Annotated in this window: 62 protein-coding genes, 1 tRNA gene and 1 rRNA gene; 39 read left to right on the forward strand and 25 right to left on the reverse strand. The window is 65.9% G+C overall.

What is annotated here, in order from left to right; genetic code table 11:
* The first annotated feature begins 72 nt into the window (after positions 1-72).
* From DY023_RS06490 to DY023_RS06510, 5 genes are all read left to right on the forward strand, one after another.
* Positions 73-1,905 (forward strand): dipeptide ABC transporter ATP-binding protein, encoded by a 1,833-nt coding sequence (locus DY023_RS06490; RefSeq protein ID WP_116241534.1) that lies wholly within the window; start codon positions 73-75, stop codon positions 1,903-1,905.
* Positions 1,902-2,867 (forward strand): ABC transporter permease, encoded by a 966-nt coding sequence (locus tag DY023_RS06495; RefSeq protein WP_220347249.1) that lies wholly within the window; start codon positions 1,902-1,904, stop codon positions 2,865-2,867. Before DY023_RS06490 ends, DY023_RS06495 begins: the two co-directional genes overlap by 4 nt.
* On the forward strand, positions 2,864-3,829 hold the full coding sequence (locus tag DY023_RS06500; RefSeq protein WP_116241535.1) for an ABC transporter permease: 966 nt from the start codon (positions 2,864-2,866) through the stop codon (positions 3,827-3,829). The genes DY023_RS06495 and DY023_RS06500 overlap by 4 nt, the downstream gene beginning before the upstream one ends.
* A gap of 24 nt (positions 3,830-3,853) precedes the next feature.
* On the forward strand, positions 3,854-5,296 hold the full coding sequence (locus DY023_RS06505; protein WP_245958619.1) for an aminopeptidase P family protein: 1,443 nt from the start codon (positions 3,854-3,856) through the stop codon (positions 5,294-5,296).
* Between the two features lie 15 nt (positions 5,297-5,311).
* Positions 5,312-5,402, forward strand: a tRNA-Ser gene (locus tag DY023_RS06510).
* Between the two features lie 62 nt (positions 5,403-5,464).
* On the opposite strand, the gene DY023_RS06515 is transcribed toward DY023_RS06510, so the two are convergent.
* Positions 5,465-6,622 carry a tyrosine-type recombinase/integrase gene (locus DY023_RS06515; RefSeq protein ID WP_116241536.1) on the reverse strand — a complete coding sequence of 386 codons (1,158 nt, stop codon included), beginning with the start codon at positions 6,620-6,622 and terminating at the stop codon, positions 5,465-5,467.
* Complete coding sequence (locus DY023_RS06520; RefSeq protein ID WP_116241537.1) at positions 6,615-7,178, reverse strand: helix-turn-helix domain-containing protein; 564 nt, start codon at positions 7,176-7,178, stop codon at positions 6,615-6,617. Before DY023_RS06520 ends, DY023_RS06515 begins: the two co-directional genes overlap by 8 nt.
* A gap of 109 nt (positions 7,179-7,287) precedes the next feature.
* Between DY023_RS06520 and DY023_RS06525 the strand changes: the two genes are divergently transcribed.
* From DY023_RS06525 to DY023_RS06555, 7 genes are all read left to right on the forward strand, one after another.
* Positions 7,288-7,488, forward strand: a complete 201-nt coding sequence (locus DY023_RS06525) for a helix-turn-helix transcriptional regulator (RefSeq protein ID WP_116241538.1) — start codon at positions 7,288-7,290, stop codon at positions 7,486-7,488.
* On the forward strand, positions 7,485-8,039 hold the full coding sequence (locus DY023_RS06530) for a hypothetical protein (protein ID WP_116241539.1): 555 nt from the start codon (positions 7,485-7,487) through the stop codon (positions 8,037-8,039). Before DY023_RS06525 ends, DY023_RS06530 begins: the two co-directional genes overlap by 4 nt.
* Positions 8,036-8,458 carry a hypothetical protein gene (locus tag DY023_RS06535; protein WP_116241540.1) on the forward strand — a complete coding sequence of 141 codons (423 nt, stop codon included), beginning with the start codon at positions 8,036-8,038 and terminating at the stop codon, positions 8,456-8,458. Before DY023_RS06530 ends, DY023_RS06535 begins: the two co-directional genes overlap by 4 nt.
* Positions 8,458-9,774, forward strand: coding sequence for an AAA family ATPase (locus DY023_RS06540; protein ID WP_116241541.1), 1,317 nt, complete (start codon positions 8,458-8,460; stop codon positions 9,772-9,774). Before DY023_RS06535 ends, DY023_RS06540 begins: the two co-directional genes overlap by 1 nt.
* A 435-nt stretch (positions 9,775-10,209) precedes the next feature.
* Complete coding sequence (locus tag DY023_RS06545) at positions 10,210-10,404, forward strand: hypothetical protein (protein ID WP_116241542.1); 195 nt, start codon at positions 10,210-10,212, stop codon at positions 10,402-10,404.
* Positions 10,401-10,724 (forward strand): hypothetical protein, encoded by a 324-nt coding sequence (locus DY023_RS06550; protein WP_116241543.1) that lies wholly within the window; start codon positions 10,401-10,403, stop codon positions 10,722-10,724. The genes DY023_RS06545 and DY023_RS06550 overlap by 4 nt, the downstream gene beginning before the upstream one ends.
* A 2-nt stretch (positions 10,725-10,726) precedes the next feature.
* Positions 10,727-11,830, forward strand: a complete 1,104-nt coding sequence (locus tag DY023_RS06555) for a hypothetical protein (RefSeq protein ID WP_116241544.1) — start codon at positions 10,727-10,729, stop codon at positions 11,828-11,830.
* Between the two features lie 536 nt (positions 11,831-12,366).
* Here DY023_RS06555 and DY023_RS06560 read toward each other — a convergent pair.
* Together DY023_RS06560 and DY023_RS06565 are read right to left on the reverse strand one after the other, a co-directional pair.
* Positions 12,367-13,479 (reverse strand): site-specific integrase, encoded by a 1,113-nt coding sequence (locus tag DY023_RS06560; protein ID WP_116241545.1) that lies wholly within the window; start codon positions 13,477-13,479, stop codon positions 12,367-12,369.
* On the reverse strand, positions 13,466-14,041 hold the full coding sequence (locus DY023_RS06565; protein ID WP_116241546.1) for a helix-turn-helix domain-containing protein: 576 nt from the start codon (positions 14,039-14,041) through the stop codon (positions 13,466-13,468). Before DY023_RS06565 ends, DY023_RS06560 begins: the two co-directional genes overlap by 14 nt.
* A gap of 249 nt (positions 14,042-14,290) precedes the next feature.
* Between DY023_RS06565 and DY023_RS06570 the strand changes: the two genes are divergently transcribed.
* The 9 genes from DY023_RS06570 to DY023_RS06610 all read left to right on the forward strand — a co-directional run bounded on the left by DY023_RS06570 (position 14,291) and on the right by DY023_RS06610 (position 21,630).
* Positions 14,291-14,488 (forward strand): helix-turn-helix domain-containing protein, encoded by a 198-nt coding sequence (locus tag DY023_RS06570; protein ID WP_116241547.1) that lies wholly within the window; start codon positions 14,291-14,293, stop codon positions 14,486-14,488.
* 67 nt (positions 14,489-14,555) lie between these two features.
* Positions 14,556-14,846, forward strand: a complete 291-nt coding sequence (locus tag DY023_RS06575) for a hypothetical protein (protein WP_116241548.1) — start codon at positions 14,556-14,558, stop codon at positions 14,844-14,846.
* A complete protein-coding gene (locus DY023_RS06580) occupies positions 14,843-15,292 on the forward strand; it encodes a hypothetical protein (RefSeq protein ID WP_116241549.1) in 450 nt (149 codons plus the stop codon). Before DY023_RS06575 ends, DY023_RS06580 begins: the two co-directional genes overlap by 4 nt.
* Positions 15,273-15,689 carry a hypothetical protein gene (locus tag DY023_RS17805; protein ID WP_147303279.1) on the forward strand — a complete coding sequence of 139 codons (417 nt, stop codon included), beginning with the start codon at positions 15,273-15,275 and terminating at the stop codon, positions 15,687-15,689. The genes DY023_RS06580 and DY023_RS17805 overlap by 20 nt, the downstream gene beginning before the upstream one ends.
* Complete coding sequence (locus DY023_RS06590; protein ID WP_116241551.1) at positions 15,686-16,870, forward strand: DUF3631 domain-containing protein; 1,185 nt, start codon at positions 15,686-15,688, stop codon at positions 16,868-16,870. Before DY023_RS17805 ends, DY023_RS06590 begins: the two co-directional genes overlap by 4 nt.
* The gene (locus tag DY023_RS06595) at positions 16,867-17,190 is read left to right on the forward strand and encodes a hypothetical protein (RefSeq protein WP_116241552.1); all 324 of its coding nucleotides are present in this window, start codon (positions 16,867-16,869) and stop codon (positions 17,188-17,190) included. Before DY023_RS06590 ends, DY023_RS06595 begins: the two co-directional genes overlap by 4 nt.
* Positions 17,191-17,626: 436 nt before the next feature.
* The gene (locus DY023_RS06600) at positions 17,627-17,965 is read left to right on the forward strand and encodes a hypothetical protein (protein WP_147303280.1); all 339 of its coding nucleotides are present in this window, start codon (positions 17,627-17,629) and stop codon (positions 17,963-17,965) included.
* Positions 17,966-18,047: 82 nt separating this feature from the next.
* Positions 18,048-20,894 (forward strand): tape measure protein, encoded by a 2,847-nt coding sequence (locus DY023_RS06605; protein WP_181905745.1) that lies wholly within the window; start codon positions 18,048-18,050, stop codon positions 20,892-20,894.
* Positions 20,895-21,009: 115 nt separating this feature from the next.
* Positions 21,010-21,630, forward strand: a complete 621-nt coding sequence (locus DY023_RS06610) for a hypothetical protein (RefSeq protein ID WP_116241555.1) — start codon at positions 21,010-21,012, stop codon at positions 21,628-21,630.
* A 449-nt stretch (positions 21,631-22,079) separates the two neighbouring features.
* Here DY023_RS06610 and DY023_RS06615 read toward each other — a convergent pair whose 3' ends face one another.
* Genes DY023_RS06615 through DY023_RS06635 form a run of 5 tightly spaced genes read right to left on the reverse strand, consistent with a single transcriptional unit; the run spans position 22,080 to position 24,688 of the window.
* Entirely contained in the window at positions 22,080-22,601 is a 522-nt protein-coding gene (locus DY023_RS06615) for a hypothetical protein (RefSeq protein WP_116241556.1), read from the reverse strand.
* A 6-nt stretch (positions 22,602-22,607) separates the two neighbouring features.
* The gene (locus tag DY023_RS06620) at positions 22,608-23,072 is read right to left on the reverse strand and encodes a hypothetical protein (RefSeq protein ID WP_116241557.1); all 465 of its coding nucleotides are present in this window, start codon (positions 23,070-23,072) and stop codon (positions 22,608-22,610) included.
* Between the two features lie 28 nt (positions 23,073-23,100).
* Entirely contained in the window at positions 23,101-23,796 is a 696-nt protein-coding gene (locus tag DY023_RS06625; RefSeq protein ID WP_116241558.1) for an SOS response-associated peptidase, read from the reverse strand.
* Between the two features lie 9 nt (positions 23,797-23,805).
* Positions 23,806-24,396 carry a hypothetical protein gene (locus DY023_RS06630; RefSeq protein ID WP_147303281.1) on the reverse strand — a complete coding sequence of 197 codons (591 nt, stop codon included), beginning with the start codon at positions 24,394-24,396 and terminating at the stop codon, positions 23,806-23,808.
* Positions 24,397-24,406: 10 nt separating this feature from the next.
* Positions 24,407-24,688: a hypothetical protein gene (locus DY023_RS06635; protein ID WP_245958620.1), complete on the reverse strand. Its 282-nt coding sequence runs from the start codon at positions 24,686-24,688 to the stop codon at positions 24,407-24,409.
* Positions 24,689-24,801: 113 nt separating this feature from the next.
* Here DY023_RS06635 and DY023_RS06640 point away from each other — a divergent pair, with 113 nt between their 5' ends.
* From DY023_RS06640 to DY023_RS06655, 4 genes are all read left to right on the forward strand, one after another.
* Positions 24,802-25,065, forward strand: coding sequence for a hypothetical protein (locus DY023_RS06640; protein WP_116241561.1), 264 nt, complete (start codon positions 24,802-24,804; stop codon positions 25,063-25,065).
* Positions 25,066-25,077: 12 nt separating this feature from the next.
* Positions 25,078-25,794: an NYN domain-containing protein gene (locus DY023_RS06645; RefSeq protein ID WP_116241562.1), complete on the forward strand. Its 717-nt coding sequence runs from the start codon at positions 25,078-25,080 to the stop codon at positions 25,792-25,794.
* A 288-nt stretch (positions 25,795-26,082) separates the two neighbouring features.
* Positions 26,083-26,388, forward strand: coding sequence for a helix-turn-helix domain-containing protein (locus DY023_RS17945; RefSeq protein WP_181905746.1), 306 nt, complete (start codon positions 26,083-26,085; stop codon positions 26,386-26,388).
* A 19-nt stretch (positions 26,389-26,407) separates the two neighbouring features.
* Positions 26,408-26,707 carry an excisionase family DNA-binding protein gene (locus DY023_RS06655; RefSeq protein ID WP_116241564.1) on the forward strand — a complete coding sequence of 100 codons (300 nt, stop codon included), beginning with the start codon at positions 26,408-26,410 and terminating at the stop codon, positions 26,705-26,707.
* Here DY023_RS06655 and DY023_RS06660 read toward each other — a convergent pair.
* The 4 genes from DY023_RS06660 to DY023_RS06675 form a co-directional block, all read right to left on the reverse strand.
* Positions 26,704-26,991, reverse strand: a complete 288-nt coding sequence (locus DY023_RS06660) for a helix-turn-helix domain-containing protein (protein WP_116241565.1) — start codon at positions 26,989-26,991, stop codon at positions 26,704-26,706. The genes DY023_RS06655 and DY023_RS06660 overlap by 4 nt on opposite strands.
* A gap of 306 nt (positions 26,992-27,297) precedes the next feature.
* Positions 27,298-28,677, reverse strand: a complete 1,380-nt coding sequence (locus DY023_RS06665; protein WP_147303282.1) for an alpha/beta hydrolase family protein — start codon at positions 28,675-28,677, stop codon at positions 27,298-27,300.
* Positions 28,678-28,784: 107 nt separating this feature from the next.
* Complete coding sequence (locus DY023_RS06670) at positions 28,785-29,039, reverse strand: hypothetical protein (RefSeq protein ID WP_181905747.1); 255 nt, start codon at positions 29,037-29,039, stop codon at positions 28,785-28,787.
* Positions 29,032-29,355 (reverse strand): ArsR/SmtB family transcription factor, encoded by a 324-nt coding sequence (locus DY023_RS06675; protein ID WP_220347250.1) that lies wholly within the window; start codon positions 29,353-29,355, stop codon positions 29,032-29,034. The genes DY023_RS06670 and DY023_RS06675 overlap by 8 nt, the downstream gene beginning before the upstream one ends.
* Before the next feature lie 108 nt (positions 29,356-29,463).
* On the opposite strand from DY023_RS06675, the gene DY023_RS06680 reads away from it, so the two are divergent.
* Together DY023_RS06680 and DY023_RS06685 are read left to right on the forward strand one after the other, a co-directional pair.
* On the forward strand, positions 29,464-29,829 hold the full coding sequence (locus tag DY023_RS06680) for a cupin domain-containing protein (RefSeq protein ID WP_116241568.1): 366 nt from the start codon (positions 29,464-29,466) through the stop codon (positions 29,827-29,829).
* Positions 29,830-29,850: 21 nt separating this feature from the next.
* Complete coding sequence (locus DY023_RS06685) at positions 29,851-30,318, forward strand: P-loop nucleotide/nucleoside kinase family protein (RefSeq protein WP_220347251.1); 468 nt, start codon at positions 29,851-29,853, stop codon at positions 30,316-30,318.
* 143 nt (positions 30,319-30,461) lie between these two features.
* On the opposite strand, the gene DY023_RS06690 is transcribed toward DY023_RS06685, so the two are convergent.
* The gene (locus DY023_RS06690; RefSeq protein WP_116241569.1) at positions 30,462-32,015 is read right to left on the reverse strand and encodes a molybdopterin-dependent oxidoreductase; all 1,554 of its coding nucleotides are present in this window, start codon (positions 32,013-32,015) and stop codon (positions 30,462-30,464) included.
* Between the two features lie 137 nt (positions 32,016-32,152).
* Between DY023_RS06690 and DY023_RS06695 the strand changes: the two genes are divergently transcribed.
* Positions 32,153-32,821, forward strand: coding sequence for a fasciclin domain-containing protein (locus DY023_RS06695; RefSeq protein WP_116241570.1), 669 nt, complete (start codon positions 32,153-32,155; stop codon positions 32,819-32,821).
* Positions 32,822-32,901: 80 nt separating this feature from the next.
* Here the strand turns inward: DY023_RS06695 and DY023_RS06700 are convergent, their stop codons facing one another.
* From DY023_RS06700 to DY023_RS17950, 5 genes are read right to left on the reverse strand one after another with little or no spacing between them, the layout of a single operon-like run.
* Complete coding sequence (locus DY023_RS06700; RefSeq protein ID WP_116241571.1) at positions 32,902-33,222, reverse strand: hypothetical protein; 321 nt, start codon at positions 33,220-33,222, stop codon at positions 32,902-32,904.
* 2 nt (positions 33,223-33,224) lie between these two features.
* Complete coding sequence (locus tag DY023_RS06705; RefSeq protein WP_116241572.1) at positions 33,225-33,443, reverse strand: hypothetical protein; 219 nt, start codon at positions 33,441-33,443, stop codon at positions 33,225-33,227.
* A 48-nt stretch (positions 33,444-33,491) separates the two neighbouring features.
* The gene (locus DY023_RS06710) at positions 33,492-33,911 is read right to left on the reverse strand and encodes a PRC-barrel domain-containing protein (protein ID WP_116241573.1); all 420 of its coding nucleotides are present in this window, start codon (positions 33,909-33,911) and stop codon (positions 33,492-33,494) included.
* 28 nt (positions 33,912-33,939) lie between these two features.
* Positions 33,940-34,554: a flavodoxin family protein gene (locus DY023_RS06715; RefSeq protein ID WP_116241574.1), complete on the reverse strand. Its 615-nt coding sequence runs from the start codon at positions 34,552-34,554 to the stop codon at positions 33,940-33,942.
* A gap of 11 nt (positions 34,555-34,565) precedes the next feature.
* Positions 34,566-34,733 carry a hypothetical protein gene (locus tag DY023_RS17950; protein WP_181905748.1) on the reverse strand — a complete coding sequence of 56 codons (168 nt, stop codon included), beginning with the start codon at positions 34,731-34,733 and terminating at the stop codon, positions 34,566-34,568.
* Positions 34,734-34,980: 247 nt separating this feature from the next.
* Here DY023_RS17950 and DY023_RS06720 point away from each other — a divergent pair, with 247 nt between their 5' ends.
* Positions 34,981-35,250, forward strand: coding sequence for a DUF7218 family protein (locus DY023_RS06720; protein WP_116241575.1), 270 nt, complete (start codon positions 34,981-34,983; stop codon positions 35,248-35,250).
* Positions 35,251-35,266: 16 nt separating this feature from the next.
* Complete coding sequence (locus DY023_RS06725) at positions 35,267-35,788, forward strand: Dps family protein (protein ID WP_116241576.1); 522 nt, start codon at positions 35,267-35,269, stop codon at positions 35,786-35,788.
* 2 nt (positions 35,789-35,790) lie between these two features.
* Here DY023_RS06725 and DY023_RS06730 read toward each other — a convergent pair whose 3' ends face one another.
* From DY023_RS06730 to DY023_RS06745, 4 genes are all read right to left on the reverse strand, one after another.
* Positions 35,791-36,759 carry a DNA topoisomerase IB gene (locus tag DY023_RS06730; RefSeq protein WP_116241577.1) on the reverse strand — a complete coding sequence of 323 codons (969 nt, stop codon included), beginning with the start codon at positions 36,757-36,759 and terminating at the stop codon, positions 35,791-35,793.
* 40 nt (positions 36,760-36,799) lie between these two features.
* Entirely contained in the window at positions 36,800-37,132 is a 333-nt protein-coding gene (locus DY023_RS06735; RefSeq protein ID WP_116241578.1) for a hypothetical protein, read from the reverse strand.
* The gene (locus tag DY023_RS06740; protein WP_116241579.1) at positions 37,129-37,626 is read right to left on the reverse strand and encodes an SRPBCC family protein; all 498 of its coding nucleotides are present in this window, start codon (positions 37,624-37,626) and stop codon (positions 37,129-37,131) included. The genes DY023_RS06735 and DY023_RS06740 overlap by 4 nt, the downstream gene beginning before the upstream one ends.
* Before the next feature lie 73 nt (positions 37,627-37,699).
* A complete protein-coding gene (locus tag DY023_RS06745; protein WP_116241580.1) occupies positions 37,700-38,587 on the reverse strand; it encodes an SDR family oxidoreductase in 888 nt (295 codons plus the stop codon).
* Between the two features lie 178 nt (positions 38,588-38,765).
* On the opposite strand from DY023_RS06745, the gene DY023_RS17955 reads away from it, so the two are divergent.
* Together DY023_RS17955 and DY023_RS06750 are read left to right on the forward strand one after the other, a co-directional pair.
* The gene (locus tag DY023_RS17955; RefSeq protein ID WP_181905749.1) at positions 38,766-38,939 is read left to right on the forward strand and encodes a hypothetical protein; all 174 of its coding nucleotides are present in this window, start codon (positions 38,766-38,768) and stop codon (positions 38,937-38,939) included.
* Positions 38,936-39,205, forward strand: coding sequence for a hypothetical protein (locus DY023_RS06750; protein ID WP_116241581.1), 270 nt, complete (start codon positions 38,936-38,938; stop codon positions 39,203-39,205). Before DY023_RS17955 ends, DY023_RS06750 begins: the two co-directional genes overlap by 4 nt.
* A gap of 25 nt (positions 39,206-39,230) precedes the next feature.
* Here DY023_RS06750 and DY023_RS06755 read toward each other — a convergent pair whose 3' ends face one another.
* Positions 39,231-39,581: a DUF7882 family protein gene (locus tag DY023_RS06755; protein ID WP_116241582.1), complete on the reverse strand. Its 351-nt coding sequence runs from the start codon at positions 39,579-39,581 to the stop codon at positions 39,231-39,233.
* Positions 39,582-39,642: 61 nt separating this feature from the next.
* Between DY023_RS06755 and DY023_RS06760 the strand changes: the two genes are divergently transcribed.
* Entirely contained in the window at positions 39,643-39,954 is a 312-nt protein-coding gene (locus DY023_RS06760; RefSeq protein WP_116241583.1) for a DUF7882 family protein, read from the forward strand.
* A gap of 81 nt (positions 39,955-40,035) precedes the next feature.
* A complete protein-coding gene (locus DY023_RS06765) occupies positions 40,036-40,965 on the forward strand; it encodes a CorA family divalent cation transporter (RefSeq protein WP_116241584.1) in 930 nt (309 codons plus the stop codon).
* A gap of 9 nt (positions 40,966-40,974) precedes the next feature.
* Here the strand turns inward: DY023_RS06765 and DY023_RS06770 are convergent, their stop codons facing one another.
* Positions 40,975-41,652 carry a DUF6766 family protein gene (locus DY023_RS06770; protein WP_116241585.1) on the reverse strand — a complete coding sequence of 226 codons (678 nt, stop codon included), beginning with the start codon at positions 41,650-41,652 and terminating at the stop codon, positions 40,975-40,977.
* A 249-nt stretch (positions 41,653-41,901) separates the two neighbouring features.
* On the opposite strand from DY023_RS06770, the gene DY023_RS06775 reads away from it, so the two are divergent.
* The 5 genes from DY023_RS06775 to DY023_RS06795 form a co-directional block, all read left to right on the forward strand.
* Positions 41,902-42,330: a CBS domain-containing protein gene (locus DY023_RS06775; protein WP_245958621.1), complete on the forward strand. Its 429-nt coding sequence runs from the start codon at positions 41,902-41,904 to the stop codon at positions 42,328-42,330.
* 14 nt (positions 42,331-42,344) lie between these two features.
* Positions 42,345-42,848, forward strand: a complete 504-nt coding sequence (locus DY023_RS06780) for an FHA domain-containing protein (RefSeq protein WP_245958622.1) — start codon at positions 42,345-42,347, stop codon at positions 42,846-42,848.
* 19 nt (positions 42,849-42,867) lie between these two features.
* Positions 42,868-43,089, forward strand: a complete 222-nt coding sequence (locus DY023_RS06785; protein WP_116241586.1) for a CsbD family protein — start codon at positions 42,868-42,870, stop codon at positions 43,087-43,089.
* A gap of 23 nt (positions 43,090-43,112) precedes the next feature.
* Positions 43,113-44,198 carry a carboxylate-amine ligase gene (locus DY023_RS06790; protein ID WP_116241587.1) on the forward strand — a complete coding sequence of 362 codons (1,086 nt, stop codon included), beginning with the start codon at positions 43,113-43,115 and terminating at the stop codon, positions 44,196-44,198.
* A gap of 393 nt (positions 44,199-44,591) precedes the next feature.
* A 16S ribosomal RNA gene (locus tag DY023_RS06795) occupies positions 44,592-44,676 on the forward strand; the annotation flags it as partial.

Raw genomic sequence — 44,676 nt, forward strand, 5'->3', positions numbered from 1 at the left:
TGACCAAGTAGTCGCAGGACTCGCGGGCCGGCGGCGGCTCATCCGCCGCCGGCCCCTCTCGAAGGAGCAACGATGTCACTTCTCGACGTGCAGAACCTCGTCGTCGACATCCCCACCGAGGACGGCACCGTGCACGCCGTGCGCGACGTGTCGTTCGCCGTGGAGCAGGGCGAGTTCTTCGGCGTGGTCGGGGAGTCCGGGTCGGGCAAGTCCGTGCTCGTGCAGTCGATCATGGGCCTGATCCCGGGGGCGGAGACCTCGGGAACCGCGATGTTCCGCGGTCGCGACCTGCTCACCCTGGAGCCGGGCGGCATGCGCGCGGTGCGTGGCAAGGAGATCAGTATGATCTTCCAGGACCCGCTGTCCAGCCTGCATCCGCAGTACACCGTCGGCTGGCAGATCGTGGAGCAGATCCGCGCGCACGACAAGAGGATCAGCGCGCAGGGTGCGAAGGCCCGCGCGATCGAGCTGCTCGAGAAGGTGCGGATCCCCGATGCGGGTGCGCGCTTCGACGCCTACCCGCACCAGTTCTCCGGCGGCATGCGTCAGCGCGTGATGATCGCGATGGGTCTGTCGCTCGGCCCGGCGCTCATCATCGCCGACGAGCCGACCACCGCACTGGACTCCACGGTGCAGGCGCAGATCCTCGACCTGCTCGGCGAGATGCGCGAGGACACCGGGTCGACGGTGCTGATGATCAGCCACGACCTCGGCGTGCTCTCGCGCGTGGCCGACCGGGTGATGGTGATGTACGGCGGCCGCCGGCTCGAGCTGGGAGCCAGCGCCAGCGTGCTGGGCTCGCCCGCGCATCCGTACACAGCGGGGCTCCTGCGCTCGTCGTCGTTCAACCGCGAGCCGGGCGTGCCGCTCACGCCGATCCCGGGCCGCCCGCCGAGCCTGCTCGCGCCGCCGCTCGGATGCGTGGTCGCCGACCGGTGCCCGGATGTCATGGACGTCTGCGGCAGCAGGCCGCCGCTGCGCCGGTACGACGACGGCACCGAGGTGGAGTGCTGGCTCGAGGACGCGCCGTCCGAGCCGCCGGCGCCCGCGCCGCTCGCCCCGGTCCCGGTGGATGCGGATGCCCCGCGGACCATCGCCGCGGCATCCGATGTCACGCTCACCTTCACGCAGCGACGCAAGCAGAGCCGCACGGTGCTCGATCACATCTCGGTCGAGGTGCGCCGCGGCGAGACGCTCGGCCTGGTCGGCGAGAGCGGATGCGGCAAAACGACGCTGGCACGCACGCTCGCGGGCCTGATCTCGCCGACCTCCGGCTCGGTGACCTTCGACGGTCAGGAGCTGTCCGGCCTCGGCCACAAGGAATGGCGCGACCTGCGCCGCAAGGTGCAGGTCGTGTTTCAGGACCCGTTCGGCTCGCTGAATCCGCGGCGCAGGGTCGGTTCGATCATCGGCGACCCGTTCCGCATCCACCGGCTCGCCTCGGGCGAGAAGCGCCGCGAGAAGGTGCAGGAGCTGATGGAGCTGGTCGGCCTCAACCCCGAGCACTACAACCGCTTCCCGTCGCAGTTCTCCGGCGGGCAGCGGCAGCGCATCGGCATCGCCCGCGCGCTGGCACTGAACCCCGAGCTCGTCATCCTCGACGAGCCGGTCTCGGCGCTGGACGTGTCGATCCAGGCGCAGGTGCTGAACCTGCTCGAAGACCTGCAGCGCGAGCTCGGGCTAACCTACGTGTTCATCTCGCACGACCTCGCCGTCGTCCGGCACATCTGCGACCGCATCGCCGTGATGGACGGCGGGCGCATCGTCGAACTCGGCGACGCGGAGACCCTGTACCGCGATCCGCAGCATCCGTTCACCCGCAAGCTGCTCGCCGCCGCCGCGCCCGAGGTGCGGCAGCAGGCGCCGACCCGCACCCTCGTCGAAGTCGGAGGAGAAGCCGCATGAAGGTCATGACCCCGCGCACCGCGCTGATCGCAGCGCGCAACTCCGCAGATGTGCAGCTGAAGGGCTCGTGGCGGCTGACGTTCGAGCGGCTGCGCCGCGATCCGGCGAGCATCGCCTCGGTCGTCGTCATCCTGCTGATCGTGCTGTTCGCGATCTGCGCACCGCTCATCGCCGCAGCCACCGGCCACGGGCCCACCGAGCAGTTCCGCGAGACCGGGCTCAGCCCGGAGGGCATGCCGATGCCGCCGAGCGCCGAGTTCCTGCTCGGAACCGATCAGCTCGGCCGCGACATCCTGGTGCGGCTGGCGTACGGCGCCCAGGTGTCGCTGCTGGTCGGCGTGGTGGCATCCATCGCGGCCTCCCTCATCGGTGTCACCGTCGGCGTCGTCTCCGGGTTCGTCGGGGGAGTGACCGACACCGTGCTCAGCCGGATCACGGATCTGGTGATGAGCGTGCCGTTCCTGCTCTGCGCGATCGCGCTGGTGTCGGTCCTCGGCCCGAGCCTCGGCCTCTCGATCGCGGTGATCGTGTTCTTCAGCTGGACCGGCCTCGCCCGCGTGATCCGCGGTCAGGTCGTGGCGCTGCGGCATCGCGAGTTCGTCGAGGCGGCCAGGTCGCTGGGTTCGTCGAAGTGGTCGATCATGTTCCGCGACATCGTGCCGAACCTGGTCGTGCCGATCATCGTCTACACGACGCTGATGATCCCCTCGGCGATCGTGTTCGAGGCGACGCTGTCGTTCCTGGGACTGGGTATCGTGCCGCCGACGCCCAGCTGGGGCAACATGCTGGCGGATGCCGCGAACGGCTCGATCTACCTGGTCGCGTGGTGGATGGTCGTGGTGCCCGGCACCGCGCTGCTGGCGCTCACCCTGTCGTTCAACCTGCTGGGCGACGGGCTGCGCGACGCGCTCGATCCGTCCAGCCGATCAGGTCGGCCGGCGGCGAAGGGGGCCCGCAAGTGACCCGCTTCATCCTGTCCCGCATCGCCTTCGGCGTGCTGGTGCTGTTCCTGCTCAGCGTCTTCGTGTTCTTCCTGTTCTACGTCACGCCCTCCGACCCGGCCCGCATCATCGCGGGCGACAAGGCGACTGAGGAGCTGATGGCGCAGATCCGCGTGAAGCTCGGGCTGGACCAGCCGATCTACGTGCAGTACCTGCAGTTCGTCGGCAATCTGCTGCACGGCGACCTGGGGTACTCGTACCGGTCGAACATGCCGGTGTCGGAGCTGCTCGCCTCGCGCATCCCGGTGACGATGTCGCTGGTGCTCGGAGCGGTCGTGCTGTGGCTGGCGATCGGCATCCCGATCGGCATCACCTCGGCGCGGCATCCGGGCACGTTCCGCGATCGCGCAGGCCAGGCGTTCGCGATCATCGGGATCAGCTTCCCGACGTTCGTGCTCGGCATGGTGGCGCTGTACCTGCTGTACTTCCTGCCCTCGAAGGCGGGCATGATGCTCTTCCCGCCCAGCGGGTACGTGCCGTTCCTGCAGGATCCGTTCGGCTGGGCGTGGCATCTGCTGCTGCCGTGGCTGACGCTCGCGCTGGTGGTCGCCGCTGTGTATGCGCGACTGACCCGCGGGCAGATGCTCGAGGTGTTCGGACAGGACTACATCCGCACCGCCAGGGCGAAGGGCCTCACCGAGCAGCGGGTCACCTACACGCACGCATTCCGCAGCGCCATGCCGCCGCTGGTCACTCAGCTGGGCATCGACATCGGGCTCATGCTGGGCGGCGTGATCGTCATCGAGCAGGTGTTCGGCCTGCTGGGCGTCGGCAACCTGGCGGTCTCGAGCGTCGCGATGCAGGATCGTCCTGTGGTGATCGCGATCGTGCTGCTGGGCGGACTGTTCGTCGTCGTCTCGAACCTCATCGTCGACGTCCTGTACGCGGCTATGGACTCACGGGTCCGCACCGCCGGCCGCTGACCACACTCCTCAGAAGGGAAATCCATGACTCTCGACCACGCGCACGCCCCGGCGGCGTCCTCCATGCCGGCTCCCGACGAGCGCGACCCGCGGATGCCTCGGCTCACGCTCTCGCCCGGATTCATCCGGTCGATGCAGAGCGGATGGGGCGAGGCGGACCGGATGCCGCGGCTCACCGCAGGCACGGCTCAGGCAGCAGCCGCGCACCGCGCGCGCCTGTCGGCCGCGCTGCCCGGCAAGCGGATCGCGGTGGCCGCGGGACGCGCGCCGATGCGCGCGAACGACTCGGCGTACGAGTTCCGTGCCGACAGCGACTTCCTGTGGCTGGTCGGCGCGGCGATCGAGGATGCCGTGATCGTGCTCGATCCGGTCTCGGGAGGGCATCTGGCGACGCTGTACCTGCCGGCGCCGTACCGGCCCGGCGACGACGGGTTCTTCGGCTCGGCGCTGCACGGCGAGCTGTGGGTCGGACCGATGCCCGGCCTCGCCGAATACGCCGAGGCACTGGACGTGCGCACCCGCCCCATCGAGGACCTGGAGGCGGATGCCGCGACGCTGCGCGCCGGCGCCGCCGTACAGGACCTGCCGCGCTCGGAGGAGCTGGCGCGCACGCTGTCCGAGCTGCGGATGTTCAAGGACGAGTGGGAGACCGCCGAGCTGCGCGCCGCGATCGACGGCACGATCGACGGCTTCGCGGCGACCGTCGCCGAGATCCCGTCGGCCGTGCGCTGGGGCGGGGAACGCTGGCTGCAGGGCACCTTCGACCGGCACGCACGTACGGTGGGCAACGGGGTCGGCTACACGACCATCGTCGGCTCGGGCGCGCACGCGCCGATCCTGCACTGGGTGCGTGCCGACGGGGCGGTCGATCCCGAGGCGCTGCTGCTGCTCGACATGGGCGTGGAGCGGAACTCGGGCTACACCGCCGACGTGACGCGCACGTTCCCGGCATCCGGCTCCTTCACCGCGGTGCAGCGGCAGGTGCACGATCTCGTCGAGAAGTCACACCGGGCGGGCCTCGCCGCGGTCGGGCCTGGCCGGCCGTGGAGCGACTTCCACGTCGCGTCGATGGAGGTGCTCGCCCAGGGGCTGCACGACTGGGGCGTGCTGGACGTCTCGGTGGACGAGGCGATGTCGCCCGACGGGCAGCAGCACCGCCGCTTCATCGTCTGCGGCGTGGGGCACCATCTCGGCATCGACGTGCACGACTGTGCCTCGTCGTCGTACGCCGCGTACCAGGGTGCCCAGATGCAGGAGGGCATGGTGCTGACCGTCGAGCCCGGCCTGTACTTCCACTCCTTCGACGAGACCCTGCCGCCCGAGCTGCGGGGGATCGGCGTGCGCCTCGAGGACGACCTGCTGGTCACGTCGACCGGTGCCGAGGTGCTGTCGGACGCGCTGCCCATCGACGCCGACGGCATCGAGGCGTGGATGAAGGGCCTCGATTCGCGCGAGCGTCGCGCGTGACGTAAGCTTGTCCGCGGTGACGTGTCCGAGCGGCCGAAGGTGCAACTCTCGAAAAGTTGTGTAGGGTAACCCCCTACCGTGGGTTCAAATCCCACCGTCACCGCCAAAGATGAAGCCCCGCTTCCCCTAGAAAACACTGGGGAAGCGGGGCTTCTCTCATGTCCGGGATTAGTCCCGTGGCAACACCTTGGCAACAACCGCAGCACGGCGAGCGTCATCCAGCGCGACTGCGACGCCGTCTAGGTCGTCATCGAACAGATCCGCGTAGGTGTCCAGTGTCATGCTTGCCGACGCGTGCCCCAGCATCCGCTGCACCGCTTTCACGTTGGCGCCCGAGCTGATCGCCAGGGATGCCGCCGTGTGCCGCAGGTCGTGCGGCGTCACCCGCGGCATCCGCGCCGGCTCCTGCTCGCCGCGCACCTTCGCCGCGGCCTCAGCCTTCGCCTCGACCTCGAGCACGCGATTCACCGCGGCCGAGAACCACCCGTCACGGCTGTTCGGCAATCGCATGTGCATTCGGCCGTCGCCGAACAGCAACTCATCCCGGCCCTTGCCTTCGCAGAGCTTCGCGATCGGCAGCGCCAGGAACTCCGGATAGGGCACCGAGCGCGTCTCGTGCGTCTTCGGCGTGCCGACGTGGATCACGGCGCCGACCATGACGGCGTTCTCCTCGACGCTCACGCGTCGTCTGAGTGTGTCGACATGCCTCACTCGCAGCGCGGTCGCCTCGCCCCACCGCAGACCCGTGTATGCCAGGAACAGCACGAGCGTCGGATGCGCTGCAGCGTCGGAGAGTGTCTGCACCTGCTGGTGCGTGAGGTACGGTTTCGACTTCGGCACCTTGCGGGGTAGCGCCACGCCCCTGGCGACGTTCCGCGATACCCGCCGATCCTTCACCGCGACATCCAGCACCGCGGCGAGCACGCCGTACGCGCGCAGCACCGTCGTCGCCGACTTCGTGCGCGCGAGCTCCGAAACCCACTCCTGAACCTCGGAGTGCCGCACCCCGCCGACCTGACGTGCGCCCCAGCGGGGCTGTACGTGCGTCTCCCACGCGCTCCTGATCGCCCGATAGCTGGAGGGCTTCATGACGTGCTCGCGCGCGCTGAGCCATCCTGTGGCGATTGACGCCACATCTTCGCGAGCGTCGGCAGGGTTGACGTATTCGCCCTTCGCCTTGCCGAGCTCGACCTCAGCGAGCCGCAGTTCAGCGTCACGCCGGCGGGTGAAGCCACGCTCAGAGGTCTGCCGGTGATCCGGGCGCCGATAGACGATCCGGTAGAGCCGCTTCCCGGCCTTCGTCTCGTAAGCGATGACGCTACCCATCTCCGGCCTCGACGCCCAGGCCGTGGAGCACGGCTACCTGATCTTGAAGCTCGGCCTCGGCGGAGGCGACGGCAGTGCGCTTCTCGGTCTCGGGCGCTGGGGGATAGTCCTGCGGAAACTCCAATCGCGCGCGCGCTTCCTCGAGCTGCCGAAGCAACCTCCCATAGGTGCGGATCGCGGCAAGCTGAGCTAGAGACTCGCGCTTTGCGGCCGGGTGCTGAGGTGCCAACGTCCATCCTTGGAACAGGTGCAGAAGATGCAGAGCCGTCCAGTGCATCTCCCCGCCTTCCCGTGCGAGGTCGGGTGTCGTGAGCACCGCCTGATCCGGGGTCGTGATCGGCAGTAGCAGCGCGACGAGTGGCACCTGGAGCGCTACTGCGAGCGCCATCAGCTGCGTAACCCCGATGTCTTTGCGCCTCCCGGTTTCGATGTTGGCGATGATGTCCCGGGTCAGACCGGCACCGCTACGGGCTGCCAGATCCTCGGCCGACATCTTGTTGAGCCGGCGGTAGTGAGCGATCCGGCCGCCGAGCGCTTTCATATCCAGTCCCGCCATGCCCTCACTTTACAGGGGTAGTTGTGATTTTTCATCACATCCACTAGCTTGTGACGTAGCGACACAATTTCATACAGATCATGTCAAATTGACAGAGAAGGGCAGTGGCATGGAGAAGTACCTCACCGCGGGACAGGTCTGCGAGATCGTCCCCGGTATGACGTTGACCAACCTCGCGCAGCTGCGGTTCAAGGGGACGGGGCCGAAGTTCCTGAAGCCGACGCCGCGCACGGTCGTCTATCGGGAGCGCGACGTGATCGCGTGGCTCGAGGCATCCGAGCGCACGAGCACGGCCGAGGTGCACGCATGACCGTCGAGCGCTGGCGGATGCTCTCGGGGCGGGTCGCGCAGCTGGACACGAGCCAGCCGACGGCGGCCGTCACCGACGCCCGCGAGATGCTGCGCGCCGGCGGTGCCGTGCTCATCAACGAGGAAGCCCCCGGCGCTGGCGGCAACCAGCCCGAGGGCCAGAACCAGAACACCAACACTCACGAAGGAGAACCGATCATGACCAGTATCGCAGAGCCGACCCAGTGCGCCTACGGGTGGTGCGAGGAAGACCACGATGACTGTACCGGCAACCCCGACATTCACTCGAGATCCTTCACGAGGGGCGGCATCCGCTTCGACTTCGTGCTCGACGAGAGACCCGACGCGCCCGCCCGTACGTACATCAACTGGATGGACATGTTCGAGGAGGAGTTCACGCCCGAACAGCTGGGACGGATCAACGAGATCGCCGCAGCGCTCATCGTCGGGAAGGCCGCGTTCGAGCAGTTCGTGCAGCAGGTGGCAGCGCCGCGCACCGTCCGCCGCGCGCCCGATGCGACCGACAGGATTCGTGCGCAGGAGGACGTGTGACCGAGCAGAGGGCGGCACTCACGGGTGTTGCCCTCCCCGCCTACCGGATCACCCCACAAGCGTCCAAGACTCTGCACGACTGGGCTGACAAGCTCGCGGCCGGTGACCTGCGCCTGTGGCAGCTCCCGCCGGCCGTATGCGCACTGTACTGGCTCGGCTACAACCAGGGCGTCGCATCACGGGACGAGGAAGTGCACCAGCTGCGCATCGACGCTGACCGGATGTGGCTGCTCGCCATGCCCGCCACTGACCGGCGCGAGTACCTGCTCGAGCGGCTTGACAACGCCGCACGCCTCGCGGATCGGCCCGACGTCGACGACGTCCTAGATGAGGCGTGGCGGATGTACTGCGCCAGCCTCGACACCATCCGTGAGCCCGTGCGGCTCGCATCAACTGAACATGGAAGGGAGGCCGCCTGATGAGCGATCAGCGTGACCTGCTACTCACCCCCGCATCACAGATCCCTACCCGCAGGCAAGCATGGCTGTGGACCGGGCGCATCCCCCTCGGGACGACCACGATCTTCGCCGGCCGGGGCGGGGAAGGGAAGTCAACGTTCGCCCTATACCTCGCCGCGCTCATCAACAAAGGCGAACTCGACGGCGACTTGCACGGCGCCGGCTACCCCGTCCTGATCATCAGCCATGAGGACGACTGGTCAACCGTGATGAATCCGCGGCTGATCGGCGCGACCGCGAACCTCGACTACGTGTACCAGGTGCGGGTGCGGATGACCGTCGACGAGACCACCTCCGAGACCGTCCCGGCGTTCCCGATGGATCTGCAGTTGATCCGGGATGCGGTCGAACAGACCGGCGCGAAGATGCTCATCGTCGACCCGATCACGTCGACGATCGGCGGAGACCTGCACAAGGTAGCCGACGTGCGGCGGGCGCTCGACCCGCTCGCCCAGTTGGCGCAGGAACTCGAGATCGCCGTCATCGGGATCATGCACTTCAACAAGGGCGCCGGCAACGCGTCCGACAAGCTCTCGGGATCTCACGGGTTCCGGGACGCCGTCCGCTCGGTGCTGCTGTTCGCGACCGACGAAGACACCGGTCAGCGCATCGTCACCGTGGACAAGTCGAACTACTCGCAGGAGCGCGGCGCATCCTTCGCATTCAACCTGACCAGCACCCCTGTGTACATCGATGACGGCGGATGCACCGAAGTCGGAACCGTCCAGTATCTCGGCGACACCGACGTGACCGTGAGCGACATCATCAACCGCACCAGCGGCGATGCCGAAAGCGTCGATGACCGCAACGCAGCGCAGGGATTCCTGCTCGACTACCTCCGCGAACGGGACGCGTACGAGGCGCCGGCCGGGGACGTGATCAAGGCCGGCCGCGTTGCAGGGTTCAGCGAGCAGGAGATCAAGGATGCCCGCCGGCGCTGCCGTGATCCCCGTGTGGCCTCACAGAAGTCCGGAGGGCGCGGGGTCGGTTGGGTGTGGGCGATCGTTTCTGAAGGTGGCACCAAAGGTGGCGAAGGTGGCACGGTTCCGAGTCCTGCCACCTTTGCCACCTTCACGCCACCTTTGACCGCAGACGACGATGATAAGGAGGCAGCGCCAGTGTCCTACCTCGACCACCGGCCCGCGATCATCGAGCGCGCTGACATGCGCTGCCCCGTCTGTGACGGCCCGGTCGGGATGCTCAACCCCGGCTACTGCGACACGATCGACACCGCACACGCGAACCACCGCGCCGACGCCCTGGCCGTGACCCAGTGATCACCCGAGACGCATTCGGTCACATAGCCGACACGATCACCTGCCCCGACTGCAACGCCGACCGCAAGCTCGTCGAGATCGAACCCCACGTGTTCGTGCTTGCCGTCATGCACGACGACACCTGCCCATGGCTCAACCCCGGGGGGTACGGGTGCGGAGACCTGGCCTGAACGATGGGACGCCTGACCGCCCGGGGGTCTTCATTTTTTCGGCCCAGGGGGGCGCGCGCGAGGGGAAGCTCATGAGCGCTGACACCTGTGGGCGATGCGGACGCCGGATCGATCTCACGCAGCGCCCCGGCTCTGCATGGTGCTCGGAGCGGTGCCAGCGCCTCGGGGAGGGCCGAAAGCGGGAACCACAGACCGATTCCGAGCGTTGGGCGGCGATGCTCGCACGCGATCGGGAACACCAGCGAAACCACGGAAGGAACACCCGATGAACGACCACACGTTTGAGGAGATCATCAGCGCCGGCGCGCCAGACGTTGCCGCGGAGTTCGAGGCGGTGAAGCGCGGCAGCTGCTCAGGCTGCGGGGCGCTCTGGATGCCCGAGATCCTCGGTGGCGAGTGGGGTGTCGTCATCGAACACGACGACGGATGTCCCGGCGAATGTCCGGAGGTGGTCGTATGATCGAGGCAGGCCAGGAGTTCCGGCCGGAAGATTCTGAAGTCGCTTGGAGTTCCAGCGCAACAGCCGAAGACCGTCGAGCACTGCTCCGAGAACCGGCACCCCATGCGGATGGGGGCAACCCGCTGAGCGGAGCCGCCGAGCTGGATCGAGTCATCAACGACATCGAACATCGGGCCGCGTCCGAGCAACGGAAGCTGACCAGGGATGAGCGAAGACTCGTCACCAAGCTCCGAGCGAAGCACGCCGAGTTGCTCTCCACCGCACTCAACGAAGCCGAGCGGTTCTTCGGGATCGCTCCGGATCACCCTGAGGAGTGGTGAACATGAACATGACCGAGAAGGACTTCACCAGCAAGGCCGCGCAGCACACCGCACAGGCGCGCGCCATCAGCAACGAGTTCGAGGGCAAGTCGATGCCCGCCGAGGCTGCGAAGCAGATGCAGGCGCACCTGCAGAAGGCCGGCGACCTCCGCCGACAGGCCGACCTCGCGAAGCACGAAGCATGGCTCGCTGAGCCGCAGTACAAGCACGACATGCTCGGCGGCAACGACTTCGACGCGACCCCCGCCACCGTGCACCCGCTCGCGATGCCGAACGATCTGCCCGGCCGTCTCGCAACGTCGACCCGCGAGGGTAAGACGTTCCAGTGGCGCTCTGACCTCGAGTCGAAGGCCGCGCTGACCACCAGCGACACGGGCACGTCCACCACGTTCGTCGGAACCAGCGTGCCCGCCGGCCTGCTGCTGCACAGCTTCGCCGGGGTCGCCGCCGCACCCCTCGACGGCATCGACGCGACGTTCCCGACGTGGACCACGCCGACCGCCGCCACCGGAGTCGCCGAGGGCGCAGCCGTCACCGAGTACGCCGACGTCGTCCCGGGCACGTCGACCGCAAAGCGCTACGGCCGGTGGACCGAGCTCAACGCGGAGTCCGAGCTCAGCCTCGGCACCGGAGACCTGCTGAGCCTGCACCGACTCGGGATCGCACGCGACCTGAACGTGGCCTTCCTGGCGGCGCTGAAGGCCGCACACGGCACGATCACCGCATTCGCGACCGACGCCGAGCACATGCTCCGCCTCGCCATCGCCACCGTCGCATCGCAGCTGGGCATCGAGCCCACCGCAGTCACCGTCGCCATCAACGCGGCCGACTACGCCAACCTCGGCTTCGCCCCCACGAGCGGCGCGGACGTGGCAACCAGCATCGTCCGGTTCGCCGGCGCCAAACTGTTCGTCACCCCCGCTGTCACCGCAGGCGAGGCCGTCGCGTTCGCTGGCATGGCGGCAAAGTACCACCAGGCCAAGTCGCTCGAGATCCTCACGGACCGCGACGTCAAGACCGCAGTGTGGAGCGTCGGCTCCCACGTCATCGGCGGATACGGCGTCGGACTGCCCGAAGGTGTCAGCTACGTCGACCTCGCCGCGTAGCACCCGCGCGTCAACGTCACCCGCCGAGGACACCAGCGCCACGCGCGGGAACGATGGCCGGATAGCCAGTGCCCTTTCGTCCTGACAGAGACCCGACCAGCGCGCAACACACAGTGCCCCTCAGGACAGACCCTGAGGGGCACTGTCGCGCCCAGGGGGGCACCCATTCGGAGACTGGCCGATCGGCGTGGGGGGCCTGACCGCCCGGGGGTCATCTATCTCCCTGGGCATTTTTTTCCACACGGGATGGACAATTCCGATGTCCACACTGCCGAGGGTCTCCACAGTGTGGAGAGCCCTCGGCATCCGGGCATAGAGCATCGATTCGTGGCAACACCGTGGCAACAGTCGCCGTGATTCGTGCCCGGTTCCGCCGACTCCAGTAAGCGAAACTCCGCATAATCACGCGGAGTTTCGGTGGGGTCACGTCGTCATGCGGCAGGGATTAGGGTTCAAATCCCACCGTCACCGCCACTGTAGAAGCCCCGCGATCCCTTGGAAACATTGGGAACGCGGGGCTTTCTCTATGTCTGGGGTTAGCTCGTGGACACGCTGGTGGACACATTCGCGGCGGAACGTGCCTGATCCAACGCGTCCGAAACGGCATTGAGGTCGTCGTCGAACAGGTCTGCGTAAACGTCCAGAGTCATGGCCGCAGAGGCGTGCCCCAGCATCCGCTGAACGGCCTTCACGTTCGCCCCCGCGCTGATCGCGAATGACGCGGCACTGTGTCGCAGATCGTGGGGTGTGACCCTCGGGAACGACGGATCTTGCGCCTGTGCCCGTTTCACTGCAGCGGCGAACCATCCATCACGGGAGTTGGGGAGTCGCATGTGATCGAACCCGTCACCGAACAACAGCGCGGCAGGGGATGGCCGCGACTCCGCAAGCTCTCTGATCCCTGCGGCGAGGAACTTCGGGTAGGGGACCGACCGTGCGATGTGAGTCTTTGGTGTGCCGACGATGACCGTCGTGCCGACCATCACGGCGTTCTCGTGCACGTTCAGACGCCGCTGCTCGAGGTTCACGTCACGAACCCGCAGCCCGGTAGCCTCACCCCACCGCAGCCCGGTGTACGCCAGCGTCTCAACCAGCAGCGCATGACGCCCAGCCGCAGACGCGAGAGCCGCCGCCTGTGTGTGCGTGAGGTAGATCTTCCGCTTGGCCGTCTTCCGGGGGAGGTTGACGCCCCGCGCCGGGTTCGAGGGAATGCGACGGTCTTTGACTGCCACATCGAGGATGCCGGCAAGCACCCCGTACACGCGGAGCACCGAGCTGGGGGAGTGCGTTGAACTGAGCGCGGTAACCCATGCCTGAACGTCACTGTGGCGGATGGTCCCGACCTGACGTGTACCCCACTTAGGGGCCACGTGAAGCCGCCACGCGCTCTCTACGGGCCTCAGAGACGACGGCTTGAGGTGTGACTGTCCCGCAAGCCAAACGGCCCCCAGAACGGCAATGGTGGCTTTGCTGTCGGCGGGGTCGACGAACGTCCCCTGGCTCTTGGACGACTCGAGGTTGTGCAAGTACTCCCGAGCATCCCGCTTCGTGGCAAACCCGCGCTTGGACGTCTGCTTGCGATCCGGTGTGCGGTACCGAACCCTGTAGAGCGTCTTACCGCTCGCGGTGTACGCCTCAATCGTCGCCATTGGGTAGTCCAGTCTCATCGACCTTGTAGTCGGTCAGATCGATTCCCAAGCCGGTTAGTCCCTCCGCTAGGTCGCGCAACCGGGCCTCCTCTTCATCGATGATGTTGCTCCAATCGGTGGCGGTGTCCGCTCCGCGTGCAATCTCAGCCCGAGCTCTGACGACGCGCTCTCGCGTCCGCGTGTAATCGAGCAGCATCTTGATCCGGTTCTGCGCAATCATCTGTTGCGGCGTCGCCGGATGGTTGGCCTGTTGCCCGGTCAAGAACCACTCAATCGCCGTCCACGCGCGGACGCGCTCTGCAACGCCTTCACCCTCTGCCACGTCCAAGAAGACGTTCGGCTGCTCAATGGGGAGAGCCAATGCCACAGGCGGAATCCCGAGGGCCCACGCTAGGGCAATCACTTCGTCAAGCGTCACGTCTTTCTTGCGGCCACTCTCGATGTTCGAGATGACAGCGCGCGACATCGGCACCTTCTTGCTGAGTCGTTCAGCGCTCAGGCCGGAGAGGTTTCGGTAGTAGGCCAGACGGGCTCCGAGCCCGTCGCTAGGTCGTTGAGGCATGTGAGCAGTTTAGACGCGCAGCTCATGAAAATGAAAGAGACTGGCATGCAATGAAAGAAACCTGCGCCGAATCGACGCAACACATGGTACAGTGAACTCAAGATCGCCCCTTCCGGAGCAACGCGATGAGGGATCGGGACGATGCGAACAGTGGCAACTCAATCGGCGGCTTGACCGCCACACAACCACTTTCGGGCCTCACCAACCGGTGAAGCCCTACTTGAAGCGCCAACAGAAAGGAGGTGCCCGATGGATGAACTGATGACGCCCGAACAGCTTGCGGAGTATCTGCAGGTGTCCACCGGCACGCTGTCGAACGATCGCTACCTGGGCCGTGGGCCGAGGTTCATTCGCGTAGGTCGCAAGATCCGGTACGCCCGAGCCGATGTGCAGGCGTACCTGGACGCGAATATCCACACGCGCACCGACCTGCGCGCAGCAGTCTGACCAAGACAAAAGCCCCCGAAGCCGTGCAGGGCACCAGGGGCACGAACACACACCTAGGAGAGATGAAATGTCCAGTACTGATGTTACCAGTGCCGTGCTCGAGCGACCAGCTTGGGCAACCGCCACGGAAGTCGACGACGCAGAGGGGATCGTCACGAACAGCGCAGAGCTGCAGTTTCGGCAGTTCACCGTTCGTCTCGTTCACGACGTTGTTGACGGAGCTGACCGCGGGACCGACGTCCTTGTTGACTGGAAGAACGGCGGCTGGAACGAGGCGTTTGAACTCCCGGCCACGGAGATCCCCGGACTCATCGAAGCGCTCAGGCGTGCACTGCGGACCGTGGAGGGGCAGCGATGAACACTCTGACCGCCCGCCCGCCGCAGCTCGCCGTACTCGCGGACATCGACAAGCAGATCGCCGAACTTGTCGAGAGGCGCGTCACAACCACCGAAGAGATGCTTGCTGATCTCGATTGGATGGAGACGCCCCTCACCCGCCTCCCGGACTTTTACGCCGGCAAGCTCGATGGCGCACCTGTCGGGACCCGTGTTCACATCGTCGCGCAGTACGAAGAGCGCCCCAGAGACGAGTTCTCGATGATGAGGTTCAGCACACACACGCCCGAAGCCTGCGAAGCCGAATGGTGTTGCGCCGGCGAAGCGGGCGGCATCGTCAAGGGCGGCGGTCCGACCCGGTGGCGCTTCCGATGCGAGGGAACGTTCGAATTCATCGGCAGCGCCAACTCAGGGTGGCGAGGTTCGCGCGAGTTTCTGTTCATTCAGGATGACAGCACCCAAGCCTGACGGGACAGACCGCCCCCGCATCCGAATCAGCGCAGAGGCCTCCCAGGCCATCGATTCGTGGGCTTGGGGACTCGCTGACGGAACACTTCGTCTCTGGCAACTTCCGGACGCGATCAACAGCCTCTGGAACGTCGCGTTTGAACACGGGCGGGCATCCCGAGATGAAGAAGTTCACCAGCTCAGGGTGGAGCGCGATCGCTACTGGTTGCGCTCCTTCCCTGACGCTGAACGGCAGGAATACCTGCTGTCCCGACTGGATCAGGCAGCAGCACTCGCGAACCGTCCCGACGTCGACGACGTGCTGGACGAAGCGTGGCGGCTCTACTGCGCCGGCCTGAACAACATTCGTGAGCCCATCAGGCTCACCGTAACTCAAGACTGCAGGGAGGTCGCATGAGCGATTTCACGGACACTTCCGACGGGTTCGACAGTTCCGACGGTTCATTGAGAGGGGTACTGCTCGACACCGTCGAATGGCTCTCGAGATATATCGTCGTAGCCGAACAGAGCGATATTGAGATGCTGGCGCTCTGGGCGGCGCACACGCACTTGTCGCACCGCTTCTACACAACGCCTCGGCTCATCATCGACTCGGCCATGCCGGGATCAGGGAAGACAACCGTACTCGAGCACCTGGCGCGGCTGTCGCATGCACCTATCCAAGCCGCTTCGGTGTCATCCGCGGCGCTGATTTCACGGCTGATCGCTGAAGGCCCGCGGACAATACTGATCGATGAAGCAGACAGATCTCTAGACCCGAAGAACCCGATCAACGCCGAACTGTTGGCGAACATCAATTCTGGGTACAAGCGGGGCGCCACTCGCCCCGTGCTGGTGCCGGTCAAGGGTGGCGCATGGGAGTCTCAAGAACTCTCCACCTTTGCCCCCGTTGCGATGGCGGGGAATGCGCCACACCTCCCCGACGACACTCGATCACGTGCGCTTCGGATCGTGCTCATGCCCGACTTCGAAGGGCGCGCGGAAGAGTCCGACTGGGAAGAGATTGAACCGCAGGCCGTCGACCTCGGTGCACGGCTGGCAGAGCTGATGCTGTCGCATGAGGAAGCGATTGCCAAGGCGCGCCCGCCGATGCCGGATGGGTGCCGCGGGCGGGCGAAAGAGCGATGGGCTCCGCTGGCTCGGATCGCGAGCGTTGCCGGTGGGATGTGGCCGCAGGTAGTGAGTGACCTCATTGAGCGGAACTTGGATGAGGTAACTCAGGAACTCAACGACGGTCTGGCCGCTGTTCCGCCCGCGGTGTCGCTGGTTACACACATTCATCAGGTGTGGCCCGATGCGCACGACTTCATGCGCACCGGCGATCTCATCAACCTTTTGGTGAACCTTGAGCCGCTCATGTGGGGTGACGCATCCAGCTATGGGAAGCGTCTGACAGCGCAACGGTTGGGGCGGATGCTCTCTCAGGCGTTCAAGATCCACTCCACCAAGAGGTTTGACGATCAGCGCGGATACCAGCGTTCTGCGTTCGAACTGGTGTGGAGACGGTTCGGGCTAGGGGTACTTCCTGTAACCGTCGGAACTGTCGAACCCGTCGGAAGTGTCGGGGGTGCAGCGTGACGAAACTGCAGCCGATCCGCGTCCACCCGTCGTTCCACACGCCGGCAGGGGCGGCGGTCTACGTGACCCGGGATCGACGGTCGATCCTGACGTCCATCCGTGTGGACAGGCTTCCCATCGCCGACGCGACCCCAGCACAATGCGCGGCCGTTCGCGACCTAGCCATCTCCGAATGGGTGATGCACGTCGCACCGATGTTGGAGGAGGCTCGAGAAACCTCATATTGTGCCGACCCAACGTTCTGGCAATTCTGGATCCTCAGCACACGCGAACGTGCCGTCATCCAAGAATTGCACCGCATCGAGCGGGAGGTGCGTTGATGAAGACATACCGCAGCCACCGATGCACCTCGCAACACCGCACCGAACGCACATTCCTGCAATGCGCAATCCGACACCTTGAATGGGTACAAGGTAAAGGATCAATTGCGGTAATCGCATGGTGCTCCGTCCCAACCGTGACATTGCACCAAACAACCGAATCAGCGGCTCATGCAATTCAGTCAATTGACGGAGGCGGTTGCGGAGGACGCTGTCGCCGTAAACACGAGGTCGTGCATATCGACCTCGAACACCAAGAGGAATGGAATTCCTGACATGCGCCCGAAAGGAACTGGCGAATGACTATCACGCACTGCATGGTGTGCGATCACCGAGGATGTGACGCCGTATTCGTGCCCGACGTACCAACCGCCCGAAACCGGCTCGTGCCGGCCGCACACGCAGACAGCTGCAATGAGGACGAGGGGAGAGCGGGATGACCGCTAAGAAGCCAAGGAAGACGCGCCGTCGTGAGGGTGGCGTGATGAGCGAAGATGCGAGATCGCAACTCGCTTGCAGGGTGTTCAGCGATCTGCTCGACATTCGGGATGGGGATGCGCTCGGTGACGTCGTAACGATGCGGCTGCGGCATCTGCATTCGGACGATGCGGTCTTCGTCGCGTCGTACGTGCTCGCGTGGCAGACACTACTGATTACTGAGGTTCGAATGCGCTCGAAGAGCGCCGCGAACACGATAGCCGAGGTCCGGGAAGGCCTGATGGCCGATCTCGTGGCCGAACGTTTGAAGGGGGAGTCCTATGGCGACAGGGGCTGAAATCGCGAACGCGTACGTCTCGCTGACGGTGAAGATGCCGGGCCTAAAGGGTGATCTGACAAAGGTGTTGAGCGGGCCGGAGGTGAAGTCGACGCTTGCGGGGTCGGGGAAGTCGATGGGTGCCGTGCTCGCTGGCGCTGTCGGTGGCGCTGTTGCCGCGGTCACGTCGAAGGCGATCGGCACGGTCATGGAGTCGATCGACGGCGCGATCCGTCGCGTCGACACGATGAACAACTTCCCGAAGATCATGCAGAACCTCGGGTTCTCCGCGAAGGACGCATCAAAGTCGATCAAGTTGATGTCGGACAAGCTGACCGGTCTGCCGACGTCGTTGGATGCGATGGCGGGGATGGTGCAGCAACTCGCACCGCTGACGGGCGGGCTGAAGTCGGCAACGGACCTGTCGCTCGCGTTGAACAACGCGTTGCTGGCTGGCGGCAAGAGCACGGACATTCAGGCGAATGCGCTCGAGCAGTATGTGCAGCAGCTCGCTGTTGGCAAGGTTGATATGGCTGCGTGGCGTTCGTTGGTGTCTGCGATGCCCGGGCAGATGGATCAGCTCTCGAAGTCGCTTCTGGGCGGTACGGCGAAGCAGACTGACCTGTACGCGGCAATGCAGTCGGGGAAGCTCTCGTTCGACCAGTTCAATGGTGCAATCCTCGACCTGAACAAGAACGGGTTCGGGAAGTACGCGTCGTTCGCCGCGCAGGCCAAGGACGCGACACAGGGCATCGCGACCGCGCAGACGAACCTGGGCACTGCGGTGACCCGTGGTCTGGCGAACATCATTCAGAAGTTCCAGCCGCAGATCACTGCCGCTTTCGCCGCAGTGACCGCGGCCGTGAACGACACATTCAAGGCAATATCTGCGACCTTTCACTGGATCGGCGCGAACCTCGATTGGCTGGCGCCTCTAGGCGTTGGTCTGGGAGTCGCTACAGGCGGGTTCGTGGCAATGGGCGCTGCGTCCACCGTGGCTGCCGCTGGTGGACTCGCGAAGTGGATTGCTGCGACCAAACTTGGCACGGGAATCCAGCTCGCGTTCAACGCGGTCATGAACGCGAACCCGATCATGCTGATCGTGTCGGCGATCTCCGCGCTCGTCGCGGGGCTGGTCTATTTCTTCACGCAGACGAAGCTCGGCAAGGAGATCTGGGCGAACTTCACCCGGTTCCTCGGTGAGGCGTGGGCGAACATCCAGGCGTTCTTCACCTCCGCTTGGGAGAACGTGATCCAGCCGGTGTTCAAGGCGATCGGCGAGATCGCGACGTGGCTGTGGGAAACGATCCTGAAGCCGGTGTTCGATTTCATCGCTGGTGCGGTACAGCTCATCGGCGGCGTGTTCAAGTTCTACTTCGACCTGATCGTGAACTACTTCCGCCTCTGGGGCGCGATCGCCATGTGGCTGTGGGACAACGCCCTCAAGCCTGCGATCAACGCGATCGGAGCGGCCTTCAACTGGCTGTGGACGAACGCGATCAAGCCGGTCATCGACGCGATCGTCACGGCCGCGCAGTGGCTGTGGACGAACGGCATCAAGCCGTACTTCGACCTGATCGGGCTGGGTATTCGGACGCTCGGTGCGGGGTTCGACTGGCTGTATCGGAACGCGGTGAAGCCCGCGTGGGATGCGATCAGTGGTGCGCTGCAGGCCGGTTGGGCGTGGATCGAGAAGAACGTGTTCGCCCCCTTCAAGACCGGGATCGACCTGGTCGCGAAAGGCTTCGAGATCGCGAAGGCGTCCATCGCGAAGACCTGGGACGGGATCAAGCAGGCCGCCGCGGTGCCGATCAACTTCGTGCTCGACACGGTGTGGAACAACGGTCTGCGGTCGTTCTGGAACGACCTGGTCACGAACCTGGGCCTGAAGGACATGAAGCTCCCGAAGGCGCCGCTGGTGAAGTTCGCCTCCGGTGGTGTCCTGCCCGGGTACACGCCGGGTCGTGACGTGCACGAGTTCTGGTCTCCGACTGGTGGGCGGCTGGCGCTGTCCGGCGGTGAGGCGATCATGCGGCCCGAGTTCACCCGCGCTGTCGGCGGTGCTGCCGGTGTAGCACGGCTGAACATGCTCGCCCGGTCTGGTGCGGCGTTCAAGAACGGTGGTGTGTGGGGCGACTTCGGCAACTTCGCCGGCGACGTGTGGGACAACATCGCATCCGCCGCGCAGGTGGCGGGGGAGTTCCTCGCGAACCCGATGAAGGCGATCCAGAAGCACGTGATCGACGGGATCATCCGACCGCTGATGGGCGGGCAGAACCTGTTCGGGAAGGCTGTCGGGCAGCTGCCGATCAACCTGGTGAAGCAGCTGGCGAAGAACTTCGGCGGCGGTGCCGGTGCGGGCAAGGCGGGCACGGGCTGGCAGGCCATGTGGAACCTGATCAAGGCGAACATCCCCGGCGCGGTGATGACCGGCAACTACCGGTCCCCGTCCCGTAACGCCGCGGTCGGTGGCGCGAAGGGCAGCTACCACATGCAGGGTCGGGCGATCGACCTGATTCCCGCGTCGATGGCGATGTTCAACGCCGTGAAGCGCCTGTTCCCGAACGCGACGGAGCTGATCTACACCCCGGCGGGGAGAGCGCAGCTGCGGAACGGGCGCCCGTTCGCCGGGTGGTCTGATGCGGTCAAGCGTCAGCACTACAACCACGTGCACCTGGCAATGGCCGGCGGCGGGGTGATCCCGCAGCTGTTCGACCAGGGCGGGTGGCTGCCGCACGGTGGTGTCGCGGTGAACCGTTCCGGGAAGCCGGAGCCGGTGCTGACGAACGACCAGTGGCGGGCGATGGGCCGTGGCCTGCAGGCGGGTGACCGGTTGCGGCTGGTCGTGGATGGGCGCGAGTTCAACGCGTACGTCGATGACCGTGTGGACGGCATCCTCGATGCGTCGTTCGATTCACCGCAGCAGACGACGTCTGAGTTCGGCAAGTAACCGAAATCCGTGGGGTGCCCAGCCCCGCGCACCGAAAGGCTCAAATGTGCCTTTCGGTGCGCGGGGCACCCCTTTCCATTCCCTAACACGGGAGAGACAAGAAGGGAGATCCCACATGGGACTCGACACATTCAACTATCGGCTCAACAACCTCCGCGACCGACTCGACAAGCGAAAGGAGACCTTCTACAGCGAGGCTGCACGTGTCCGCAACGATCCGCGACTCAACGACGCGGCCAAGCGGACAGACATTGCCAAGCTCTACCGCGCGGCACAGCAGGATGTTGACGCGCTTCACGCCGAGGAACGAAAGCTCACCAGTGACGAACAGCAGCGAATCGAACGCCAGGTCTTCGGCATCCGAGACTCTGACCCGTCAGCCTTGATCGCCTACCGAGACGCGCAGGACCGCGCCGCCCGCCTCGTGTTCGGGCAGCAGGATACGGCGCGCGAGATGCTGCGTTCGGCCACTCTCTCGGGAGACAGCACCCTGGCCGCAGCTGTCGTCGCGAAAGCCTTCACTTACGGCTGGACCGACATCATCGACTCCTACCGTGAAGCCAACCCGCGCCAGGCCAACGACATTGACGACCTCGCCGAGCTGTCCAGTTGGGTGCAGAAGAACGAATCCGACTTCTTCCGCGGATACGTCGGCACATTCCACATCAGCGAGCCCCAGGAGTTGTCCGGCATGCACGAATACGCCGTCAAGCAGCTCGCAGAGACCGCGGAGTAGGCAAGCCGACTTGCTGAGTGGGGTGTTCGGCACCTGGCCGGGCACCCCACCCCTCAGGAACACGGCGCTAGTTCCCTTGGCATTGCGAATGTCTCTTCCCGCGCTTCCACACACCCGCATCACTTAGAACGGAGTTCGACATGAGTCGAGGGTTCGGAAGACTGCAACGCGAACTAGTCGGCGAGTTGCAGAAGCTCCCGCCAGGCGCGGGCCTACTGACGGGAGGATTTGGCGGAAACACGCGGCGCGCAGCACTCAGGCTGGCCGATCGCGGGATCGTCCGCGTGGAATACCACCTGCTCGACGGTCGCCACCGGCAGGTGATCCGTCTGATTCAGCGGCGCCCTTTCCCGACCTGACAAATCTCCGTGTGTGAAAGTCTCGCAATGCCGAGGGTGCGAGCGTGAGGGGTGGGGAGGGGAGGGGCGGCCTAGGGCGGCGGTGCTCTGCTAGGCGCCTGGTCCTCTCCCGTTGAGGGAGTACGGGATGCCAGTCAGCGATTCCGTATCTTTCGCGATTGTGTCGTGGCGTGCGGCCTTGACGACAAGCTTTCGGTGTCGTGCGCGTCCGACGATCCTTGGCCGCAGATATTCCACTCGGTACCCGTTGTCGACACCCTTGTTGTACAGGTCGGCGGACGACGGGAAGCAGACACGCAAGGCGGTCTGGGCGTTGAGGGTTATCGGCATCTCCGGGAACTGGATGAGTTCTCGCTCGTCGCCACGAATCGCCTGTCTCGGTTGTCCGAAGTCGTCGTTCCCGAAGACGGCTTCGATACCCAAGATGATGGCCGGCGAACGACCGGTGTTGTAGACCACAACATCGTCACCGTCGAAGATGTAGGCGCCCTTGCTCATTGTGAATACTCGGCTGACATCTGCGTGGACCACTGCGCGGGCGGATAGGGCGTACCAGCCCGTGGTGACGGAAACGGCCAGCGCGAGGATGCTGATCGTGAGTTCCCAGTTCATGGTCGACTATCGGTCCGCAAGAACGGTCGTGTAGTGCTTCAGCCACTCCCTTCGCTCGTCCTCTTCTCCGTGGTAACGGGTGATGGACGCAGATCCCCATGAGAAGTGGAGCGTGAAGGTGGTATCGCGTTCTTGGATCCCGATTGTGTTGCTCGTCGTCAGGGGAGTGGAGTCGATGCGTACGCTTTCGAGCGTGGCGTTGGGCCAAACGTCGATAAAGACATCTTGTTGCTGCGCCGAAATGTCGCCGACGATCTGAACGGTTACACCTGACCCGAGGGCGACGATCTCGAGGGGGAAGGTGTTGTCTCCGCGGGTGGTGCCGACTACTGCCTTGGGCTCTGGCACGACTGCTTCCACAGCGGACATGATCTGGTTCATGATTCGCTCGTTGTCGCGGTGGCTCTGGGTCGGTGAGTAGCCGTCCCATCCGTCCACACCGATCAGGAACTGTTGGACGATGTTGGTCATTGGTCCTACCTCATCTTTGAGTAGATTGTCATCGGGCCGGCGCGATCACGGTCGCGTCCGTGGGGTCAACGGTGCGAGAGTTGTTGACTTTCCTGTCGACAACGTACTGGGTGATCGTGGATGCCACGTCCGCTGACCCCATTTCGAGCATGGCCAGCATGTCGTCGCGTCCACTTCGGTCCAGCTTCACCGGTTCGAGCCAGGCTTCTAACGCGTCGCCGGTGAGGAACGCTGGCATTCGGTCGTGCACCTCGCCGCCTGCGTCGCGCGCCTCCCGGGTGACGACGGCCATGCACCGCGACCGTTCGCCGTTCGGCAGCTCCATCGACCAGGTGAGCCCAGCGGCGGAGAGTAGCCCGTCGCCGTGGAGGAAGTGCGGGGTCTTGTCGCCCTTCTCGCCCGTCCATTCGAAGTAGCCGCGCATCGGGACCACGCAGCGAGCAGCGGTGAATGCCGGCGCCCAGAACCCCGTCGCCAGCTTCTCCATTCGCGCGTTGATCACCGGCGCACCACGGCGCATGTTCTTCGGCTTCTCCCAGTCCCACCGCACCAGCTCCAGGAAGCGTCCCTCGCCTCGATCCCGGACGATCACCGCGTCATCGGTCGGCGCGATCGAGTACGAGCCGTGGAAGTCCTTCCACCAGTCCTCCGGCTTCCCACCTTCGGCGACGTACTCCCGGATCAGCTCGTCCGTGTCTGCGTCCATCGCGAATCTGCCGCACATTCTCGGAGCCTACGCTGACGACTTGCTTGTTCTCATGACCCGTTGAGCCTCTCGGTGAGTCTTAGCTGCTTCGGTCCACTCGACAAGCCTCTCAACGTCATCGAGAGTGACCTGATCCGCATCCTGCCCCCTGAAGGCGGCCATGGCTATTTCTCTTCCCAACTCGAATAGCCAGGAGATGTAGCCGTCAAAGTCGAACGGCGACACGGCCAAGACCTGGTAGTCGTTTACGGCGTCCAGTATTAGCCGTAGCCTTTGCCGCGTGCTGGCGTCCGTGATCCTGTCGACGCCGTGACGAAGCTGCATCTCGATCGTTTCTAGCCAGGCGTCCTCGAACACGAACTCGAGGGGCGGGCCGCCAACGGCAGCGTCCTTCAAAACGTGATGTCGAACTTTGTTCAGTTCAGTCAAGAACGCATCAGCGACCTCTGCCAGTATCTCTCGCTGTCGGTTGTCCGTCTCCCTGTCGAACTTCAGTTGCTCACGATCATCCGTGCGCCTTTCCCTGATGTGCGCGATCAGGAGGGCGCCGCCAGTAGTGACGATGACACTTACGAGGGAGATCGCGGCGCCCAAGACCAACGTGATGGATGGATCCATGAGCGTGATACTACGCACCTTCAGTCATCTGAATAGCGTTGCCCCACACCCAGCAGCGGAACATCTGCCCGTCCAGGCCGCGGAACTCGATCCCCGCCGCTGATGGTGTCGACCGGACCACCTTCGCGTCTACCCGGATCGACTCGGCCCCAAACCTCACCCATGCCTTTACTCGGCGCTGCAACGCGTACGGGTACACCGTCAGCGGAACGTTCTTCAGATCAAGCTCACGCTCGGTGAGCGACTGCAGCGCGCCGCGTTTAGAGGCCGCGGTGACGGACCGCTCCTGCATCTCCCTGTCTAGGGTCGCCTGACGGCGAGCTGACGGGTTCCCCAACGCCGGCATCCTTCCTCCGGCCGAGACGAGCTAGCAAGAATCGAACATGTGTTCTACTCTCTTAACTCATGGTAACCAAGATCATCGAACAGCCAGTAACCATATGGATGGCCAACGACATCCCGGCGCGCATGGTCTATGCAGGGCACCGCTGGCGCGTCACAGACACCCCCACGCGACTGCGAGAGTCGATCTGGTCAGCCGTCACCGACGAACACCATCGCGGCCTCTATGGGTGGCGATTCCAGGGCACGAACGAGGCCGGAGAGTCGATGGTGTTCGACGTGTACCGCGGCGAGGACGGTTGGCACGTTCACCGCGCATACGACTGACGGTCCCGCAAAATGGCGGTTCAGGGCATGATGGGATCCGTGCCTGATACTCGACCTACCGCCATCGTCTACGTTGATGGGTTCAACCTGTACAAGGGGCAGTTGGAGAGCAAGCCGGAGAATAAGTGGGTCAATCTGGTTGGGCTATTCGATGACGTATTGAATAAGTACGATGTCGCGCACGTTCACTACTTCACTGCGCGCATCAAAGGACGTATGACACCTCAGGACCCGCAGGCCCCTGATCGTCAAGACACGTACATTCGAGCCCTGCGCACCCTAGCGCGTATTACGGTGCACGATGATTCTCTGTTTACCGTCCACCACGGAAACGCACGAGAATACGTTGATGGCAAAGAGCGCCCCCCGCTGACCTATCACCACGTGTACAAGGTGCAGGAGAAGGGGTCCGACGTGAAGCTTGCTACGCAGTTGCTCATGGATGCGATGGATCGCCTCGCGGACGCCTATGTGGTGGTCTCGTCGGACTCGGACCTGGCGCACCCCATGCGCGTTGCTATTGAGCGATTTGGCGCGCGAGTAGGGGTTATCTATCCGAGAGACGCGCAGACGCGACTCTTTACAACCAGCGGCATCGCATTCAGTCTCTATCTGCGGCCAAACCTCGTGGCGCGCAACCAACTGCCGGACATCGTCCACACGGCGAAGAGGCCGGTGCGCCGCCCAGGCGTGTGGCAAAAGCAAAGCCCCGCCGAAGCGGGGCCTTGAGCCTGATCCAGAGGAACAGGGGTTGTAGCTCAAAGTGTAGCAGTACGGCGTCGGCGTTGCATCCGCTCAGCTGCCATGGAGGCTTGGGCCGTCGAAGTCCGTGGGTACGGCTATGTCGTCCGGGACGTGCTCAAGGTGACCGCAGGCGGGGCATTGCCATCCTCCTGGAACGTCGCGCATGACCACGTCGTCCTCAGGGCAGTGAGGCTGCGCGCCAGCATCCAGATCATCCATGGTGCGAGCCTAAACGCTCCGGAGACCGTCCGCTCCGCCCCGTATCGTGGCCCCATGGCAGAGCTGGACCAACTTGAGACGATGTTCAGACAGATCGTTCGTGACGAACTCATGAACGCGCTGGTGGCGCGCATGGATGCCCAGCAGATCAGTCCTCGAGACGAGCGTGGAAGGGCGCCCGCGGTGCGGGACAAACGCGGGTTCACTGTTGCGGAAGCAGCCTTGTATCTCGGCATCTCCGAATGGGTGCTGCGCTGCGAGGTCCGGGAGAACCGTCTTGCGGCGAGAAAGCGCGGCACGACGCTGCTTTTTGACAGGGCTGAACTCGACCGCTACTTCGACTCCCTCCCGGAGCGCTGACCTGACGTACTCTTCCGCCGTGGACGACTCTGAGCGACTTGAGCAGATGATCCGACGAGTAGTCAGGGAGGAACTGGCGGCGGCATCCGCGCGAAGAACCAACTCGCGAAGCTTAACGACCGACGAGCTTGCATCCCCCGAGTACTTGAACTGTCATCCCGACACAGTCCGAGCGAAGGCTAGGCGCGGTGACATCCCGTTCTTCAAGGTCGGCACCGAGTACCGGTTCGACTGGGAGGACGTGAAGAAGGCTCTCACGCCCGAGAAGGTCGACCCGTGGATCAACCCGCGCAGCCGGCAAGCAAGAAGGCCCCGCTAGCTCTTGGATTGGTTGATGTACGCCTGGATGTCGACGAGGTCGTAAAAGATCCTGGTGCCCCGCTTCACGTGCCGGGGGCCGACCATCTTGTACCGCCAGTCGGCGAGGGTCTGAACCTCGACGCGGAGGATTGCGCCGGCTTCGGCGGGGGTGAGCAGCGGGCTCGTCGGTTCGGCGGCTTCGACCCGGCAGAGCTGTTGCAAGTCGCTTCTCAGCTCAGCGGCAACCTGCTTTGCCACACGCGAAACAAGCTCATCAATCAGAGCGTCAAAACTCGTAGTCATGGAACTCAGCGTTCCGCATGCCGTGGACACACCATGGACACATGGACCCGAAGAACATGGGTGATCTGCCGTGATTGACAGTGGTTGTGGAACCGCGTAATTCCGCGGAATTCCGCCGATCCCGCCCTACTCGCGAGGGTGGGCAGGAGAGTTCAAATCCCACCGTCACCGCCAACTGATCAGGACCCCCGAGATGCAGTCTCGGGGGTCCTGATCGTTTCACGGAGACGTCAGGCGGAGTGGCCGCGAGGGACTCAAATTCCACCGTCACCGCCAATGTGATGTCTCAGGAGCCGTTCCTGCGATCTACAGAGTCAGCAGCCCCCACGGCACGGCCGCGATCGCGAGCAGCCCGGTGCACGCGATGACGATTGCTGCGCGCACCGCGCCCCACCCGTGCAGCGGTCGCCGGACCCAACCGGCCACCGCGACCGCCGCCGCGGCAAGCGCCGTCACGACAGCGAGCTGCAGCAACAGCCATGCCAGTGGTCGCTCGGCCACGACCGGCCCGAGCGAACCCTCTGCGCCGGTGGCGAGCACCCACCCCGCTACCAGGACGGCCCCCATTGCGCCGAGCGCGCCGGATGCTGTGGCGACTCTGAGCGGAACGGCCAGAGGCGGCCTGCCGCGTACCCCGCGAAACCGCCGGATGAGCGCGGTGAGCGGGTAGGCCGCGAAGCCGCTGAGTGCAGCCAGCAACAGCCCGATCGGCAGCAGCGGAGCAGATTGCGGCGCCAGCGTCGGCACGACGTCGGCTGCCGCGGCAGGAGCCTCCCAGGGGCAGGACGACGCCCTGGCGTGGTCCGTCATCCACTGCGCGGTGAACCGGAGTGGCTCTTCGGCGAGATCGCCCGAGGCGAAGCCGTCCGCGGAGTCTCGGAACTCGTGATCCACGTCCGGCACGGTGCATGCCCGCGAGTCGGCTGCGAGCTCGGATTCGAACACGCGGGCGCTCGCGCCTGCGGGCGTGGAACGGTCGTGCTCGGCGAGCAGCACCAGCGCCGGTACTTCGAGTCGGCGCAGCAAGGGCACCGGGTCGTGCATTGCTTCGGGGAAGAGCCCGGTCGCCACCGCGATGCGCACGACGTTCTCTCCGAGTGCCGTGCAGAAGCGTGCCGCGAACCCGGTGTGCCCCAGGTACTCGCAGTTGCTCCACGCCTGCGATTCGGCCGGCGTGAAGCCGGAGGCGCCGGTCATCACGACGAATCGGATCTCGGGATGCCGCGCCGCGGCGAGCGGGGCGACCCAGCCGCCCTCGCTGTGCCCCCACACACCGGCACGCGCCGGGTCGACGTCGTCGCGCCCGGTGAGCGCGCGGAGCCCGGCTGCTGCATCGTCGGCCAGTTGTTCGTACGATCGCTCGAGCATCGAGTAGCCATCTCGACGCTTGTCGTAGATGAGGGTGACGATTCCGGCGGTCGCGAACGCCTTCGCCTCGGCGAGGTACTCGTCTCTCGTGCGGGGCCCGGCGCCCGCGATGATCACGACCGCCGGATGCGGGCCCGGACTGGCCGGCACGAGCACGGTTCCGGAGAGGTGTTCGCCGTCGTTGACGAATCCGACCGACTCCGTCAGATAGCCGGTGTGCGCCTGTGCGGCAGCGGGAGCCGGGGCGGATCCGAGCGGCAGAGTGACCGCTAGGGCGGCCAGCAGGGTGAGGAAGAGCCTGCGAGCGATGCGCAGCATGGGATGGATATCCTTCCAGTGGAGATGGTTCGCAGCGTCCGCGGTCTCCGCGGCCGATTCCGTCTTCGCCGGGTTGTCGAGCGGCAACTCGACAACCCGGCACTTCTTCAGTCGACGACCGTGAGCGCCTTCTCGATGGCGGCGAGTCGATCGGCGACGCGGGTGAGCGTCGGGTCGAGGTCGCGAAGCTGTGCGGCCAGCGCCTCCTGCGACGCGACAGCGCGCTCAGCGAGGGCGCGGTACTCGGTGTCGCGAACGATCGCGTACTTCGCCCGGCGGGTGGCGGCGAGCTGCCACACGATGATCGCGACGATCGCGAGCGTGGTGACGGCCGCGACGAGCACGAGGGGCAGGTTATCCATGGTCGTCGTCCTTTCGGTCGGTGAGCGTCGTCGTGGCGCGCGCGACGGCGTCGGGGTCGAGACGGATCTCGAAGGGTTGAACGCTGTAGTAGTTCATCGCCGTTCCTTGTTCTGAGAGCCGCAGCTCCGATGCGACGAGTCCCGCCGCCTCGAGACGACGCAGGTGCACCTGCAGCAACGGCCGGCTGATCCCGATCTCACGAGCGAGAGCGCTCACATAGGTGGGCGCTTTCGTCAGCGACGCGAGGATCCGCATGCGGTGCGGATTCGCCAATGTCGAGAGGACGACCAGGAGCTGGTCGCCGGTGGGTTCCATCAAAGTCACTCCTTGCATGTGCAAATGAAAGCTTGCACCTGCAAGGCGTGCCTGTCAAGAGGTTCGCGAATGCCGACGCCCTCCGAACAGCGCAACTAGTCTCTAACCATGACCGACGACGTCCGCAACGTGCAGGAAGCCCTTTCGACGATCACGGAGCACTGGCAGCCGCACCGCCTGACCAGCCTCAACGACTACGACGTCAAGGTGGTCAAGCTGCAGGGCGAGTTCGTCTGGCACACGCACCCGGAAACCGACGAACTGTTCATGGTGGTCACCGGCCGGCTGACGATCCAGCTGCGCGACCGAGACGTCGTCCTGGACCCTGGCGACGTGTTCGTCGTGCCGCGTGGCGTCGAGCACTGCCCGAAGGCGACCGAGGAGGTCCACGCCGTCTTGTTCGAGCCGAAGGGAACGGTCAACACCGGCGATGCCGGCGGCGAGATGACGGCGGCGCTGCAGGAGCTTGACTGAGATTCGGCCACGGCACGACTCATGAGGGTGGTGTTCATGTGCGGGCCCGCGGGATCGGGGAAATCGACCGTCGCGCGGCGGCTTGAGGGGGAAGGGTTCGTCCGCCTGTCCTTCGACCGGGAGGCCTGGACGCGTGGCATCCGCCGGATGCCGCTGGCCGACGACGTTCACCATGAGATCGAAGCCGACCTGCAGCGGCGCCTGCTCGAACTCGTCCGCGACCGGCGTGACATCGTGCTCGACTTCTCGTTCTGGTCGCGAACGATGCGCGACGAGTGGCGTGGCCTTTTGGTGCCCTACGGTGTGATTCCCGAGACCTACTACCTCGACACGGACCGGGCGACCTGCCTCGAGCGGTTGGCTGCGCGCACTGGCGCGCATCGCGACGACTTCGTCTTGGACGAGGCCACGGCCGCGGCCTATTTCGACGGCTTCGAGCGTCCCACGGCTGAGGAAGGGCCGCTGACGATCTGCTCGCTCTCCTCGTAGTCCGTGCGCCCTGTTCTCCAGACCGACGACGAGCAGATCCTTGACGGTGCCTGGTTCGTCGCCGTCGGGATCCGGACGACACGGAGCCAGAAGATCGGGAACACCCTGGGTGCTGTGCTCGAATGGTGCCAGCACCGTTGTCCTCATGCCACGCGGATGAGTGTGGATTGCCATCCGGTGGAACCGTCGGGGGCGATGGGTGTGCGTTGCTGTTCCTGCAGCTCGCCGTTGCGGTCTCTGGCCCGGACGGCCAGTGTGTGGTTGCCGCTCACGGCGTCCCAGTCGAGCGACCATTGCACCCAGGTGTCGCTGTTGATGGCCTTCGCCAGCGTCGCGGGCTGCCATCGTCCTCCATCGATCTGAACCTCGACGCTCTCGATACCGACCGTCTGCGCCCATGCGACACCCGCGATCTTCGCGGGACCGACGGGGATCGCCTTGTCGATCCGCGGGGTGTCGATGCGGCTTGAGAGCTTGATCGGCGCCCGCGGGCTGTATCCGCGGGGTGTCCAGTACGCCTGGTCCTCCGCGAAGGTGGTGACCTTCAGTTCGGTGAGCCACTTCGTCGCAGAGACGTACCCGTACAGGCCGGGCACCACCATGCGTACGGGGAAGCCGTGCTCGAGCGGCAGGGGCTCTCCGTTCATCGCAACGGCAAGGATGGCGTCGCGGTTCGGATCGGTCAGGGCCTCGAGCGGGGTGCTCGCGGTGAATCCGTCGATGCTTCTCGAGAGGACCATGTCGGCATCCCTCCCGGGGGTGGCGAGAGCGAGGACCTCTCGCACGGGAACGCCGAGCCAGCGGGCGTTCCCCACGAGGTTGCCTCCGACCTGATTGGACACGCAGGTGAGAGTGATCGCGTACTCCCTCAGTCGCAGATCCAGAAGCTGATCGAAGGTCAACTGGACTCGCTTGTCGACCATCCCGTCGATCGTCAGCCGCCAGTCTCCGGGGTCGATGGACGGCACCTCGAGTGCGGTGTCGACACGATAGAAGTCCGCGTTCGGAGTGAACAGCGGCGACAGCCCCGGAATGCCGAGCTCCGCGCCTGCGGGCACGGTGACCGTCGACACCGGTGCGGGAAGCTTCAGCGCCTTCCGCGCCGCAGCGACTGACGACGTGGCCATGGAACCGATGCGTGCTCCCGTTCCTACGATGACGGCGCCGAGAGCACCCACCGCGGTGAGGACCAGGAAGTGACGTCGATCCGTTCCCGTGCCCGCCTCTTCGTGCGGCGTGCGGCTCTGCCACCGCCCCAGAGCGGCGATGGAGTACTTCAAGAACGCGACCCCCGCGGCTGCACCTACAAGGGGCGGGATGAAGGACAGCGGCGATGCCTCAGCGCGGGTCGTGGTCGTGATCAGCGCAACGACACCGACCACGACGAACAAGGCGACCCCGGCCCATCGCCGCCACCGTTCAAGGATCCCCGCCGCGACGGCCGCGAGCAGGACCGCGAAGCCGAGGGTGATCAGGAGGACGAGCTTGTCGCTGGCCCCGAACAGCTCGATCGCGAGCTCTTTCGCCCACTGCGGAACGACATCGATGACAAACGACCCTGCTGCAAGGAACGGACTCGCTTCCCGCGCCACGAGGAATGCGGCGAGCTCCGCAGCGGCGACGAAGACCGCACCGCTGACCGCTCCCGCGACCCCGGCCCAGATCCACGGACGGAAGCGACCTGTTCTTGTGTTCATACGAGTGCTTCGGAGTCGGCGACGAAACAGATTCGATCGAGTGCTGGCCCTGAGACCAATCCGATTCGGCGGGTGCCTCCGAACGAGTTCTGACAGTCGGAGAACCGGCGGTCATGCACCAGTCAAAGGAGAAGACCATGCGATCCACCACACGCGTGAACCGCCGCGCATCCCTCGTGACCGCGAGCCTGCTGGCCGCCACAGCCCTCGCCCTGGCGGGATGTTCTTCGAGCACGGGCTCGCCATCGTCGGAGTCGCCGAAGAGCGCACCCTCGACCGCACCCGCGGAGACCATGGATCCGGCGGCCGACCTGGTCGGCCCGGGCTGCGCCGCATACGCGGAGCAGGTCCCCTCCGGTGCGGGCTCCGTCGCCGGGATGGCTGAAGACCCGGTCGCGACGGCCGCGAGCAACAACCCGCTGCTGACCACGCTGGTCGCGGCCGTCTCAGGCCAGCTCAACCCGAAGGTCGACCTGGTCGACACGCTCAATGGCAGCGAATTCACCGTGTTCGCCCCCGTCGATGACGCGTTCAAGAAGATCGACCCTGCGACCGTCGACACGCTGAAGACGGATGCGGGAGCTGACACGCTGAGCAAGATCCTGACCTACCACGTCGTGGCCGGCCAGATCTCGCCGACGGACATCGCCGGTACACACAAGACCGTCGAGGGCGGCGAGGTGACCGTGACCGGCTCGGGCGACAGCCTCAAGGTCAATGACGCGAACGTGATCTGCGGCGGCGTCCACACGGCAAACGCCACCGTCTACCTCATCGATTCCGTGCTCATGCCGCCGGCGAACTGACGATCCGCAGACGCAGAACGCGCCGGTGCTCGGGGGCACCGGCGCGTTCTGCGCTTCCGATGATGAGGTCTACGCCCGCGCTACCCGCGTTTCGTGGTCGCGGCGCCGACAATGAATCCGACGACCAACGCGGCACCGGCGACCAGGAGCACCGTGGGCGCGGGGCGTCGCTTCACCTGAGCGATGGCTTCGCCGCCGACGCCGGAGACGAACTCCGTGGCGTGACGCACTCCGGCGGCGACGTTCTGCCGAGTGGCGTCCATCGCCTCCGACACCATGCCGCTCGCGTCGCTCACCACATCCCGTGCGCTGTCGGATGCTGCGGATACTGTCTCATCCACCGCTTCCGCGGCACCGGTGCCGACACCGGCCGGCCGGTTGCTCTCCTGTGACCCGATCACGGCTACCTCCCGATCTTCTTGGCTTGCTTCATGGCGGATTCGGCGGCCGCTTCGGCCTGCTTGAGCGCCTTCTTGCGCGCCTTCTTCACCTTGGGGTCGTTCCAGACCGCGTCGATGCTCGCTCTGATCTCGCGGTATCTGCCGCGACCGGCCTTCGCGCCATAGAAGTAGGCCACCATCGCGACCACGCCGACCGCGATCCAGAAGAGGTACTTGCTCACTTTGCTCCCTTTCCTCGAGAAGGACGTCGTTGCAGCACACCCGCTCCGTCACCGGTGGTACGGATACCCCGGATACACGTATCCGCCGCCCCAGAACGGCATGTACCCGTAGTACTCGAGGATGCTGCCGTAGTCCTCCTGTCGGCGGACCAGCTCCGGGTCATAGGCCGGAGCGCCGGCGACGTGCTCGCGGGTCTGGTCGATGCGCACCTCGTCCGCGGTGATCGAGGTGATGGCATCGACGGGGATGAGGGTGGTGTCCTTGCCGATCCCGAGGAAGCCGCCGGACGCGACTTCGAGGAACCGGACCCTGTCCTCGTCGGCGTCGATCAGCAGGTCCTTGACCGTGCCGAGATCCTCTCCGTCGCGGTCCCGCACATCCCGGCCGCGGATGTCCTCGTCGGGCTGACGGACCGTCTCGTCGGTCTCGCTGAGCTTGAACAGGGTTCCTGATGTCTTCGCGTTCATGATGTGTCCTCTCTTCGTGGACGGCTCGTCAGCCGGACGCGGGGTACCCGCTCTGCTTCAGCAGCCGCGCGAGGTGCACGGCGTTCGCGACGGCCGTCTTCATCGAGGCCTGCACGGCTGACGGCGGGCCGCTGAGGTCCTTGTAGTCCGTCTTGTGCATGGCCTCACCGTTCCAGTAGGCGCACCCCTGCGCCGGAATCGTGAATCCGACGTCGTCGAGCGCCTGGTAGAGGACGGCGACGATGTGGTGAGCACCGTCCTCATTGCCGACCACGCCCGCGATCGCCACCTTGTCGAAGAGGATGGGCCTCCCGGCGGCGTCGGTGCTGGACAGTTCGGCGTCCAGCCGCTCCAGCACCCGCTGGGCGACGCTCGAGTGCTGCCCGAGCCAGGTCGGGGTGACGATCGCCACGATGTCGGCGGCGAGGACCTTGTCCCGCAGCGCCGGCCAGTCGTCGCCTTCACCCATGTCCTTCCCGACGCCCGGAAGGATGCGATGGTCGACGGCGCGCACGTGCTCGTGCGTGACGCCGTGCGCCGTGAGCGCCTCTGCCAGCTGCCCGCTCATGAGTTCGGAACTCGACTCGTCGGGCGACGGCTTCAGCGTGCAGGAGATCGTCAGAGCAGTCAGGGGGGAAGTCATCCCGCCTCCGATCAGACGCTCGTGTTGCGTCCGCCGATGACGCGGATCAGGAACGCGATGAGCGCGATGGCCGCGACGATCAGAGCGACCCAGAGCAGCCAGTTCAGCGCGGCGTTCAGGCCGGAGACGATGGCCACGACGATTGCGATCACGATGATGATGACGAGAGCGATGTTCATGGTGAACTCCTTCGCGTGAGGCGAGCACGGAGGCTCCGTGCTGCGTCGTACTCTGCGACTGTGCCATCGCCGGGCGCCTGCAGTCGCGGGGGTTGACTCGCCAGACCCGCGATGCTATTTCGGCCGCGAACGAGCCGCGAACGAGCGCTGTTCAGGGGTGGACATGCGCCTGTCAACCCCCTTACGGCCGTCTACGGCGGCCGAGCATGCTGGCGAGCCACAGGAACATCGAGGACGAGGGGGCATCATGCCACGCGGACGCGGTTCGAACAGCCTGAAGGACCCGGAGCTCTACGAGGAGCTCCGCGACGACGGCGCATCCAAGGAGAAGGCGGCCCGCATCTCGAATGCCGCCGCCCGTGACGGACGGAAGTCCGTCGGAAAGCGCGGAGGGAAGGCGGAGGACTACGACGATCGCACCGTCGACGAGTTGCGAGCCAGAGCCAAGGAACTCGGGATCACGGGGTACTCCGGCAAGCGCAAGGCGGAGCTGATCTCCATGCTCCGCAATCACTGACCGACGGGAGCACAACATGGCGCAGGGCACGAACAAGCAGCGCACGAACAAGCAGCGCACGAGCAAGCAGAACGCCGAGAGCGGATTCCGCGCGTCGGCGAAGCTGACCGAGAGCCTCCAGCGAGTGCTGGTCGATCTGCTGGAACTGCAGTTCCAGGGAAAACAGGCGCACTGGAACGTCGTGGGGACGAACTTCCGCGACACGCATCTGCAGCTGGACGAGATCGTCGCCGCGGCTCGCACGCTCGCGGACACGGTGGCGGAGCGGATGCGGGCACTGCATGCGCTCCCTGACGGGCGCAGCCGTACGGTGTCGGAGACGACGTCGCTGCCGGCGTTCCCGCAGGGAGAGGTCAGCACGACCGAGACGATCGATCTGATCACCGAACGACTGGAAGCCGCCGCGTCGACGGCGCGCGACATGCACGACTCCGTCGATGAGGAGGATCCGACCACGGCCGACATCCTGCACGTGGTCCTGGAGCAGCTCGAGCAGTTCGCCTGGATGGTCAGCGCCGAGAACCGTACCCCGCAGTGACCTCAGTCGCCGAGCAGGTCGACGAGCTGTCCTTCGACCCCGCGGCCTGATCCGACCTCGACGACGATGCCGCGTTCGTAGAGGTCGAACACCCGCGGATCGACGTAACTGCCGCGTGCCACGGCGGGGGTGTTGCCCAGTGCCGCGGCGACATCCCGCACCGCCTGTGCGATCACGCGGCTGCGGGCCGACCGCGATCCGCGTGTGCCCGCGCGAGCGATGCTCGACGCGGCGATGACGGTGGCGTGCAGCGTGCGGAAGTCCTTCGCGGTGAAGTCGCCGCCGGTGCGGGCGCGCACGTCGTCGTTGATCTCGGCGGCCCGCAGCGGATGCCAGGAGCCGTCCTCCTCCCAGGCCAGCAGGCGCGACGCCGGCGTCCGCCTGCGCCGCAGTTCTCGGACGAGCGCGGCGAGGTCGGCATCCGCGATCTCGGATTCCCAGGGCTGACCGCTCTTGCCCGGAAAGCGCAGCGAGACCACGTCCCCGGACACGGTTGCGTGCGCGCAGCGCAGCGTCGACAGGCCGATGCTGCCGTGCTCGCGCGCGTACTGCTCGGAGCCGATGCGCAGCAGCGCCGCGTCGAGCATGCGGAACGCGGCCGCGATCACCGCTCGGCGTCCGGTGCCCTCGGTGCGCAGATCCCTGGTGACGCCGCGACGGGCCGCCGGAAGGGCCTGCGCCAGCAGCAGCATCCTGTCGAACTTCTCGGCATCGGCCCGCGCGCGCCACTCCGGGTGGTAGAGGTACTGCGTGCGCCCGGCGTCGTCCACGCCCGTGGCCTGCAGATGCCCGTTCGGCGCGGTGCAGATCCACACATCGGCCCAGGCCGGAGGGATGGCGAGGGCACGGATGCGGGCGCGCTGCTGCTCGTCGTCGATGTGCGCCCCACCGGCATCCCGATACTCGAAACCGTTGCCGCGGCGCACCCGGCGCAGCCCCGGCTCATCGGGGCTCACTCTTCTCAGCCGCATCCGACCTCGTCTCGAGAAGGCCGGCGGACCGGCCGCATGGTCACTCCCGCGGCGAAAGGTGCGCGATCCTGTTGGGCGCCTCCGACCGCCGCGTCCGCGGCGGCGGGGCGTCGCCGGCGACGCCGTCGAGATCGGCCAGCACGTGCGCGATGTCGCGGTATCTGGTCCGCGCAGGGCAGGGGTTGCGCAGCCACAGCACGTCGTACAGTCCGAGGACGTCGCGTTCGATGTAGGCGACGAGGCAGGCGGCATCGTTCGTGCGGCAGACGCCGTCACGGATGCGCCACCTCGTGCCGTCGATCGCCGTGACCTCCCATCGGGGTCGCGCAGAGGCATCCTCGCCGTTCAGGATGCTCCCCGGCTGCCCGTTCACGGGAACACCAGGGGCGAGATGCCCTGGAGGGGATCGGTGCCGTCGTCGCTCTCCAGCATCCGCTTGAACCTGAGCAGATCGCTTTCGATCATGCTCTCGTCGAAGTTCATCGCCGCCCCGGCCTTCTCGAGCAGGTTCTCCGGCACCCAGGAGAGCTCGACGTCGACACGGGTGCGCTCGGCCCCCTGGGGGAGGAAGCGCACGGTTCCGGAGTGCTTCAGGTCGCCGGTGGCGACCCAGGAGATCTCCTCGTCGCGCGTGAACTGCGTCATCTGCGCGTCGAACTCGCGGCGCACACCGGCGATGTGCACCACCCAGTGCGACCGGTCCTGTGCCGTCTTCTCGATGCTGTCGACCATCGGGAGGAAGCGGGGGAGCCCCTCCAGGTCGGCCCACTGCTCGAAGACGTATCCCGCCGGCTTCTCCACCACGACATCGGCCCTGATGATCTGCGCCTTGTTCATGTCGTCCTCCGTTCGCGTCGCGGCGACCATAAGCACGTCGCCCTCCTTCGCGTACCGGGGTTGACTCGGTCCGGACCCAGGCGCTAGGTCGTGTCACGGCGGGTCACAGCGGTTTGCCGCCCGTCACGGCGAGCACGGCTCCCGAGACGTAGGTCGCCTCGTCGGATGCCAGATAGACGTAGGCGCCGGCCAGCTCAGCCGGCTGCGCAGGACGCCCGAGCGGGGTGTCCTGCCCGAAGCTCGCCAGCCTCTCGGCATCCCACCCCGTCGCGGGGATCAACGGGGTCCACACCGGTCCCGGAGCGACGGCGTTGACCCGGATGCCGCGCGGACCGGCCTCCTCGGCGAGAGCCTTCACGAAGGCGACCTGGGCCGCCTTCGTCATCGCGTAGTCGATCAGCCCCGGCGAGGGCTGGAACGCCTGGATCGACGCGGTCACGATGATGCTCGCCCCCGGCTCGAGTGCGGGGAAGGCAGTGCGCGCGGGAACGACGGTTCCGAGCAGGTTCGTCTCGAACACCCGCCTCATGTCCTCGGTGCGCAGTTCCGCGAACCCGTCGATGTCGTGCTGGTAGGCCGCGTTGAGGACGAGGATGTCGAGGCCGTTCAGTTCTTCGAGCGCCCGCTGCACGGCGTCGATCGCGAACGCCTCGTCCCGCAGATCGCCGGCGATGCTGATCGCGAGCCGCCCCTCGGCGCGGATGAGTCGCACCGTGTCATCAGCATCCTTCTGCTCCTCCGGCATGTGCACGATCGCGACGTCCGCACCCTCTCGGGCGTAGGCGATCGCGACGGCCCTGCCGATGCCGGAATCCCCTCCGGTGATCAGCGCTCGGCGTCCGCTGAGTCTGCCATGACCCACGTAGTGCTCCGCGCCGTGGTCGGGCTCCGGCTCGGTCCTCGACGTCTTTCCCGGCTGCTCCTGCTGTTGCGGGGGAGCCGGCTCCTCGCGGTGCGCGTGGCGCGGGTCGGTGGCGTTGCTCTCGCTCATCATCTGCTCCTCACTGCTCTGCGGTCGGGACGACCGTCGCATGCGTGAGGCGCTCGCCCCAGGGGGTTGACGATGCGCGCACCACCTCGTAGGCGCCCCGAGCCCGGATGTCAACGGGGACGCGTCGACGCCCCACGCGAGCGCACACTGGTCGGCCACGACGGAAAGGAGGAGCATCATGTCCGATCCATTCGATGCACCCAGGGAGGACCGGCCGTCTGCCGACCCGCTGGTCGGTCTCGGATCCGTCGAGCAGGACCTCGAGGACCAGCTCGACGAGGAGGAGCTTCGTGACGACGGTCTCCGCGAAGAGGCGCTGGACGACCCGCTCTGGGACGAGGACGAAGAATGAGCGGCGTCGGCGATCAGGGGCTCACCCCTGATTACGTGAAGCCACAGGCCCCCGACGACGGCTCGGAGGACCCGCCTCCCGAGCAGCAGGATGCGGTGGACGACGAACTGCTCGACTCGGGCCGGGAGGATGATGAGCCGGACGACGTGAAGGAGCGGAGGCGCGAGCGGCACCGGATCGACCCGTCGAAGGCTCCACCCCCGGAGGAACCCGGGAGCGATCAGCTCGAGGAGGGGCGCTCCCACAGGAGCCAGCGGAACCCGTAACCGTCGAGCCTGACGCCGGTCGGCTTCACTCCTCGGGCGCGCCGATCCGCAGTTCCTCCGTCGTCGGCCCGTCACCCGCATCCGGCGGCTCCGGGACGAGATAGAGCCCGCCGGGCGAGTTGGCCGTGAAGGCGAGCGCCTCGACCCATCCGCGATTGATCGCCGGCTGCCGGCTGCCGTAGAACTTGAACACCAGGGAACTGCCCGGGTGCACCCACACGGTGACCCGGCCGCCGCCGACACTGGCGTCCTCGCGCCAGCTGAACGGGAACGGCTCGCCGCGCCGCAGCTTCGCCGTGATCACGAGCTGCAGGTGCAGCAGCGCCCGGTCCTCGATCTCGGTCTTGACGCCGCCTTCGTAGATGAATTTGCCCATCGACATCTCCTTCGCCCGGACCGTTGTGCAGTATGCGCAGTCAGGGCCTAGGTTAGGCGTCATGGGGCTTCTTTACTACGGCGGAGGCGCCGAACCGATTCAGATCGAGGATCGTGCGCTCGCGCATCTCAAGGTCGTCATTGCGACCAAACTGCGCCGCAACGAGAGCTTCACGCTCTCGTGGCAGCACCCGGAGGGCGATGAGCCCGGCCGGTCGACGATCTGGCTGCACCCGTCCATTCCGCTGCGCTTCGTCTTCGATGAGCCCGAACCGCCTGAGCTGCACGCGGAGTGGATCACGGCGATGGCGCATTCCGCGAACAGCAGCGGCGGCATCACCATGGTCCCGGAGGACATGACTCCGCCGGAGTAGGCCGCGCGGGGCTTGTCAGCGACCCGCTGCCCGCAGTCAACCCCCTGTCCGGTCGTCGCAGGCATCCCTGATGATCGAGCGATGAGGCCGGCGGCACACGAGGAGGACAGCTTCGACTGGGTGGCACTGGTCGATCCCGGCCAGCGCGAACTGGATGAGGCGCTGTCACGTTTCCGCGTGCACCCGGTGCTGCGCGAGGACGCGGTGCGGAGCGGGCAGCCCCCGAAACTCGTGCTGCTCGACGAGCAGTTCCTCGTTGTGGCCTGGGACCTCGATCCCGATGCCGTGGTCCGCCGCCCCGCCGAGACGGTGCTGCTCGTGGGGGACCCGTGGCTGCTGTCGATCCAGTACACGCAAGGGCAGGACGTTCGGCCACTCCAGTCGCTGGTCGAGGATGACGGCGAGCCGTCGTGCACCACGCCGCTGCGCGCCGCGTACCGCATCCTCGCCGCGATCATCCGCGACTACGAGGATTCGGCGACGAGCATCGAGCACGAACTCGACGACGTCGAGGCCGAGGTGTTCGACGCGACCGTCGAAGAGGACTACGAGCGCATCTACCGCCTGCGTCGCCGCATCAGTCATGTCGACCGCGCCGCTTCTGCGTTCATGCGCGGGTTCGAGGACGATGCCGACCAGCTCGAAGAGCTCCTGAAGCAAGACGAGACGCTCCGCCCGTACTTCCGCCGCGCGCGCGGCGACCTGGCAGCACTTGCGGATCTGCTCTCCACGCAGCGCATGGCGCTAGATGCCGTGGTCTCCAGTCACGAGAGCAACGTGTCGTCGAGGCAGAACCGCGACATGCGCACCATCGCGGCGGTGGCGGCGCTGCTCGCCCTGCCCACCGTCGTCGCCGGCCTGTACGGCATGAACTTCAAGGACATGCCCCTGCTGGACGTGCCTTTCGGCTGGTCCGTGGTGCTGGCCGGCACGATGATCGCGGACATGGCGCTGGCCTGGCTGTTCCGCCGGCGCGGCTGGCTGGGCGGGAACAGGCAGCACGACAACTGACGGAGCAGCTCACTCCGACTCCGCAGCCGACACCGTGTGCGGCATCCCGACCGGTTTCGACTCCGCCGATCCGCGCTGCCGCAGGTAGATCGAGAACGCCACCATGGTGCCGACGGCGAGGAACTCCGACTGCCAGTTCTGCAGTGTGCGATCCCAGAAGTCCGCGGAGACGATGTACTCCGCCCAGGTCGGTGCGGGCATCCCGTGCATCGTGCTCTCCTCGCCGGCGACGATGGTGCCGGCCAGGGACTGGATCAGCCAGGACAGTGCGAACACCGTGCCCATCACGATCAGCAGGGAGTTGCCGTACAGCGCTCTTCGCCACCCTCCGGCCTTCGCCCACGCGGGCGCGTCGTGGGGCGCATGCGCACCGACCAGTTGCGTGGCGTCGTCACCGGGGCCCTCGTCGCCCGGCTTCTTCGACTCCGGCGATCCGCGCTGCACCAACCACACCGTCGCCCCGATGAACAGGAAGAACTGCAGGAACTCGGACTGCCAGTTCTCGGCGACGTCCACGACGAAGTCGGGCGAGAGGATGAAGCCGAGGTAGTCGACGGCGGGGCGGCCGTGCTCCGCCAGCTCCTCGAGCTGCCGGAAGTAGCCCGCCATCGACTGTCCGGCGATCGCCAGCAGGAACAGCAGTAGGAAGAACAGTCCGAGAGCGTTGTCGCGCAGCAGCCGGGGCATGTTCACCCGCCTCCGATCACGATCACGATCATGGCGACGAGGCCGCCGGCCGTCACCGTCATCCACAGCCAGAAGACCACTGCGGGCCCCATCGCGTCCCTGTCCGCCATCCGAACCTCCTCTGCTCGAGGGTGGTGCGACCGCCGCCGGGGACGAAGGGGGTTGACGATCGCGGCCCTCGCTGTCAACCCCCTGCACCGGGGTGCGCTCCTTCCGTACCGTCGGTGCTTCACAGGAAAGGAGAAGCGGATGACTCTGATGAAGGAGACCCTGACGAAGGACATCATGACTCCGGGCGCGCGGTGCATCGGCGAGAACGACACGCTCGCGACCGCCGCACGGCTCATGGCGGACCTGGAGATCGGCGCGCTGCCGATCTGCGGGGAGGACGGAAAGCTGAAGGGCATGCTCACCGATCGCGACATCGTCGTCAAGGCGATCGCGAACGGACACGACCCCGCACAGACCGCGGCCGGCGTGCTCGCCGAGGGGCGACCGTACATGGTCGACTCCGAGGACGACGTGCACCGGGCCCTCGAGGTGATGGAGGAGCACCAGGTGCGCCGCGTGCCGGTGATCGAGGATCACGTGCTCGTGGGCATCATCGCCCAGGCCGACATCGCCCGTGCGATGGCTCCTCAGCAGACCGGGGAGACCGTCGAGCAGATCTCGCGATGAGCGAGGAGGGCGACATGCGTGGCGATGAAGAGGCGATGGCACGGGACATGAGCCGGCGACCGGCGAATGCCACCACGACCCACGCCGAATGGGGCGCGGGCGATCCGCGCCTGCGAGTGACGCGCGAGGACACCCGGCTGGAGCATCCGCTCTCGCTGGACGAGACGCGCATCGGCTCGGCGCCGGGCAACGATCTCGTCCTCGAGGGAGCGGATACGGTGCACGCGACGATCCTTCACGACGATCGCGACGAGTACGTGCTGACCCTGCACGGCGAGGGCGAGATGAACGCCCTCACGGAAGGTGACTCTCGCACCGAGATCCTGCGCACCGGAGCCAGGTTCACGATCGCGGACTGGACGCTGGTCTTCATGCGTGAGGAGTACGCCGATCACGGCCGCCCGTACGGCGGACGGGAGGGCGGCGAGCTCTCCGATCAGCCTCCGCAGCCCCGACGTCCCGATTACACCGTCCCGGGCGACGAGCCCGGGCCGGGCGAAGAAGTCAACAAAGCCTGACAACAGGAGAGGAGCAGACATGAGCGCTGCAGACAAGATGAAGCACACCGCGGAGGAGATGGCCGGCAAGGTCAAGGAGGGCGCGGGCAAGCTCACCGGCAACGAGAAGCTCGAGGCCGAGGGGAAGATGGATCAGGTCAAGGCGGATGCGAAGCAGGCCGGCGACGCCGTGAAGGATGCGGCGAAGGATGCCGGGGAGCACGCCAAGGACGCGACCAGGAAGATGACCGACCGCGACTGAGCGGCCGGGGATCGGAGGTCGGGGTGGCTCGGATCGGCATCGAGGAGGAGTTCGTGCTGCTCGATGACCGGACCCTCGTCCCGCTGGGAATGGGGCCGGGCACGAGAGAGCGCATCACCGACCGGAGCGTCAGCGGCGAGGTGATGCCGGAGTATCTGACCTGTCAGTTCGAGTGCGTCACCGACCCGCTCAGCACGCTCGCGGAGGCGGAGGCGGATCTGCGCCGCCTCCGCGGGCTGCTCGGTGAGTACGCCGCGCAGCATGGAGCCGTGGCCGCCTCGACGGGGACGCCGTTCATCTCGCCAGGAGGGCTCGCCGTCTCTCCTTCCTCGCACTACCACGAGGTGGCCGACCAGCTCGCGGAGATCACCCGCGAGCACGAGGTCAACGGGCTGCACGTGCATGTCGAATCGGGTGATGACGAGGAGCGCGTGCGCACGCTGAACCGGCTGCGCGGATGGCTGCCGCTCCTGCTCGCCCTGACCGGGAACGCACCGTTCGCCCATGGGGTGCCCTCGGGCTTCAAGAGCTGGCGCAGCATCCTGATCCGCCGCCTCCCGTCGTCGTGGTGCCCGCCCCGCTTCCACGACTACGACGACTATCGCGCCAAGACCGAGCGCCTGGTGGCGCTGCGCGCCATCCCGGACGCCTCCTCGCTCGCGTGGGCGGTGCGGCTGTCGGCACGATTCCCCACCGTCGAGATGCGCGTGTTCGATGCGCAGCTGACACCCGCCGACACGGTCTTCGCGGTATCGCTGACGCGGGCGATCGCGCTCGGCGGCGACACCGCCGTGCCGCCGGCGGCAGAACTCGACGGCATCGATGCGTCGCTGTGGATGGCCGCTCGGGACGGCACGGATGCTCGGGTGATCGACCCGATGACGGGCGATGTCGACAGCGTCTGGAGTATCACCGACCGCCTGCTCGAGGCGATCGGACCCGTCCTCCGCGAACTCGGCGAGGAGGACTTCGTGCGGGACCACCTCGACGGGATCCGAACGGATGGAACAGGCGCGCAGCGACAGCTGCTCGCCTACGACCGGGACGGTGTGGCCGGCCTCCGGGACCTGTATCGGGCGGGCGCTGCGAGCGCGACACGCCCGGGATGAGGGGCCCGATTTGCCAGAACGGCCGGATCCACGTAAATTATTACTTGTTCGCCCCAAGCGGTTGAGCGAAAGGCCGGAAGGCCCAGCTCCCCTCCAAGCGGCGGACACACCACCTCCACCTCACCTCCGGGTGAGCGGCCATGTGCCGCGGAGGATGGAAGAGATCAATAGCTCTGTTGAGACGGTCGCGAGGCCCGACTTCAGACGCGTCCGATCCTTGAGAACTCAACAGCGTGCACTTGTCAAATGCCAAATAACCTCGTCCCTGACTTTGTCAGGGTGAGATTCCTTTGGATCAATTTATTTGAATGTCAGCAATGATGTTCGTTTTTTGGTCATGATTGAACTCGCTGCCTTCTGGTCTTTTTCCGGCTGGTTGGTTGGCAATCGTTTTTTACGGAGAGTTTGATCCTGGCTCAGGATGAACGCTGGCGGCGTGCTTAACACATGCAAGTCGAACGATGAACCGGGTGCTTGC

This window comes from Microbacterium bovistercoris (genome assembly GCF_003387575.1).
Taxonomy (GTDB): domain Bacteria; phylum Actinomycetota; class Actinomycetes; order Actinomycetales; family Microbacteriaceae; genus Microbacterium; species Microbacterium bovistercoris.

Excerpts from the sequence above, each read along its gene's own strand:
- DY023_RS06490 (WP_116241534.1), top strand. The coding sequence starts at position 73 with ATGTCACTTCTCGACGTGCAGAACCTCGTCGTCGACATCCCCACCGAG.
- DY023_RS06495 (WP_220347249.1), top strand. The coding sequence starts at position 1,902 with ATGAAGGTCATGACCCCGCGCACCGCGCTGATCGCAGCGCGCAACTCC.
- DY023_RS06505 (WP_245958619.1), top strand. The coding sequence starts at position 3,854 with ATGACTCTCGACCACGCGCACGCCCCGGCGGCGTCCTCCATGCCGGCT.
- DY023_RS06515 (WP_116241536.1), bottom strand. The coding sequence starts at position 6,622 with ATGGGTAGCGTCATCGCTTACGAGACGAAGGCCGGGAAGCGGCTCTAC.
- DY023_RS06520 (WP_116241537.1), bottom strand. The coding sequence starts at position 7,178 with ATGGCGGGACTGGATATGAAAGCGCTCGGCGGCCGGATCGCTCACTAC.
- DY023_RS06525 (WP_116241538.1), top strand. The coding sequence starts at position 7,288 with ATGGAGAAGTACCTCACCGCGGGACAGGTCTGCGAGATCGTCCCCGGT.
- DY023_RS06530 (WP_116241539.1), top strand. The coding sequence starts at position 7,485 with ATGACCGTCGAGCGCTGGCGGATGCTCTCGGGGCGGGTCGCGCAGCTG.
- DY023_RS06540 (WP_116241541.1), top strand. The coding sequence starts at position 8,458 with ATGAGCGATCAGCGTGACCTGCTACTCACCCCCGCATCACAGATCCCT.
- DY023_RS06545 (WP_116241542.1), top strand. The coding sequence starts at position 10,210 with ATGAACGACCACACGTTTGAGGAGATCATCAGCGCCGGCGCGCCAGAC.
- DY023_RS06550 (WP_116241543.1), top strand. The coding sequence starts at position 10,401 with ATGATCGAGGCAGGCCAGGAGTTCCGGCCGGAAGATTCTGAAGTCGCT.
- DY023_RS06555 (WP_116241544.1), top strand. The coding sequence starts at position 10,727 with ATGAACATGACCGAGAAGGACTTCACCAGCAAGGCCGCGCAGCACACC.
- DY023_RS06560 (WP_116241545.1), bottom strand. The coding sequence starts at position 13,479 with ATGGCGACGATTGAGGCGTACACCGCGAGCGGTAAGACGCTCTACAGG.
- DY023_RS06565 (WP_116241546.1), bottom strand. The coding sequence starts at position 14,041 with ATGCCTCAACGACCTAGCGACGGGCTCGGAGCCCGTCTGGCCTACTAC.
- DY023_RS06570 (WP_116241547.1), top strand. The coding sequence starts at position 14,291 with ATGGATGAACTGATGACGCCCGAACAGCTTGCGGAGTATCTGCAGGTG.
- DY023_RS06575 (WP_116241548.1), top strand. The coding sequence starts at position 14,556 with ATGTCCAGTACTGATGTTACCAGTGCCGTGCTCGAGCGACCAGCTTGG.
- DY023_RS06580 (WP_116241549.1), top strand. The coding sequence starts at position 14,843 with ATGAACACTCTGACCGCCCGCCCGCCGCAGCTCGCCGTACTCGCGGAC.
- DY023_RS17805 (WP_147303279.1), top strand. The coding sequence starts at position 15,273 with ATGACAGCACCCAAGCCTGACGGGACAGACCGCCCCCGCATCCGAATC.
- DY023_RS06590 (WP_116241551.1), top strand. The coding sequence starts at position 15,686 with ATGAGCGATTTCACGGACACTTCCGACGGGTTCGACAGTTCCGACGGT.
- DY023_RS06600 (WP_147303280.1), top strand. The coding sequence starts at position 17,627 with ATGACCGCTAAGAAGCCAAGGAAGACGCGCCGTCGTGAGGGTGGCGTG.
- DY023_RS06610 (WP_116241555.1), top strand. The coding sequence starts at position 21,010 with ATGGGACTCGACACATTCAACTATCGGCTCAACAACCTCCGCGACCGA.
- DY023_RS06615 (WP_116241556.1), bottom strand. The coding sequence starts at position 22,601 with ATGAACTGGGAACTCACGATCAGCATCCTCGCGCTGGCCGTTTCCGTC.
- DY023_RS06620 (WP_116241557.1), bottom strand. The coding sequence starts at position 23,072 with ATGACCAACATCGTCCAACAGTTCCTGATCGGTGTGGACGGATGGGAC.
- DY023_RS06625 (WP_116241558.1), bottom strand. The coding sequence starts at position 23,796 with ATGTGCGGCAGATTCGCGATGGACGCAGACACGGACGAGCTGATCCGG.
- DY023_RS06630 (WP_147303281.1), bottom strand. The coding sequence starts at position 24,396 with ATGGATCCATCCATCACGTTGGTCTTGGGCGCCGCGATCTCCCTCGTA.
- DY023_RS06635 (WP_245958620.1), bottom strand. The coding sequence starts at position 24,688 with ATGCAGGAGCGGTCCGTCACCGCGGCCTCTAAACGCGGCGCGCTGCAG.
- DY023_RS06640 (WP_116241561.1), top strand. The coding sequence starts at position 24,802 with ATGGTAACCAAGATCATCGAACAGCCAGTAACCATATGGATGGCCAAC.
- DY023_RS06645 (WP_116241562.1), top strand. The coding sequence starts at position 25,078 with ATGGCGGTTCAGGGCATGATGGGATCCGTGCCTGATACTCGACCTACC.
- DY023_RS17945 (WP_181905746.1), top strand. The coding sequence starts at position 26,083 with ATGGCAGAGCTGGACCAACTTGAGACGATGTTCAGACAGATCGTTCGT.
- DY023_RS06660 (WP_116241565.1), bottom strand. The coding sequence starts at position 26,991 with ATGACTACGAGTTTTGACGCTCTGATTGATGAGCTTGTTTCGCGTGTG.
- DY023_RS06665 (WP_147303282.1), bottom strand. The coding sequence starts at position 28,677 with ATGCTGCGCATCGCTCGCAGGCTCTTCCTCACCCTGCTGGCCGCCCTA.
- DY023_RS06670 (WP_181905747.1), bottom strand. The coding sequence starts at position 29,039 with ATGGATAACCTGCCCCTCGTGCTCGTCGCGGCCGTCACCACGCTCGCG.
- DY023_RS06675 (WP_220347250.1), bottom strand. The coding sequence starts at position 29,355 with ATGGAACCCACCGGCGACCAGCTCCTGGTCGTCCTCTCGACATTGGCG.
- DY023_RS06680 (WP_116241568.1), top strand. The coding sequence starts at position 29,464 with ATGACCGACGACGTCCGCAACGTGCAGGAAGCCCTTTCGACGATCACG.
- DY023_RS06685 (WP_220347251.1), top strand. The coding sequence starts at position 29,851 with ATGAGGGTGGTGTTCATGTGCGGGCCCGCGGGATCGGGGAAATCGACC.
- DY023_RS06690 (WP_116241569.1), bottom strand. The coding sequence starts at position 32,015 with ATGAACACAAGAACAGGTCGCTTCCGTCCGTGGATCTGGGCCGGGGTC.
- DY023_RS06695 (WP_116241570.1), top strand. The coding sequence starts at position 32,153 with ATGCGATCCACCACACGCGTGAACCGCCGCGCATCCCTCGTGACCGCG.
- DY023_RS06710 (WP_116241573.1), bottom strand. The coding sequence starts at position 33,911 with ATGAACGCGAAGACATCAGGAACCCTGTTCAAGCTCAGCGAGACCGAC.
- DY023_RS06715 (WP_116241574.1), bottom strand. The coding sequence starts at position 34,554 with ATGACTTCCCCCCTGACTGCTCTGACGATCTCCTGCACGCTGAAGCCG.
- DY023_RS17950 (WP_181905748.1), bottom strand. The coding sequence starts at position 34,733 with ATGAACATCGCTCTCGTCATCATCATCGTGATCGCAATCGTCGTGGCC.
- DY023_RS06720 (WP_116241575.1), top strand. The coding sequence starts at position 34,981 with ATGCCACGCGGACGCGGTTCGAACAGCCTGAAGGACCCGGAGCTCTAC.
- DY023_RS06725 (WP_116241576.1), top strand. The coding sequence starts at position 35,267 with ATGGCGCAGGGCACGAACAAGCAGCGCACGAACAAGCAGCGCACGAGC.
- DY023_RS06730 (WP_116241577.1), bottom strand. The coding sequence starts at position 36,759 with ATGCGGCTGAGAAGAGTGAGCCCCGATGAGCCGGGGCTGCGCCGGGTG.
- DY023_RS06740 (WP_116241579.1), bottom strand. The coding sequence starts at position 37,626 with ATGGTCGCCGCGACGCGAACGGAGGACGACATGAACAAGGCGCAGATC.
- DY023_RS06745 (WP_116241580.1), bottom strand. The coding sequence starts at position 38,587 with ATGAGCGAGAGCAACGCCACCGACCCGCGCCACGCGCACCGCGAGGAG.
- DY023_RS17955 (WP_181905749.1), top strand. The coding sequence starts at position 38,766 with ATGTCCGATCCATTCGATGCACCCAGGGAGGACCGGCCGTCTGCCGAC.
- DY023_RS06750 (WP_116241581.1), top strand. The coding sequence starts at position 38,936 with ATGAGCGGCGTCGGCGATCAGGGGCTCACCCCTGATTACGTGAAGCCA.
- DY023_RS06755 (WP_116241582.1), bottom strand. The coding sequence starts at position 39,581 with ATGGGCAAATTCATCTACGAAGGCGGCGTCAAGACCGAGATCGAGGAC.
- DY023_RS06760 (WP_116241583.1), top strand. The coding sequence starts at position 39,643 with ATGGGGCTTCTTTACTACGGCGGAGGCGCCGAACCGATTCAGATCGAG.
- DY023_RS06765 (WP_116241584.1), top strand. The coding sequence starts at position 40,036 with ATGAGGCCGGCGGCACACGAGGAGGACAGCTTCGACTGGGTGGCACTG.
- DY023_RS06770 (WP_116241585.1), bottom strand. The coding sequence starts at position 41,652 with ATGCCCCGGCTGCTGCGCGACAACGCTCTCGGACTGTTCTTCCTACTG.
- DY023_RS06775 (WP_245958621.1), top strand. The coding sequence starts at position 41,902 with ATGACTCTGATGAAGGAGACCCTGACGAAGGACATCATGACTCCGGGC.
- DY023_RS06780 (WP_245958622.1), top strand. The coding sequence starts at position 42,345 with ATGCGTGGCGATGAAGAGGCGATGGCACGGGACATGAGCCGGCGACCG.
- DY023_RS06785 (WP_116241586.1), top strand. The coding sequence starts at position 42,868 with ATGAGCGCTGCAGACAAGATGAAGCACACCGCGGAGGAGATGGCCGGC.